A 57671-nucleotide genomic window follows, 5' to 3' on the forward strand; every position below is an offset into this window, starting at 1 on the left:
AAAAACAATTTCCAGATAAATTGATAGAAATTAGTAATGGCTTTTTTGTCTTGTAAATCAACTCCTGCACCTTGCCACCATAAAACAATTAAAGTTAATGTATGGGTAATTACAACAAAAATAGTATTAACTTCCGCAAGCTGAAATAATCCTACTAAAATCATGCCTCCATAACAGATAGTTAATACCCAAAGAGCCAGATTAAATACTTTTTGTTGTCCAAGTTGGAGGGTAAAAGTTGTGATATTATAAACCCTATCTCCTTCCATATCAGGAATATCTTTGAAAATTGCGATCGCAAATGTAAATACCAAGATAAAAACAGTTAAAGCCCAAACTGCACTGGGAATACCTTGGCTTCTTTGCAATACCCAGCTAAAATGCAAAAACAAACCTAAATTAACAATCGTTCCCCGCACGGAAAAAATACATAAAGCAGCCCAAAAAGGAAACTGTTTTAACCGAATTGGTGGTAAAGAATAAGCTGTACCAATTGCTAAACTTATTGTTACCATTCCCATTAAAAAAGGTCCAGTTAGCCATGCTACAGCCAAAGCCAAAATACCAGTAATAATAACAATTAATTGTCCTTGTCCTCTCGTAAATTCTCCCGCAGCTAAAGGTAAATCAGGTTTATTGATTTTATCAATATCAATATCTTCCAATTGATTCAAACCAACAATATAAATATTACCACTTATACAAGCAATCCATGTTGCTAAAATTTGCCCAATATGCAAACCAGAAAAACTTGTAGAAGTAACACCCAGGGTAATTAAATATAAACCCAAAACACTCAAACTTGTTCCCATAATCGTATGAGGACGGGAAAATTTCCAAAAAGAATAAAACCAACTTTTTGGAGAAACAGCAGAACTTTGTTGATAAAATTGATTCATTTTTTGCTCTTTTTTATTTGCACCATCTGAAAGAATTGGACTTACTTTGTCCCGCGTAATAAACCAAAGCGAACTAACCCAGTTTCATAACCTCGACGCATTAACCCTAAAGATAATGCTCCTTGAATTGTACTCCAACCCGCCATTAATAAACCGATAAATGCTTGGGGCGTGAAGGCTGAATCAATTACTACATTCCAAAAAGGTGCAACTGCGGTTGACCAATCAGCAGTGCGAATATTATTTAATGGTAATTGCCAAGCGATCGCTTCATACTCCGCTAAAGACATTACATAAGGTAAACAATAGACCCTGTAAATGTCCTCTAAGTGCTTTTGTTCATCCGCTGTCAGTGCTGACTTATCCGTATTCCGATGACACCATGTCACCATAATCAAAGTCCCACCCGGTTTTAACACGCGATAGCACTCTTGCAAAAACTTAGTTTTATCTGGCATATGTTCACCGCTTTCCAGTGACCAGACCAAATCAAAAGAATCGTCATCAAAGGGCATTTCCTGGGCATTGGCCACCATGAATCTAGTCTTTTGACTCAAATTCATTGCCAAAGACCTTTCCATGGCTCTAGCGGCTTGTACAGGACTCAATGTAATTCCCGTGGCATTTGCCCCAAACTTTTCAGCTAAGTATAAAGAACTACCACCAATTCCACAACCCACATCAAGGATATTTTTAGCACCGTGAACATCTGCCCATTTTAGCAGTTCTTCAATTAAATCAATTTGTGCTTGACGGCGTTCTTTCACCTGTTTACCATCTACACCATAATAACCGTGGTGCATATGTTCACCCCAAATCTGCTCCCACAACCCGGAGGAAGCGTCGTAAAATTCCTGAATTTGTTTGTAAAGTATTTGACTCATTATTTGATAAATAAAGATAACATAAGAAACTGAAAAGAAAAAACTTATTCTTAGGCTACCATCTATGTTTTTAATTAGATAGGGATATTTTTGCCTGGGAGTAACTGATCAATTCTACCTTGCGAATCTCAAAAATAACCTAAATGCACAAATTTTCTTGATTTTTAATTGATTTTTAATTGATTTTTAATTATTTATGACCGTTGCTCGGACAATTTGTTTAGGGTTTATCGCTGTCATTCTCTTGGGAACAATTCTCTTAACCTTGCCTTTTTCTACTGGTAACGGGAATTGGAATGATCCCATTGTGGCATTATTTACTTCAACTTCCGCAGTTTGTGTTACAGGTTTAGCTGTGGTAGACACTGGTACTGATTTTTCCTTTTTAGGTCAATTGTTTATTGCTCTTTTAGCCCAAATTGGTGGTTTGGGTTATATGACAACTACCACATTTTTGATGTTATTAATAGGCAGAAAATTTGATTTGCGACAAAAAGTAGCAATTCAACAAGCTTTAGATCGTCCAGGTATGAGTGGAAGCGCTCAAATTATCCGTTCCATTATTGCAACTACCCTATTATTTGAAATCACGGGAGTATTACTACTAATGATAGCCTTTGTCCCGGAAAAAGGTTGGCAAGAAGGAACTTGGTTAGCAATTTTTCATAGTGTTAGTGCTTGGAATAATGCTGGCTTTAGTCTATTTAAAGACAATTTAATCAGTTATCAATCTTCTCCTTTAGTGATTTTAACAATTGGCACATTAATTATTTTTGGAGGTATTGGTTATCAGGTAATTTTGGATATGTATTTGTGGTTAAGAGATAGCTTTACTTATCAAAGTAATCGTTTGATCAGAAAAAATAGTTGTTTAATATTTTCCCTAGATTTTAAAGTGGCTACTAGCACAACCTTAATATTATTAGTGCTAGGAACAATTGCTATTTTGATGATAGAAATTAGAAATGATAGCATCTTTGGAAAATTAGATCTAACCGGAAAAATATTAGTCGCTTGGTTTCAGTCAGTTACCACCAGAACTGCTGGTTTTAATAGTATTGACATTGGCAAAATGACCAATGCTGGATTGTTCATTATGATTGCGCTCATGTTTATTGGTGCAAGTCCTGGAGGTACAGGAGGAGGAATTAAAACCACAACTTTACGAGTGATTACCAGTTGTACAAAGGCAATTTTGCAAGGTAAAGAGGAGGTATTATTATATAATCGCAAAATTGCCATATCATTAATTTTAAAAGCAGTAGGTGTAGTATTTGGTTCATTAGCAACTGTGATTGTTTCCACGGTTTTAATTAGTATTACCGACCCGGAATTTCCCTTTATTCAGATTCTCTTTGAAGTAGTATCAGCCTTTGGTACAGTGGGACTTTCTACAGGTATTACAGCTACTGTTTCTACCGCAGCCAAATTAATTTTAATTCTCACCATGTACATTGGTCGAGTTGGTATCTTACTATTAATGTCATCCATACTAGGTGATCCTCGTCCTAGTAGAATTCATTATCCTGAAGAAAATCTCCTGGTTGGATAATTACCAATTACCCATTACCAATTACCCATTACCCATTACCCATTACCCATTACCCATTACCCATTATGAATCTTTCATCATTAAAATTTCTCCGCAGTTTACGTAAAGACAATCACCAATTTGCTGTCATTGGCTTAGGTCGTTTTGGTCGTTCTGTTTGTTCAACATTGCATAATTTAGGTTATCAAGTATTAGCCACAGATGTTGACGAAAAACGAGTTTCTGAGGCTTTAAATGAGCAAATAGTCGGTCATGCTTTACAACTAGATTCAACTGAACCAGCAGCACTAAAAGAAGCCGGAATTTTTGAATTTGATACCGTAATTGTCGCCATTGGTAACTACGTTCAAGAAAGTATTATTACTACTTTAAATGTAAAAGAAGGTGGTGTACCTCACGTAGTGGCAAAAGCCTCTAGTGAAGTTCACCATAAATTATTACAACGAGTGGGAGCAGATCATGTAGTATTTCCTGAATATGAAGCCGGTTGTGCTTTAGCACGAACACTTACTAAACCAGGAATTTTAGAAAGATTTGATCTTGACCCAGATAATAGCATTGTGGAGTTAATTGTTCCTGATGAATTTCATGGAAAAACTATTGCTGAACTTCAACTTCGTAACCGTTATGGTTTAAATATGTTGGCCGTAAGTCATGATAGTAAATTTATCATTAATCCTGAACCAACTAAACGTTTGGAAAAAGGTTCTGCAATGGTAGTAATTGGTTGCAACAAAGATATTAATCGTTTACCAATTTGAACTTCTCGCGGCAGTCCCTACCCTCAATGTACCCTTATGGTAGGGGTTAGAGCAGGTTATTGTAGCGAAGCGGAAATAACCAATCTTTCTATTCTAATCTTTCTATTCTATTTACTTCGTTGGTGCGTCTTGTTCCTTGATATATTGCTTTAGTTTTTCAATTGGCGCACCACCACTTGATGCCACATAATACGAGCTAGACTGTGAAAACAGGTTTCCAATAAAATTTATCAATATGTTCTTTAAATTTTTTCTACTTTATACTCACTCAAACTACATCTCACGTTAAATTACTCAGTGTTAATCCCCGACATGATTCAATGCCAGTTAAGCGGTCAGGTTGACCGTGGTAGAGACGTTCCATGGAACATCTCTACATAGTGCCGACACTTTCAGGAAAAAAAAGCTGGTAATTGTTAGCTTATGTTAGCTTTTTTGTATCGTTCAAGGTTCAAAATTAAGGTTCTTGATTTTCCCTTGGGCAATTTTTCTTTTGACAAAAACGCCAGCCCCAAATACCATGGTTGCACCCACTAAAGGAAGCGCGTCTGTTTCCCAGGGAACAGCCGTAGGAGGTGGCGTTCCGTCGTCGACTGTTACGCTTGTCAAGAGTGCTATAGGAGGTTGTCCACCTGGACCGCCTACGTTGAAGAAACTCAGCAATTGGCTTGTGTTAGTGGCTGTGAAGTCCATGGTTATTTTCTCCCAGGGTCGAACGTTCTCGTAAAGAGCCATGTCGATCCGAGGAGCCCATTTAACTTCGTTACCAAAAGTAACCTGGAATTGATCCCATGTGGGTGTGTTGTAAATATTGGTATGACCTTCAGGGTTAATGGATGCTCCTGCCTGATAAAAGCTGACGGTATAGTTCTTCCCTACGGTAAGACCAGTCAATTGTTGACTCAATCTCGGTCCATACTGTGTGTCTCCGTCAAATTGAAAGAACCATGCTGGGTCACCAGTAGGAGAATTAACAGTCTGTCCAGGTGCAACATTTAACGCAAATACACCCGGTAGTCCGGGTGCACTCCCACGACCGACGGCAGTACCAGGTGGCGTTATAGCTCCATAAACGGCACTGGAATGGTTGAAAATAATCCAGTCTGGGATGACGTTGTTTGTATATGTGCCCTGACCCTGAATACGATAAGTGTTATTTGGAGAGGCATCTTGTATCGTTTGACTGGGAATTAGATTACCATTTTGGAGTATGTTAACGGCTTGTGCAGGAAGACTCACAGCAGAAGCCAAGACCATGGCGGAAAATCCCAGGACAATTGGCTGATATTGATTGATATTCATTGATTTACTGATCATTGATTTTTGAGTTGATCAAGGATTTTTGCAGTCTGATTCACCTTACCAATGTGCCAGTTGCGTAAGTCCTGGTATTGGTATTATTTACTCAGTAATAAGAACTATATAGTTATGTATCGCCAATGAACACTCCAAAATTCCCACTTTTTCGTATGTCAAAAAAAAGCCATTATTGGTGGTATAATTAAATTTATCTGCTTTATACTCACTCAAACTACATCTCACGTTAAATTACTCAGTGTTAATCCCCGACATGATTCAATGCCAGTTAAGCGGTCAGGTTGACCGTGGTAGAGACGTTCCATGGAACATCTCTACATAGTGCCGACACTTTCAGGAAGAAAAAGCTGGTAATTGTTAGCTTATGTTAGCTTTTTTGTATCGCTTTTGGAAAACACATATTTAATTAATTTTCACCAGAGGTCTCATGTAATTTTATGCTTTTCTTTTTATCTGCTGGTAGGATCACCATGGCATCCCCAAAAGAATAAAAGCGGTATTCAGAGGCGATCGCTTCTTGGTAAATATCTAGTAACCTTTCTCTACCAATTAAAGCACTAACCAACATCAACAAACTAGAACGGGGTAAATGAAAATTGGTGATTAAACCCTCCACAACTTGCCACTTATAGCCAGGATAAATAAATAAGTTTGTTTTCCCCATAAATGGCTGTAAATCCCCCAATTGCGCCGCTCCTTCCAACGCTCTCACCACTGTTGTCCCCACCGCAATAATGCGTCCTCCCGCAGCTTGAGTAGCCCGAATTTGCTCAACGGTATCAGCAGAAACCTCTATCCATTCTTCGTGCATGGCGTGAGTAGTCACATCTTCTACTTCTACTGGGCGAAAAGTACCGACACCAACATGAAGAGTAATAAAGGCTTGATTAATGCCACAAACCCGCAATCTTTCTAGTAACTCCGGTGTAAAATGTAGTCCTGCTGTTGGCGCAGCGATCGCTCCTGCTTCCTGAGCATACACCGTTTGATACTGTTCATTAGCAGCGGTAGAGGCCGTGATATAAGGTGGGAGGGGAATTTCGCCAAATTTGCCTAATACCTGGACTAAAGGCACTGCTGGAGGCAAATCAAACTGCAATAATCGCCCCCCGGTTTGTGGATCTGATTCAACCACCGTCGCCCTTAATGTCTGTTGATTTTCCTCTCCTCCTGCTGTAAAAATAATTTCATTGCCTATCTTAAACCGCTTACCAGGTTTCACCAAAGCCAACCAGCAATTATGCTGTCGTTCTTCCAATAGTAACACCTCGACTTCCGCACCAGTAGACTTACATCCGTACAACCGAGCGGGAATCACTTTCGTATTATTCATTACCAGCAAATCACCCGGTTGCAGCAATTCCGGTAAATCACGGAAAATATGATGAGAAACTGGTATAGTATGAGGATTTTCCAGAGAATTTACAACCAATAACCTGGAACTATCTCTAGGAACAGCAGGGTTTTGAGCAATTAGTCCTGGTGGAAGTTCGTAGTCATAACTAGATAACGAACAATCTAAATTCACATCCTGTACTTCTAGACTAGACATTTTCTGCAATTTTGCTTATACTATTTGTTACTTGATTTTCATTAAGGGGAATTAATGGGTAAATCTCCCCATAGAAAAACGGGGGCTTTTACCCTACCGGGAACTGGGCTTGATTAGGGAAGATAGAGAGGTAAAATTAGCTTTGATCCTTCACACCATGAGCGAATACTTATATTACTTGGCCAATGCCAGTCTCACACTGAGAATCGTTCAACACCTCCACGCTAGAAAGGAAACCCCTATTTCCTTTGTTAGTATAATTCATCAAATTAATGGTTGGGTAGTCAGAATCAAATTTAAAGAAGTGCTTTCACCCCAGGAAGATGGTGATTTTCGGGCATTTTTGAATGAATTAGGCATTAACTACCAACCACCAATGAGAGTACAAATGGCACTGTGGAGTTTAGAAGCTGGACAAACCCCTGTAGACGTAATGGGTCGTTATCAAGTAGCAATTGTTTCCCATGGAAATCCTGAAAGAGAAGAAATTGAAGCATTTAGACAACAGTTTGTGCGTGGTTTAGGCTACTGTCCAGAAACACTGGCTTAAACAATTTAAAACTGAAAATTCAAAACTGTTTGTGTAGTATCACAGAATGGACAATAATTCTGATCTCATATTATTTGTTGGTCAAAAGCTGCCAGAATATATTCTTGCAGCTGAAAATCATATCCAGACACCGATAAACTAGCCAGAGAGACTTCTTCAATAACTGCCCTTTTTATCAGCTTTTTTGATGTAGGTTGATAATGAACAAGGGCTATATCAAAGCGACAATAATAATCAGCTTTTTCAGGATATTCACTTAAAAATATTTCCGCCGTTTGCCAGATTTTTGCTTGTTTTTCGGGAGTAATGGCGTTTTTACCCAATTCATCCCAATTACCGGAACTCCGGGTTTTAACTTCTATAAATGCCACCGTTGTGTCTTGATATTGGGCAATAATATCAATTTCTCCCCAGCGACACCAAAAGCGACGGTGTAAAATTTTCCAACCTGTAGATTGTAACCATTTGGCTACTAGGTCTTCACCTATGTTACCAATATCTGCATAATTAAATGGAGAAGAATTAGCCATTCAATAACAATACCATGAATAATACACATCAAAACTGGACAAGTATATTCAGTTTATTACTTTGGGTGATGATTTCCACCACCGCTTTCATCGCTATCGTCCCCCCTGCTGTAGCACTGGAATATAACAAAGAAATTCTCATCAGTGCTGATTTTTCTGGACGTGATTTAAGAGACTCTAGTTTTACTAAAGCCAATCTCCGCTACAGTAATTTTAGTAACTCCAATTTAACAGGTGTAAGTTTTTTTGCTGCTAATCTAGAATCAGCAAATTTACAAGCAGCTAACCTAACTAACGCTACATTAGATTCCGCCCGTCTGATAAAAACCAATTTAACAAACGCCATTTTAGAAGGCGCATTTGCCGCTAATGCTAAATTTGATGGTGCTATAATTGATGGTGCTGATTTTACAGATGTGCTACTGCGTCGAGATGAAAACAATAAATTATGTAAAGTAGCTAAAGGTACTAATACTGTAACAGGTAGAGACACAAGAGATACTTTATATTGTCGGTAGAGAAGAACATACCCGACTGCTGATAATTGTGGGGTAGGCTTCTAGCCCGCGCTTGCGACTGCTAATAATTGTGGGGTGGGCTTCTAGCCCGCCGACTGCTGATAATTGTGGGGTGGGCTTCTAGCCCGCCCTAGTCGCTTGCGACTGCTGATAATTGTGGGGTAGGCTTCTAGCCCGCCCTAGTCGCTTGCGACTGCTGATAATTGTGGGGTAGACTTCTAGATCGCGCTTGCAACTGCTGATAATTGTGGGGTAGGCTTCTAGCCCGCCCTAGTCGCTTGCGACTGCTGATAATTGTGGGGTAGACTTCTAGCCCCCCCTAGTCGCTAATACCATTTGATACTGATTTGAGAATGAGAAAGCCCTGCTAAGGATAAAAGTATGTTAGTTTGGGAGATGTCAATTTGTATTATTAATTAGGTGAATTTTGGCAGATATTAATAATCAGGAAAAAATTCTACTTGTACCAGGTACTTTATGGACAAGTGTGAAGCAAACAACAGAACTGGCTTTAAATTCTGGGGCGTTAAAATCTATTCCCACGGAATTGGAAATTGTCGAACAAGATGGGATAAAATTTATGATCAGAATTTTAGCAAATCTCAACCGCAAACAAGCCGATAAAGAAAAACAAGAACAACAAATTGCTAGGACTGGTAAAAAGTTTAATCCTTTCTTACCCTACGAGCAAGATTTATTCGTCACGGATATCTCTCCTACTCATGTTTGTATTTTAAATAAGTTCAATGTTGTTGATAATCATTTGTTAATTATCACCCGCATTTTTGAACAACAAGAAACCTTACTCACCCTAGAAGATTTTACAGCAATGTGGGCTTGTTTAGGAGAATTTGAAGGTTTAGTATTTTACAATGGTGGTAAACTAGCTGGTGCGAGTCAACCACATAAACATTTACAAATTGTCCCTTTTTCAGAAACAGATATTCCTATTTCCCCACTTTTAAAAACTGCAAAACTAGAAAATAATATGGGAACTATCCGAGAATTTCCCTTTTTACACGCTTTTACTAATCTTCATAGCGGAGAAAGTCCAAAAGTAACCTTAGAAAAATATCATAATTTACTACAGAAAATGGGAATTAAACCTCTAGAAAATAATCTACAATCGGGAGCATATAATCTTTTAATTACACGAAAATGGATGTTAATTGTGCCGCGAAAACAAGAAGAATTTGCAGAAATTTCCATAAATTCTCTAGGTTTTGCAGGTGCATTATTAGTCAAAAATCAACAACAAATGGAAATACTTAAAAACATTAACCCAATTAATATTTTAACCAATGTTGCTTTTCCCATAGAAAAAAATTAAATATTAGAGTAAAATATTAGAGTAAAATATAATCTAATATATAGCGATCTTAAATCAGACGTGAATACCTCTTTTTTCTCTACCTCTGCGTCCTCTGTGTCCTCTGTGGTTCGTTCAAAAAAAAATACATTCACAACCCACTGAAGATTGCTATACTCACATCTTGCACCTTTACGCGAAACAAAAATCATAAACAGAGGAAAAACTATGGAATCTCTAGATATAAAATGGATTCGTTCTCAGTTTCCCGCACTCACACAAACAATCAACAAAAAGCCAGCAATTTTCTTTGATGGACCAGGAGGAACACAAGTTCCTGGTGGAGTTTTAGACGCAATTAGTGATTATTTAGTTAGATCAAATGCGAATGTTCATGGTACTTTTGCTACAAGTTTGCGAACAGATGCTTTAATTATTTCCGCCAGAGCAGCGATCGCTGACTTCTTAGGATGCGATAATGATGAAATAGTATTTGGCGCAAATATGACCACTCTCACCTTCTCTGTGAGTCGCGCTATTGGTAGAGAATTACAAGCTGGTGATGAAATTATCGTTACAGACTTAGATCATGCTGCGAATATTTCTCCTTGGTATGCTTTAGCAGAAAAAGGTGTAATTATTCGTGCTGTTGATATCAATACTTCTGATTGTACTTTAGATTGGCATGATTTAGAAAAAAAGATAAATTCCCGCACCAAATTAGTAGCAGTTACCTATGCTTCTAATGCCGTGGGGACAATTAATGATATTAGTAAAATAGTCAAAATAGCCCACAATGTCGGGGCTTTAGTATATGTTGATGCTGTCCATTACGCGCCCCATGGACTGATTAATGTTCATCATTTAGATTGTGATTTTCTAGCCTGTTCTGCTTACAAATTCTTCGCACCCCATGTAGGAATTGTCTACGGAAAAAGAGAACATTTAACCAGATTTTCCCCTTATAAAGTTAAACCAGCAACAGAAGAAATTCCCTCAAAATGGGAAACAGGAACTTTAAATCATGAAGGTTTAGCCGGGTTAATAGCAGCGATTAATTATTTAGCCAAATTAGGTTGTCATGTTTCCCCAAACTTAGATAATGAATTACTTTCCTCCTTAATAGAAGCCGACAGAGAAGGTTTAACTACCTTCCATTGTCCTCGATTTTTGACAGCACCAGAACAAAAAAATCATCAATTAGTATCAGCCTATCATAGTCGACGAGCAGCTTTAATAGCAGCAATGTCAGCCATTCAACAATATGAAAGAGAATTAAGTAAAAAGCTAATTTCAGGCTTATTAAAAATCCCTGGTTTACGCTTATATGGTATTACAGAACCCAGCCAATTTAAATGGCGCACACCAACAGTATCTATTCGCATAGCAGGAAAAACGCCCGCAACCATAGCCCAAATATTAGGAGAAAAGGGAATATTTGTTTGGTACGGAAATTTTTATGCAATTAACCTCACAGAAAAATTAGATGTAGAAACATCTGGTGGATTATTGCGGATAGGATTAGCCCATTATAACACAGTTGAAGAAATAGATCAACTATTACAAACCCTAAATGAAATTGTTTAAGAGGGAACAGGGAACAGGTGACAGGGAACAGGGAACAGGTGACAGGGAAGAGGGAACAGGTAACAGGTAACAGGTAACAGGTAACAGGGGACAGGGAACTCTTAACAGGTAACAGGGAACAGGTGACAGGTGACAGGTAACTCTTAACCTGTTATGTCGGGTTTTTTCCGTTCACCTACTTAGTCTCATTAAGCCCTAATTAGTCCACGGAGGTGGACTTTGCTTGTGTAGTAGCGACTTCTATTCGCCCAATACCCTTTATTAATTTTTAATTCATCCACAGTCGTCAGCCTCACAGACACGACGTATATTAATAATGTCACTCATTTTTTTAAGTTGAACAAATAAACGTTCCAACTGAGGACAATCGCGCACATCAATTCCTAAATCAATTAAAGCCGGTTCTCCCAAAGAAGTTTTAACTTGAGCGTGACGGACATTGATACCCTGGTCGCTTAATCGAGATAGTACATCTTTTAATACTCCCACTCTATCTAATGCCTCAATTTGCATATTAATAGGATATGTATAAGGACGGCTTTGATTTTCTGTAACTGAGTTCCAACGCACTGGTACTAAACGTTCACACTCAACATGACCTAGATTATGACAGCCTTGGCGGTGTATAGAAATTCCTCTTCCCCTAGTCACAGCCCCCACAATTGGTTCCCCAGGAATGGGAGTACAACAACCAGCAATATGATAAACTAAACCCTCCACCCCAAGAATAGGGGAATCACTAGCACGGTATGTAGATAATGAATCCGTTTTTTCCTGGCGCGAAGTTTTTGCTGTTGATTCCTTGGCGAGAAATGGGATCATATCACTAACAGGTTGTTTACCTTTAACAACTTCCCGCCAACGGTTCAGCACTAAATTTAAAGTAACTTCCCCATAACCTAAACTAGCCAGTAAATCTTCTACACTGTGATAATTACACTTTTCCGCCACAGTCTGCATAGCCTCTGATTTGAGTAAGTTCTCAAAACCAGTTTTCCCCAATTCCTTTTCTAATAAATCCCGTCCCCTGGCGACATTTTCTTCTCGGCGCGATCGCTTATACCATTGTTTAATACGATACTTCGCAGCCGAAGTACCAACAAAATTTAACCAATCTAAACTGGGATGACAATTTTTTTGAGTAATAATGTCAACAATATCACCATTATGCAATCGCGTTGATAAGGGAACAATGCGCCCATTTACCCGCGCCCCTGCACAGTGGTTTCCGATTTCTGTATGAATGCGATAGGCAAAATCTATACTGGTAGAACCAGGACTTAAAGGAATAACATCCCCCTTGGGAGTGAAGACATAAACCCCATCTTCAAAGAGATTATCTTTCACACTATCTAAGTATTCTTGAGCATCTTTTAAGTCACTTTGCCAATCTAGCAATTGGCGTAACCAAGTAAATTTTTCATCAGAACTTGTTAAGTTAGTATTCTCAGAACCACCAGTTTCTTTATACTTCCAATGAGCAGCAATTCCGTATTCCGCGATATGGTGCATTTCCAGAGTGCGAATTTGCACTTCTAAGGGTCGCCCTGTCAAACCAATTACCCCAGTATGTAGAGATTGATAATTGTTTGGTTTAGGCAGACCTATATAATCCTTAAATCTACCAGGGATGGGACGAAAAGTATCATGAACCACCGCTAAAGCTCGATAACATTCTTCATTAGTTTGGACAATAATTCGCAGCGCCGCCAAATCATAAATTTCATGAAATTCCTTTTGCTGCCGCCGCATTTTTTGATAAATGCTATAAAGGTGTTTAGGACGACCGCTAATTTCCAAACAATTAATACGCGCTTTCAGTAACCGACGGCGCAGAGTCTCCGTAGCTTTAAGTAACTTTTCTTCCCTATCCGTGCGTTTTTCAGCCACACATTGCTGAGTTTCTCGATAGGCCTCCGGTTCTAAATATTTGAATGCTAGGTCTTCTAATTCCCATTTAATTTGCCAAATTCCTAAACGATTCGCCAAAGGTGCGAAAATATCTCGTGTTTCCTGGGCGCTACGTTGACGACTAGATTCTGGCATATATTGAAGAGTCCGCATATTATGCAAACGGTCCGCCAGTTTGACCACAATTACCCGAATATCTTGCGCCATAGCCAGAAACATTCGCCGGAAATTTTCCGCTTGACTTTCGGTTTTGCTGGTAAAATTAATTTTCGACAGCTTAGTAACACCTTCTACCAATCGCCGCACCTCTGATCCAAAGCGTGCTTCTATGTCTTCACCTGTAACTTCTGTATCTTCAACTACATCATGAAGCAAGCCCGCTGCTATCATAACAGGACTACCACCTAATTCACGGAGTATTTCCGCCACAGCCACAGGGTGAGCAATATAAGGCTCTCCAGATTTTCGGGTTTGACCCCCATGTAATTCATAAGCAAACTGAAATGCTCGACAAATAAGGGCGTTACCGTTATACGTTCGCTCCTCTTCCTCCGTCAGTATGGGTGCTGGAGGTTCAATTAAACATCTGTTCAGCCAGTCTGGGAGAACGACATCAGTAGGAGGTTTGATAGCTATACTACTCATAAAATCAAAAAGGTAATTTGTGGATAGGTTGGAAGATAGTTAAAATTGACAGCACCGCCATAAAATAGATGCTGTTGCCTGGAGGCTTAGAGATAAGGTGAGAAAGATAATGTTCTAATTGTATTGTTTGTAGTTATCATCCATTACAGGTTGCTGGCAAATATGGTCATAAAAACCTATTGACGAGAAACCAAGCCTCAAAAGTAAAATTCAAGGCTGGTGATTTTCAGCAGAAACAAAAGAAAGTTGAGTTGTATGAGAAAATTTTCTTGACATTAATATTATCCTAACTGGCAACAAATGTCTTTAAATTGTGATAAATATCAGGAGTTGGCAACATTTATAGACGAGTTACGAACTCATATAACAGCCGATAAACTCAATACTAATCAATTACGGTTAAATTTCACCCATTTACAAACATTTTTTTTACAGCTTGTTCCCTTAGTTGATGACAATTCCCAGCAACTGTCCTATAAAACGGAAATAAGTAAACAGTTGCGACTCTTGGAAGTGGATATAATGTTTCTCCAAGGGGCAAGGCATTCAACAACGCTACAGGCTAGATTGAAAGCCATTGAAGAACGAATTAATACTTTACTTGGGTATTGTCAAGCTATTATCCAGCCTACGAAATCACAGGAATCAAAGTAGGAATTTGTCTCACGCAGAGGCGCGAAGGAAGAGTTTGAGAGATGGAATTTTTGGCTCTTGATGGGGAATAATGAAATTATATACTTTGTCACAGTAGAGCAAATTTAAACCAATATGGACTGGACAACACCACTCAAGGCACAACAAACTGATTTTATTCAAAGACTTAAATCTGCTAAATTACTCCATTGTGACGAAAAAGGCCAGCATAGTGAATTAACTATCATTTCTGGTCAAAGGTTAGACCAATTACGGGATTTTTGCTGGGAAATGGTGAAAAAATATAAACCAAATGATCCCCAAAATTACTTTATCAACAATATGAAGGGGAAGTTGGGTGAGGAAGTTGTTAAATCCCGGTTAGCTGATTTTGTCACAGAAGTTGACTATGAAAAGCGCGTTGGTGGTGATGGAAAAGTTGATTTTACCTTAACTTCTGACTCATCAATTGGTATTCAGGTTAAAGCCCGGAATGGCAATTTCGATAAAATTCAATGGTCAATTAGTCAAGAAGAAATTGCAAAAAATGCTGTTCTAGTTTGTATTTTAATTCAAGAGGAAGTTAGCGAAGCTCAGGCTGAATACAATCTGATTTTGGCGGGATTTTTACCAACAAATATGATTACATCGAATACTGGTAAAGCCTTGGTAGGAATAGATGAATTGCTTTATTCTGGCGGTTTACGCAGCTATTTAGAAAGTTTGACATCTTCTGAAGCTGACGAATATATGCGACTGGGTAATGAATGTATTGAAAAAGAAGATTATCAAAATGCTTTTGGTTATTATACTCAAGTATTGCAACTGAAACCAAATAATGAAGATGCTTATTTTGACAGAGCAATAGCCCGTTATTATTTAGGAGATAAGCAGGGTGCAATAGATGATTACAACCAAGCTATCAAGTTTAATCCTAACTTAGCCCAAGCCTACTACGGCCGGGGATATGTCCGTGATGATTTAGGAGATAAGCAAGGAGCAATAGAAGATTACACCCAAGCTATCAAGATTAATCCTAACTATGCCAAAGCCTACCACAACCGGGGAGTTGTCCGTTCTGAATTAGGAGATAAGCAGGGTGCAATAGATGATTACACCCAAGCTATCAAGATTAATCCTAACTATGCCAAAGCCTACCACAACCGGGGAATTGTCCGTAATGATTTAGGAGATAAGCAAGGAGCAATAGAAGATTACAACCTAGCTATCAACATTAATCCTAACTATGCCAATGCCTACAACGGCCGGGGAATTGTCCGTAAGCAATTAGGAGATAAGCAGGGTGCAATAGATGATTACACCCAAGCTATCAAGTTTAATCCTAACTATGCCAATGCCTACTACAACCGGGGAGTTGTCCGTAATGAATCAGGAGATAAGCCAGGAGCAATAGATGATTACAACCAAGCTATCAAGTTTAATCCTAACTATGCTGATGCCTACTACAACCGGGGAATTGTCCGTTATGAATTAGGAGATAAGCAAGGTGCTATAGATGATTACACCCAAGCTATCAAGTTTAATCCTAACGATGCCGAAGCCTACATCGGACGGGGAAATGTCCGTGATGATTTAGGAGATAAGCAAGCAGCAATAGATGATTACAACCTAGCTATCAAGATTAATCCTAACCTTGCCCAAGCCTACTACAACCGGGGAGTTGTCCGTTATGCTTTAGGAAATAAGCAAGGAGCAATAGATGATTACACCCAAGCTATCAAGTTTAATCCTAACTATGCCAATGCCTACTACAACCGGGGACTTGTCCGTAAGGATTTAGGAGATAAGCAGGGTGCAATTAAAGATTTCCAAACAGCCGCAAATATCTATAAAAAAGAAGGTAAAGAAACAGACTATCAAGATGCTATGCAACAACTCAGAAAAATTAACAAATAATGAATATGAGTTAAGCCAGGTACGAAATATCCCCGACTTCTGAATTAGATTTTTTGTAAATAATGAAGATCATTCAAAAAAGTCGGGGATCTAAATCAGTTGGGTTCATTTTCTTCTCTCTTCCTTCGCGCCTCTGCGCCTCTGCGTGAGCCAAAAATATTTAACTGACTCACAAACTAACTACTGAATAAGTATATAAAACTTAACAAAAAAAACTACTAAAGTCATAGAAAAATGGTAAATTACTTTCAGTAACACCGATGATCAGGCTGTGTTTCTTGATAGTCCATCAACTTAAATAGATACAGGATAGTTATATGTTTAATAGAATACGTAGTCTTTTAAGCGGATTTTTCAATAATTCTCGCACAGTCAACAACGAACCACTAAATAAAGTGAGTTTGATAGTAATTATTTTAGTTGATATTTTCATTTTAATTAATGTCTTTACAGGTTTAAATGATATTAGTCAATGGTATCTTAGCCCGTCTCAGTCTTATCCATGCTATTCTGAATGGAACGATTATAAAGCAGATACTAGGACAAATAAAGATTATCAATTTCTGATCAGTGGATTACTTGATAGTAGCAATGAGCAAACAATTCAACAAAGATATCAAGATGCAGAAAATAGACATTTGGGTAAAGTTTCGCCAATATGTTTAAATTATGGAGAATTTAAAGATCAACTAAACAATCCTGAAAATCAGAAAATTATCAGCGGTATCAATCAGAAACAAAATAAGATTAATCAACTCCAACAGGCCAATAATACAATTCGTGAACAATACGATTCCACACTTTTAGAAAAAATTGCTGGTCAGCCTTCAGGTAATTCTATTAATCAAGTAAAAGCGGAAAAAGCTAAACAGGAATTAACGCAAAACAACCGCAATATTTCTGTATTAAAACAAGAAATTGCTAATCTACAAAATCAACTGCTGAACAAACCTGAGAGTATTAATTTCCTCTCTTTTGTCAAGGACGAAACTAAATTTAACCAAGTTGCAAAAGGTCATCAAGACGCATCATTTTGGTATTCTAGCATTCAATTTCTATTTCAGTCTATTTTCCTATTGCCCTTGATTTTGGTTGCATTATTGGTTAATAACTTCAGTCAACGCCAAGGATATGGATTAATAAGCCTCATAAGCTGGCATTTGCTAGTTATATTTCTCATTCCTCTAGTTCTAAAAATATTTGAATTTCTGCAAATTGGTGTCATATTTCAATATTTATCTAATCTCATTAATCGTCTGTTTGCAGGGTTAATCTTCCTCCTGCGTTACCTTTATATTTTGGTAATTCCTGTACTTGGTTTTGGGATCATTAAATTTTTCCAAACCGTTGTATTTAATACCAAAATTCAGGCCACTAAAAGAATTCAAGAATCAAGGTGTATTCGCTGTGCCAAAAAAATTCGTCCACGAGATAGTTACTGTCCCCACTGTGGTTATGATCAATATATTGAATGCCATAATTGCCATAATTTGACCTATAGAGGATTACCTTATTGTTATCATTGTGGCGCTGATCAAAATTCTAGTCCCGTAGAACAGAATTAAAAATCAAAAAGTATAATTCATCAATGTTGGGTTTAACTGTCGTTCAACCCAACCTACAGAGATAATAAAAAACTTAGCAAATTTAAACTTAGCAAATTTAAACTTAGCGACATATTTCCTCACCTATTTATTAGATATTATCGAATTACTAACTTAAATCTAAAGAGAGGATTTATGTCATCAATTACGAATGTAACAGAAGCCACATTTAAACAAGAAGTATTAGAAAACGAAACACCCGTTTTAGTTGACTTTTGGGCACCCTGGTGTGGTCCGTGTAAAATGTTATCTCCTGTAGTCGAAGAAGTAGCTACAGAATACGAAGGACAATTGAAAGTTGTTAAAGTCAATACAGATCAAAATCCCACAGTTGCTAGTCATTACGGGATTCGTACCATTCCCACCTTGATGGTATTTAAAGGAGGAAGACAAATTAATACTGTTGTTGGTGCTGTTCCCAAAACCACTTTAGCTGCTACCTTAGATAAGTATATTACCAGAGAGAAGTAATTAAAAAAACAGGGATATTAGAGATAAAAACTCCCCATTTACTTCCTCGCGTCTCTGGGTCTGTGCGTGATCAAAAATACCCTGTAATTCCATCAACAAATAACGAACCACAGGTTAATTGAACAGCGGACAAAAAAGCGTTACCCTAAATAGGACAAAACAGAGGAGAATACCGTGAGTTCCAGCACCCAGACCCAAGCATTAGACGTACCTAGCGCCATAGTACAACGCCGTTCCATCAAAACCTTCAAACCAGATTCTATTTCCCCCGACTTACTCAAACAACTAGTAGAATTAACCGTAGCCGCACCCAGTAGTTTTAACGTTCAATCTTGGAGAATAGTATTAGTTCAAGAGGAAACGCAAAAACAAGCATTATGCGCGGCTTCCTGGAATCAAAAGCAAATCATCCAAGCGCCCGTTACCTTTGTTTTCGCTGCTGACACTGCTGCGGGAGAAAAGGACTTAACACCGATTTTAGAACAAGGGTTAGCCACAGGAGCCTGGAATGAGGGAACTGTGAATTATTTTAGAAATGCAATTCCCCAATTTCAAGCAGGGTTAGGAGACAAGCGCCGGGAATACGCCATTAAAGATGCCATGATAGCAGCTACAAACTTAGTCTTAGCCGCAGAAAGCCTGGGTTTATCTACCTGCTTTATGAATGGTTGGATTGAAGAACAGGTCAAAGCTATAATTGGTGCTGAGAATAACCCAGACATAGCCATTGCTGTTTTAGTACCGGTCGGTTATGCGGCCGAACCGCGTTTAAATCCCGGTCGTTTACCATTATCGGTTAATGTGTCTGTAGATAAGCTAGACAACCCCTATGAAGGTTAATTAGGGATTTGGGGGTTAGGTTGGGACAATTTTTGGCTAAATGAACCATATTTTTAGTTTCGCGCAAAGATGCGAGGGCGCACAGCATCATGAAGTTCATCTGTCCTCATCTGTCTTCATCTGTCTTTATCTGTCTTAATTATCTGTCCTCATCTGTCTTTATTATTTGTCTTCATCTGTCTTCATCTGTCTTTATCTGTCCTCATCTGCGGTTAATTATTCTGAAAATCTTATTCTATCTAGCTTTGTTTTAATTATACTTACTATAAAAACTATATATTTCGGTTGTTTAAATTACAAAGTGATAATTTTTTATTGTACATCAATAAACATAAAAATAGTTGGTTTTGATTTAAAAATATTGTAATACGGCAATGACTAAAATCTGTTGCTGGCTCTCTCATTAATTCTAGAAGTTTTACTTTTAGTTTTTCTGACAATTCACAAAAATTTACTTAACCCAAATATTGGGTTTAGTAAGTTCAATTTCTAACAGTGATTTAGTTTAGCTACATCCATAATTACTGTTGTTTGACATATTTTCCCTATTTTTCAGGGGAGTAAATGACTGAACTCGCAGCAAATTTATCATATTTATGTTTGGCTGGATAGAGTAGTAAATAAGTCTAGGAGATTGTAATGCTGGATTTTTTCACTTCATTGAATGAGCATAATTTACCATATCCAGATCCTTTACATCCTATCGTGGTTCACTTTGTAATTGCGATGGTTCTATTTTCTGTTTTCTGTGATGTCGCTGGGTATTTAACTGGTAGAACTCGCTTGTTTGAAGTGAGTTGGTGGAATATGTGTATTGCTACAGTGGCGATTTTTGTAGCGATTATTTTTGGTCAATTTGAGGCGGGTTTAGCTAAACCTTATGAACTGGCTAAATCAGTTTTAAATGTTCATACTCTTATTGGTTGGTCACTTTCTGGAATCATTACGGCCATTACAGCTTGGCGTTATGTTTTGCGGAGTCAAAACCCGAATAAACTGCCTTTTCATTATCTAGCTGTGGGCATTTTATTAACATTAATTGTCGGTTTTCAAGTGTATCTTGGTGATGAACTTGTATGGGTGTATGGCTTACATACTGTACCTGTTGTGGACGCGGTCAAGGATGGAATATTGCCATGAATTCAGAATTATTAGATCAAATTAGTCATCAAATGGGTGCAAATGGTTTACCTTATGCCATTCCTGTTCATCCTAATTTAGTACATCTAACATTAGGTTTATTCATCATTGCCATCATTTTTGATCTTTTAGGTGTATTCTTCCCTGTGGAAAAATGGCTATTCAGATTTTTGGGAATTAAAGTTGAGCGTTCTCAATTATTTGATGTGGGTTGGTATAACGTTTTTGCCGCTGCTGTAATTACATTCTTTACGGTTGGTGCGGGTTTTTATGAAATGTTATTGGCTGCCCCACCAGCAGATATTAAAAGTCCTTGGGGAATGTTAGCAATGCCCACAATGATGTGGCATGGTGTCGGTGGTGTATTGCTATTAGCAATGATTGTTGGTATGACTTTTTGGCGAGGTTGGCAACGTTATGTTATCGGCAAATATGAAGAGCGAGAAGTACAAATTTCTTATCTCGTTGTCGGTGTAATTATTATGTTGCTGATGTATGTTCACGGCACATTAGGAGCGCACTTAGCAGCAGATTTTGGTGTTCACAACACAGCCGATAAATTACTGCGAGCCGGACAAGACATTAATCAAATATTGGGTAAATAGGTAATGGGTAAATAGGTAATGGGTAATTGGTAATGGGTAATGGGTAATGGGTCATTAAAAACTAACTGACAACTAACAACTGACAACTGACTATTATGAAAATTCGGCAAATTCTCAACTTTTTGACCCTAGCTACTGGGGCAGTTGCCGTAACTTTTACTAGTCTATGGATTGGTAAACAGGCTTATTATTGGCTTCCTCCCCAAGGGGCTGCTGAATCTCATCTTATTGATGATTTATTTAGCTTTTTGGTAACATTAGGAGCTTTAATTTTCCTGGGAGTAACTGCTACTCTTCTCTATTCCATCACTTTTCATCGTGCCAGACCGACGGATTTTAGTGATGGTCCCCACATTGAAGGTAATATAACTTTGGAGGTAGTTTGGACGGCAATCCCGATTATGTTGGTATTATGGATTGCTGGTTATAGTTACCAAGTTTACGAACAAATGGGTATCCAGGGACCATCTCACCAGATACATCTACATAATCCCATGAAGATGGAGTCCGTTGCTGTTGTGGAAGATAAAGATCCAGCAGCCATAGTCGAAGATGTAGAACATATTGATGTATCGGCTAAACAATGGGCTTGGGTGTTTCATTATCCAGAACAGAACGTTACCAGTACAGAATTGCATTTACCCCAGGATAGTCGTGTCCGTCTTAATCTACATTCGGAAGATGTACTTCACGGCTTTTATATACCTGCTTTCCGTCTTAAACAAGACATTATTCCTGGTCATGATCTGGACTTTGAATTTACTCCTATTCGCCCCGGTGCTTATGATTTAACTGATTCCCAATATAGCGGTACATATTTTGCTACTATGCGGGCAAAAGTAATTGTGGAATCACCTAGTCAATATCAGCAGTGGTTAAGCAAAGCTGCAAGTCAAGAACTCACCCCAGCACCTAACCAAGCGGCTTCTGAATACGCTCAAAAACTCGAAAATGGGATTAATAGCGGTTGGAAAACTGTTAAACCCGCTACACCTCCTTTGGTCAATTTCTCCGGTTAACTAACCTTTTGCTTTTAGATTTGGTCATCAAAAATCTAAAAATTGGCAATCCAAAATCTAAAATCTAAAATCTAAAATCGAATGACTAACATCCCCATTGATATCACTGGTGAATCACATCACCACGAACCGCCCCAAACCTGGAGAACCTACTTCAGTTTCAGTACAGACCATAAGGTTATCGGTATTCAATACCTCGTTACCTCTTTTATTTTCTTCCTGGTTGGTGGTATCTTCGCTATGATTTTGCGCGGAGAACTGATCACCCCGGAAGCTGATTTGATAGACCGCACAGTATACAACGGAATGTTTACCATGCACGGAACAGTGATGCTGTTTCTCTGGACATTCCCCTCCCTTGTTGGTATGGCTAACTACCTTGTTCCCCTGATGATTGGGGCGCGAGATATGGCTTTCCCCCGCCTCAACGCCGTCGCTTTTTGGATGGTGCCGGTGGTGGGTATTCTCCTCATGGCCAGCTTCTTTGTCCCCGGTGGACCGGCTCAATCTGGGTGGTGGGCATATCCCCCCGTCAGTACCCAAAACCCCACGGGAAACTTGATTAACGGTCAAGTTCTCTGGTTATTAGCAGTGGCTATTTCCGGTGTCTCTTCCATTATGGGTGCGGTAAATTTTGTCACTACTATTGTGAAAATGCGATCGCCGGGAATGGGTTATTTTAGAATGCCTCTCTTTGTGTGGGCAGTATTTAGCGCCCAAATTATCCAATTATTTGGACTCCCAGCTTTAACCGCAGGGGCTGTAATGTTACTTCTTGATATTACAGTAGGAACTGCTTTTTTCGACCCCACCAAAGGCGGAAACCCGGTGATGTTCCAGCATTATTTCTGGTTCTATTCTCACCCCGCAGTTTATGTAATCATTTTGCCTATTTTCGGCATTTTCTCGGAAATCTTCCCGGTTTATTCCCGCAAACCTCTATTCGGTTATAAAGTCGTTGCTATTTCTTCCATGTTAATTGCTGTAGTTAGCGGCATTGTTTGGGTACACCATATGTATGTCAGTGGTACTCCTGCTTGGCTACGGTTGTTTTTCATGGTGACAACCATGTTTGTATCTATTCCCACAGGGATTAAGGTATTTGCTTGGGTGGCAACTATTTGGGGTGGTAAAATTCGCCTCACTACACCCATGTTATTTGCTTTGGGTGGTTTGGTAATGTTTGTTTTTGCTGGCATTACAGGAATTATGCTTTCTTCTGTTCCTGTAGATGTTCATGTTAATAATACCTATTTTGTTGTCGGCCATTTCCATTATGTTCTCTATGGAACTGTAACTATGGGAATGTATGCCGCTATCTATCATTGGTTTCCTAAAATGACGGGGAGAATGTTCCACGAAGGTTGGGGAAAAATCCATTTTTGGTTAGCATTTATCGGCACAAATTTGAATTTCTTACCTATGCACCCATTAGGTTTACAAGGAATGTTACGCCGCGCTGCTTCTTATGCACCTGAATTAATTGGTTGGAATATTGTTGCTAGTTTGGGTTCTTTTTTGTTAGGAATGTCTACTCTTCCTTTCATTTTCAATATGTTGATTTCTTGGATAGACGGAGAAAAAGCTCCTGCTAATCCTTGGCGGGCTATTGGTTTGGAATGGACTGTTTCTTCTCCTCCTCCTGTTGAAAATTTTGAGGAAATTCCGGTGATTACTTGCGAACCTTATGGTTATGGTAAGTCTGAGGATTTAATTGCATCTGCTGAACATGAGTAATGGGTAATATAGCGATTCTATTTGATGTGTGTTCAGGATTTTTTTAACGAACCACTCCAGGCACAGAGAACACGGAGGAAGAGAGTTTTTCCCGTCTGGTTTAGAATCGCTATAGTTTTTCTCATTACTTTTTTCCTAATTACTATTTTCCTGTTTTTGGAGTTTTTTAACAATGGATGTTTCTGTTTCTCCTGATGATTTAGATCATGTTAGTCATGAGCATGGACATGATGAAGAAGGCAGTAAGATGTTTGGTTTTATTGTTTTTCTGTTATCGGAAAGTGTCATTTTCTTGAGTTTCTTTGCTGGCTATATTATCTACAAAACTTCTGCTGTTAATTGGTTGCCGGCTGGTGTTTCTGGTTTGGAAATAAAAGAACCTAGCATTAATACTGTGGTTTTAGTTGCTAGTAGTTTTGTGATTTATTTTGCAGAAAAAGCTCTGGAAAGACATGATTTAACGAGTTATCGTCTATTGTTGTTTTTAACAATGGCTATGGGTGGTTATTTCCTCTATGGTCAAGCTGTGGAATGGAGTAGTTTAGAGTTTGGTTTTACTTCTGGTACGTTTGGAGGAATGTTTTATCTATTAACTGGTTTTCACGGGTTGCACGTTTTTACGGGTATTCTGTTACAGTTAATTGTCTTATTGCGTTCTTTTATTCCTGGTAATTTTGATCATGGTCATTTTGGGATAAATGCCACTTCTTTGTTTTGGCACTTTGTTGATGTTATCTGGATTATTTTGTTTCTGCTTATCTACGTTTGGCAGTAGGTATTTTAGTAACGAAAAATCAATAAATTATGTAGGGGTTTAGCAATGCTAAACCCTTACTCATGTATTTGTATGATTATTGTGAAATTATCTATTTGGGGAAATAGCGATAAATTTCTTTTCGGTGTAAAACTCTTTCAAAAATTAATGTTTCACCATCGAAAATAATACCAAGACGATAATCACCTATACGAATCCGATAAGCATTATCATATCCCTGAAGTTTTTTGATATTTGTGATTTATGCAAAATTTGATATTTCGATTATTTCTTCAAAAGCAAATTTCTTAATAGACTCATAGTAAGGTGTACTTTTGAGTGCTTTCAAATCTTTAATAAAACTTGGTAGATACTGGGTATTCACTCTTCTTCTAATTCCGCTAAAGCTTCATTTAAATCTAATGGTGTCTCATTTTCTACTTCTTTCATGGCTAGAATAAGTCCTTCATCTTCTATAGCTTCTAGCAACCTTAGATAGTCGTGAAAATCAATGACTACTTTTCTGATATTACCTTCAATATCAGTAATCAATTCTTGAGCAAAGGGATATTTATTAGTTTGCATTTTGTTTATATAGGATTAGTATTTTACTATTTACATTTAATGTAGCATATTTTTATCAGGATCGAAAATACTAGAATTGATTTTTAGTTCGTAGTGGGTACTTTAACTAAAGTGCCTACCATGAGCTTATTTGACAAAGTAAAATTATAAAAATTAGGTATTCGTATATAGGAATAATATTTGATTTATAAAAAGATACCTAGGGTGCGTCAGATATTACAAATCTGTTTATTGATAGAATTTATGCAGTAGTAAAGCACCCTACAATACCTAATTTTTTCAAAAATCAAATACGAGTTCTATATCTTTATGAAAACACTCTTTAACATAAGCCTGCTTTCTAATTTGTCTAAGCCATTTAGTAAAATCTCTTTGTTTTGATGTTTTATTGTTCATTACCGTTATGCTCCCCTTGTAGATATTTTTATAGATTACCCTATTGACAGGTACTTATACAATATTCTGAATATCACGAGGTGGTATTTCATCTGCTGTCAAAGTCACAACTTTACCATCTCGCAAAATACTAATAGATTCTCTTAACCTGCGATGTCTTTCTATAGCATTCGCAATAGCAAATTTCACACCAGCATCTATTTTTTGATGTAACTATGTAACGGGAATATGAGATTTATTATCTTGCTCTAATTTGATTCCAGATTCTGTATTCATAAATTATCACTTCCTGATTTATACCTGTTTCAGCAAGTAATTGAGGTTCATCCCCAGAGTTATTATATACTATCCAAGTATTACACAAAGGTAAATAAAGGTCAGTTAGATTTCTGCGTCCTCGTTCATAGCGTCTGCGGATGATATCTTCGGGAATATTATGACCTCCACTTGCTACCCGTCTGCGGACTCTCGTTATTGCTAGTTCTGGACTTTCCAGCCAAAAGTATATCAAATTTATTATATAATCTTGGTTTTTACATTCTCTAATAAAACGCGCAAAATTACGAGCAGCTAAAGTTGTTTCAAAAGCAAAGTCAGCTTTATCATTCACCAGATTCTCTAAAAATGCTATTTATAATATTGATAAAATAAAAATTACCAACATGATCAATAATCAACCTATTTGCATTTCCTTATTCACAGGTGCTTATGGCTTAGATTTAGGACTAGAACAAGCAGGATTTTATACTGTTAGTGTAGTTGAAAAAGATAAAGATACAGTTAAAACAATTGCTCTTAATAAACCTCATCTCCAAGAAAGTGCTATTCCCAGAGAATTAGAAAAAGTTACTTCCCAAGAATTATTAGAAGAGGGAGGAAGAGTTTTAAATTTAGGTCGTGCTTTACTTCCAGGAGAAATAGATTTAGTCACCGGTGGTCCTCCTTGTCAGCCTTTTAGCACCGCAGGAAAACGGGGTTCAGTTATGGACCCACGGGGGAGTTTATTTATGGATTTTATTCGCATTGTCAAAGAAGTCCAGCCGCGATTTTTCTTAATGGAAAATGTCAGAGGATTACTTTCTGCTTCTTTGCGTCATCGTCCTATTAATCAAAGAGGAAAAGATTACCCAGCTTTAGAACTTGATGAAATAAATGGTGCAGCTTTGAAAGTTGTTTTAGCAGAAATGAAGCAATTAGGCTATAACGTAGTTTATAACCTATTAGAAGCCGCAGATTATGGTGTTACCCAAAATAGATCCCGTGTATTTTTTATTGGTTCTAGAGATGGTGAAACTGCTACATTTCCTCTAGCTAAATATAGTAAAGATGGGAAAATTTTACCAAAGTGGAGAACTTTAAAAGATGCGTTAACAGATTTTGTAGATATTGAACCAGAATTTATTAGTTATTCAGAAAATCGGCTCAAGTTTTTAAGATTATTAGCAGCAGGAGAAAATTGGAAAAATTTACCAGAAGAATTACAGAAGGAAGCAATGGGAGGTGCTTATAATTCCGGTGGGGGAAAAGTCGGTTTTTATAGAAGATTATCTTGGGATAAACCTTCACCAACTATCACAACCAGTCCCCAACAAAAAGCTACAGATATGTGTCACCCTGTAGAAATTCGTCCTTTAACCGTGCGCGAGTCTGCGAAAATTCAAACTTTTCCTGATGATTGGATTTTTCATGGTTCGATAAGTTCTAAATACAAACAAATTGGTAATGCAGTTCCGGTATTGCTTGCTAAAGAACTGGGTGAATATCTGATTTATTTAATGCAGGGAAATCAACCAAAAGGGAAAGAAGTTACTGAACAACTCTCTCTATTTTCTCTAGAGAATTTACTTTGCAAATAACTCAGCAAATTCATGATCATATTCAAGATGAATCATATCCCAAAATTCTTTACCAGCTATGGGAGGAATTTTATAATTGTCATATCCATCACAAGCTATACTAGAATTTAATCCCTTATTTGTGTTTCCTATGGTTGTAAGTGCTTCGACCACCAAAATCACTTGGGAACTCTTACCCGAAGACTTCGTTTTAGACGATGAACCTGTGGATAATGTCAATCAAGCCAGTCTAGCAGCAGCACTCACGGAAAGCCTAGAACTGGCTGGTAAACTTCCAGAAACAGCGATCGCTACCACCAATTACGGCATCTGTGCCACGGTAAATGGTAAATTTGTCATCAAAGCCCCTGACTGGGCTTACGTGCCATAAATTACAGTGTCTAGAGAACAAATCCAACGCAGTTACACCCCCCATAAACAGGGACAAATTCCTGCGGTGGTCATAGAATTTCTTTCCGATAGCGATGGTAGTGAATATTCTAATAAACACACTTATCCCTCCGGAAAATGGTTTTATTATGAACAAGTTTTACAAGTTCCTAACTACATCATTTTTCAACCAGATATCGGTGAATTAGAAATATATCACTTGTATGAAAATGGACACTATAAATTACAATCTCCAGATGAAAATAACCGTTACTGGTTAACTGAAATGGAATTATTTATTGGTGTTTGGCCAGGAAAACGCGAAAACCGTCAAGGTTACTGGTTACGTTGGTGGAATCAAGATGGTAATTTGCTACTTTGGGGTTCTGAGTTAGTGCAGCAAGAACGACTTGCTAAGGAACAAGAACGACTTGCTAAGGAAACTGCCCAACAAGAAGCGAATCAAGAACGACTTGCAAAAGAAACTGCCTTAAAACGCTTGGAAGAGTTAGAAAAACGCCTTCGAGATGCAGGTATTTCCGACTAACTTCCATTGACATCCCCGACTTCTTTAAGAAGTCGGGGATCTTTGATCGCTCAACTTGTACAATAGAAAATAGATTGTTGCGAATTGTATAGTTAAGGATTATAGCTGTCATGGCTGCCGCCGTTTTCATCGAAAATCTCAAAAAAAGCTACGGTAATGTGGTCGCAGTCCAGGATGTCTCTTTTCAAGTGCAACCAGGAGAAATATTTGGACTGCTAGGACCAAACGGGGCGGGGAAAACGACCACTCTCCGGGCTTTGTGTACGCTAACAACCCCTGATACGGGCAAAATTGAAGTTTCAGGCATTTCGGTACTAAATTACCCCAAATTAGCCCGTCAAAGGCTGGGTTATGTAGCCCAGGAAGTAGCTTTAGATAAAGTCCTGACTGGCCGGGAGTTACTACAGTTACAAGCCGCCCTTTATCATCTTCCTGGTAAAGTGATCAAAGAGCGAATTAACACTATTCTCGATTTACTGGGTTTACAAGAATACGCAGATAAAAAAACCGGCACTTATTCCGGTGGTTTACGCAAGCGATTAGATTTGGCTGCGGGTTTACTCCATGCACCCGATGTTTTAGTATTAGATGAACCAACGGTAGGGTTAGATATTGAAAGCCGGGTTGTAGTCTGGGATTTCTTGCGTCAATTGCGGGCTGGGGGAACTACTGTGGTAATTACCAGCCATTATTTAGAAGAAGTTGACGCTTTAGCTGATAGAGTGGCAATTATTGATAGAGGTTTGGTTATTGCTAATGGTACACCTTCTCAGTTAAAAGATCAGGTAGGTGGCGATCGCATCACTTTAAGAATCCGGGAATTTTCACCTCCAGAAGAGGCCGAAACCGCCAAAAACCTGTTAGCAGCTTTACCTTTTGTGCAAGAAATTATCATCAATAGCGCCCAGGGTAACTCCCTAAATTTGGTAGTTACACCGCAAAATGACGTTTTAATCACGATTCAACAGGTGTTAAATCATGCCAAATTACCAATTTTTGGTATCGCCCAATCTCGTCCGAGTTTAGATGATGTTTACCTAGCAGCAACAGGAAAAACCTTAATGGATGCGGAATTAGCTGCTGTGGCTAATCGTGATCCTAAAGCCGAGAAAAAGCAGAATATGAGATAGAGGAAATAGTATTATGTAGGGTGCGTGAGGAGTAAATCCATAACGCACCATTAGCAATTGTTTATAGCAGGTGACAGGTTTTCAGCTTTAACAGGTCAAACATAAATCTTTGATGAAACTATTTTATTTTCAGCCTCAAGTATGAAGTCGTAGGTGTTTAAAAAATCAGACTGCCAATTTTCAGGCTTTTGGCAAACTGCAAGGGGAAAACCCGCTAAGTCAAACCACTGAATATTATCATCAATTTCTACAGGTACTACTCTCCAATTTTTACTTGGAGCTTTACTGAAATCTTTCAGCAATGTTACATTCATTATACTAGGTGGTTTTAGCTTTACTGAATATCTTTTTTCAAGATTAGAAAATGATTGTTCTACCCAATTTTTGATATTTACTGCATTAAGATATTCATTTGGTTCTGTTTCTCTTTCGCTAATGTACAAATAGTAAGTTTGTGCTAATTCTTCAGCTTTTTTTCTAGTTACTACTTCTTCTACTTTAGCAAGTAAGTATGCAGCTACTGGATCTAATGTTCCCCAAACAATAAGTTCTTTCATCCAAAAAACAATCCAAGGTAGCCCAGTTTGTGACCAGTTTTCGAGAGACGATTTAACTAACTCACCACCAAAAGCTTCATCCATTGCTAGTGCTATAATACTTCCTAAACCCCAGTTAAATCTATATACAAAATTTTGATTAGTATATGAATGCCAATCTGAAATTTGAGTTCGGGTTGGTTGTTTATCTGCCGTCTTAGGGTCAAGCCACCAGTGTAGTATTTCATTCCAGGAAACATCTCTTCTTGGATCATTTAGTTTAAACTTAGATAGATGAGTTAAATTGCTAACTATATCTTCAACATATTTAAAGCGTTGTTCTGCTGTCCACATGGCATAATCCCCACCCATAGATAATTGTTCTTTAAGTTGAGGATAGAGATTTAAAAGCTGATTTCCATCACGTGGTGGTAGACTAGTGCGATACAAACGCCGACGCTGTGAAAAATTACTATAAATTGCTGTTTTTAGTGCAATACCTCGCTTAATAAATAACTTTTCTAGTCTTTCCTGTTCGTTACTTGCAAAATAGGCAAAGCTTCGTTGCCAAATTTTTTGCAATTGTTCTTCTAATTCATTAGAACTTAAATCTTTAGCAGCTAAATTTTCAATTTCAACAATTGCAGATAGTATAAAACTATCTAGTGAGTCCAGAGTTTCAATAGCTGATGATTCCGATTCTGATAGATTATTATCAGAGGCAAGTGGCGCAGTTTTTTCTAGCCAGGTTAAAAAATCATCTTGTTTGTTAGAACTAGATATTTCTTGCCATTTATCTTCCAAGCATAGTAGTAATTTTGCCAGAGGACTTATAGGATGTGCATTGTGTGGATTTGCTTGTGTTTGGTTCTCTAATTCTCCTATTAAAGACCAATATCTTTTGGGTGCTTGTTTGTGACTCCATTCTGTTGATGGAGAATCACTAAGTAACACTAAACTACGTCCTTCTGTGCCAAATCCAGGTCTTCCAGCGCGACCAACTAAATTAGCAAATTCACTAATATTTAGTTCTCCACTGCCACGTCTTAAACTAGGAATTAATACTGTTTCAAATGGAAGATTAACGCCTTCAGAGAGAGTTGAGGTTGCCAAAACTAAATGTACAATTCTTTCTTCTATGATGTCAATCAGCAATCTAGCCATTAAACCAGGCATTTTTCCATGATGTACTACTACTCCTTTCTTTAGCAGCTTATATTCACGTGATTCTGTGCCAAAATAATCTTCACAAGCTCGTAAACACTTTTGCAAAATATCAAGTTTATCTTGTTCTATAGGTTCTTGAAAAAATGAAGGTATTTCTATTTGTGACCATGTTGAATCCAGTAATTTGATAAAGTCTTCAGCATAACCTCCTATTTTATCTGGTATTGAAATAAGAACAGCACGTCTTATTCCTTGTTCATCTGGTGCAGCTAAGTTCATGGCAGCCCAAAATAAATAAGGACGTAAACGCTTTTCTGGTCCTTTATTTTCCCATTGAGATGCAGGAGGATGTACTGGAAAAGGTCGTGGAATAAAAGGTGTATTAGTTTCACCACCTTCTTCAAATCTTAATCTTCTACCATCAAGTAAATCATAGTATATTCTAAATCCTCTTCCTGGTAGGCATTCAAGACGACCTATTAATTGGCGTGTACTTCTATAATCTGTTTTTACTGGAGTTGCATTATTTTGGTTTTCTATCCAATTGGCTAACGCACTTTCTGTATTTGAAGCCACTGCTGATAGTGCAATAATTCGAGCATGATTTTGTTCAACATAGGTAAATAATCTGGCACTTAATGATTCTAAACGTAAGGATCTATTCTCAGATTTTTGTAAAGAATTATTATTACCATCAAATTGAACTGCATGAGCTTCATCTATAACAATCAGGGAAATTCTACGAATAAAGAAAGCACCCAAAAATTTCATCAAAGCTTCTGCTTTTTCATAAGTACAAATTAAAACTGTTGGTTGTTCTGATGTTAGCCATACATCTGTTGGTCCCCAATCAGTTCCGCCATATAAACCTGTAACTACAACATTTTTATTAATTTGATTGTTAGTCGGATTTAAAACACGAGACAAGCTAGATTCAACTTCTGTCGCTAATGCTTTACTAGGAATTAAGTACATCACTAAAGAAGCAGAATTGCTCAAATTAATAGAATTTGTATTTTCAGAAAATAAGCTTTGTAAAATAGCAATCTCAGCTATCGTTGTTTTTCCTGAACCTGTAGGAGTACAAAGTGCAAAAGATTCTGCTGTTGCCAGTTTTTCAATTCCAGAAATTTGAGAAGGCCATGCTAAAGCCCTACATTTCTGGTATTTTTGGCGTAAATAATTATCTAAGAAATTCTTACCACTTTGGGTAATAGTCTGAGAAATTGCTTGTAAATGATGTCGTAAAGAAGTTTCAACATATACAGAAGCAACTTCAGCACACAATTTACCTAAAAGCCAAGAGTAATTATCATGTCCATGAAGAAGTGTCTTGGCAACATCAGAAAGCTTTTGGATAGCTTTTTCTATTCTGGGTTCATTTCCCCAGCGCATTTCGGCACATAAGATTCCTAAAGAACTAGTAGTGTTTTCAACTATCAATTTGTTAAATTTATGAGCAACTGTATCCGTGTCATCCCAAAGAAGACTAGATTCAATTTGGAAATTCGATGATCTTGCAGTTGCCCAATATTTTGTTAGTTCTTGTAATAAATTGGGGAAATCCGCTTTTAGCAAAGAACGTACAATTTCTGATTCTATTCCATCAGTCGTATCTTCATTAAGTAAACCAGAAGCCCTAGCAGGATAACCAGCAAGTTCATATAGGGCTGCTGCAAGTAAACGAATTGGTAAAAGATCCGGGTTTAGTTGGGGATGAGATAGCCATTCAAGCAACTCACCAGCCCGTAACATTGCATTACGCCAGTTGGTATTTCCATCTTCTCTTAAAATAAATGCCGCATCAATTAGGCGTATAGCATCATTTAATCGTTCACTTGCTTCATCTTCCCGCCATCCTTGTAGTCCCTCTCCTCCTGCACGGAGTCTGGTATGTTGACTATAAAGTTTTGCAATACTTGGTGTTAGGCTACCACCTGCTAAACTCTTTTGTAGCTCTGTTGCTAAAGCAATGACTTTACTTCTAAGTTGAGTCATGTGGTCTTGCGGAACTTCTTGTTCTAGTATGACATCGTAATTTGCTATTTCATGATATGGATTATCTATTTTCTGAGATATATATTTGCAAATATCTACTAAAGATTCTCCATTGGCTGCTAGAATATTAATATATTCATTTTCTTCTTCTATCAACTTAATTCTATTCTCAAGATAATGATCCAATTTTTGTAATACTTCAACTTCTTTTTCGGTAATTACTGGTGTTATTTTAATATAATAAATTAGCCTGCTTAAAATTTCAAATTCTTTTTTAATAAGCTCAATCTTATGTTCGATATAATGTATATATTTATGTAAATCATTAATTCGATGTTTAATATATAAAACTGGATTGTAAACGGTATTAATGAGATTTTCAATATCATGCAGATGTATTTCAACTGCTTCTAATTTTCTATTGGCTGTATATTCTTCGTTTGGTATGTCGGCAGATATCCAGGTTGCGCTTCTAACAGGATGTTTACCACAAATATAGCTAACTAAATCACAGCGTTCGTAATTTTTTGTATCATCTTTGCCTTGTAGCAATCTTAAAGAATCAACCCATTCAGATGAAAAATTATCATCATTATAGTCTAGTAAAATATCTATAAGTTGTAGAATATCAACTGGTTTTACATTTGCTGTACTTGCCTTTTCATGCGCCTCAGATATCGTTTTTTGATAATGATTAGTTGTGCATTTTGCTTCACAAACCAGAGAAGCTATAATTAATCCTTCATTATTACGCCGAAAAGCAAGACAGTCATCACCTGTACGTCCAGGTCTCTGTTTTGCAATTTCTCCAGTTTGATTTAATTCTTCTAAATGCTGAAACTCAGTTAAATGGAATCGAAATAGAAAAACAGGAATTTCCCAATCATCATATCCAAAATGCTCAAAGTTTTCTGCAATTATTCCCGCAAATATTTCTCCAAAATAACCCTGAAGAGTTATAATGTTGAGACTTTCAGGATAACCTTTACATGGTTCTGTTTCTAGAAAATCACTAAAGGGAGCTAGAGGATTTCCAGCTAATTTACGAAGACGAAAGCGAGCATCTTCATGAGCTTTTTGAACAATTGATATCAATTCATCAAGAATTACATTTCGTTGATTTTTATCTTCTTTTAGTAGACGATGTATATATTGCTTATCTTCAGATTCAGTAACTGAGTTAGATAACCAGTTTGATATACCATGAAATTTAGTAAATTTTCGTCGTTCCATCACAGTGCCGAATTTAACTCTATTTTTACCATTTTACCAGATTTTTTGCAATTCTAGCGGTTTGTAAAAATATTGACAGCTAATATTGCATATCATGTTCGTTTACACTTATTCTTAGTTAAGATTCAGTAGAAAAAAGTGATAAGGATCACAACAATACCGCTTTCGGGAAATAGTCCGCGAAGTTCCTATTCTTTCTCTTCCAGCAAGCGATCACCTCCAAAAGTCCCTTAATGTAATCGCCCTTTCCTTACTTTCTCTCTCAATAGATCGCTATCCTAAAATTAAATTACCACCGCAAAGGAGAAAGCATAATGAAATGGCGTGTTGTGCTGGAAGCCGATCCTGAAACGGGAGACTGGTCTGTGTTGCTAAACGGCGACCAGATTTACCTGGAATATCAGCAGTTAGAAATGAGTGAAGTACCGCCAACATAATTAGTGGTGTTGCTAATGCCCGCAGAGCCTTGAGTATTAAGTTACAGGGAGTAGCTAGATGATTGATTAAATCAGGATTATTTGCTGCTTGACCACTTAGCAAAGTCCCCAGGCTAACTGCAAAGACGATAGAAATTACAATCTGTAATGCTAAAGGAATATGTTTCCATGATCTGTATTTTTTTGAGGTAACTTTGCTCATACTTTTTTGCAGATAAGGTATAGGATGGCTTTGAAGTATCCGTTCTTTTATTCCCCCAATTCAATCAAGATAATTTACGTGATATTTGATAAAACTTTACACTTTCCCCTTCCCCAAAATTGGTAAAATCAAATACCTGATATCCTATTAATGTGTGTATTTTGGGAATTATTTGTTAAAATTTCCTCAACTTACGAATAAATCCTGTGACTATCCAAAATCCCCGACAATCAAGTAATATAAATTACTCTCGTGTTATCCATCTCAGTCATCTAATTGATACAGATATACCCAAATGGACAGGTGATCCTCCGGTAGAATTTACCAGTGTTGCAGAAATTGAAAACGATGGTTATTACCTGCGACGCTTTTCTTTAGGAGAACATAGCGCCACTCATATTAATGCCCCCAATAGTTTTGATGGTAATGGTGCAAGTGTTGACAAATACCCAGCAGCATCATTAATATTACCTGCTATAGTTATTAATATTTGCAGACAAGCCGCAGTCAATTCCGATTATGTTTTGACAATTGGTGACATCCAAACTTGGGAAAATGAGTTTGGGGAAATTCCTGTGGGTAGTTTAGTGATACTATATACTGGTTGGCAAGAAAAATGGTTAAATCACCAGGCGTTCTTTGGACAGGACACAGCCGGAAAAATGCACTTTCCCGGTTTTAGCTATCAGGCAACTGAGTTTTTAATTAAACATAGAAAAATAGCTGGAGTCGGTATTGATACTCACAGTGTAGACTCTGGGCAGGATACCAGTTTTACTATAAATCGTTTGCTGTTAGAGCGAGGACTAATTGTCCTGGAAAATCTTACGAATTTAGATCAGTTACCACCTCAAGATATTACCTTAATCATTGGTATTCTCAGGTTAAGAGGAGGTTCTGGTTCTCCGGCTGCGGTAATGGCATTATTTTGAATTTTTATTTTTTTAAGTTATTTTTTTAAGTTATTTTTTTAAGTTATTTTTTTAAGTTATTTTTTTTTAAATTTTCTAGCATAACACCGGAAAATGTTTAAGCTTGATTAAATTTGTGACAGATGAAGAATATCTAAAACTAGATATCTTCACTTTTTTAAACACAGCGGAGGTGATTGCTAAAGATTAGCAATACCGCTGGTTAGGTTTTCAAATACAGCAGTTTTCGAGAAGATGAGATACATATTTAGCGGGCAAGATGCCCGCACCACAGGAGTTTGATTATTCCGGTTTGTACCCCATTTGAATCAAATATCCTGTAAATGAGAATTACTTAATGGGAGTTTGCTATTATTCCGGTCAAGAGTAGAGACGTGGTTTATTGTACTGCTACTCTTGCCATTAATTCTAGATTATGAACTGGAGGCTTGAGACTTGGAATTATAGACTCTGACCAGCAGTTTTAGATTTCACCATTAACCTGCATTTGATGAACTTGATCTGCTAACTCTTGACGCTGTTGGGCGTCTAACTTATCAATTGCCAACATTCCCATGAGAATAACCTCTTTCAAGGTTAAGCGAGTTGAATGTGCCTGTTTTTGCACAATCTCCTTAATGATGGGACTAACACCGATTGCTGTACTAGCTCTAGCCACGGAATAAAAGGAAACATTAATAACTTCGCATACATCCTAGCACTTTTCGCGCAGTTATTCTACACCTCTAGAACTGATATGCTTTTGTTTTGATAGATGTTCATATATCTAATCCAGACTATAAGTGGCAAGCAGACCCGGTAATTCTGCAAATATAACTTTTTGACGACGGGTATAACCATTCTATAGCAAGCATTTCCACGATTTACTTATTTTGCCATACAAAACTATGTTTTTTGCATAACACAAAAAAGTTAAATATTTTTACTTAAAATAATCAAAGTATAAATTATATATAAATATATATAAATAATATGTCATGTAACCCTTGTAAATTACACCTTTTAGCTTTTCTTAGAAATTTTTATTGATATGTATTTATACATAGAAAATAATTTATTAATTTTTATTAAAAATAAACAGCACAAACAACTCATAATTGTCATCTATCAAAAGTATGAGATTGTGGTTTTGACTAAAATTCATGTGAAAACAATGGTGAAAGATGAACAGACAAAAGGCAGGAAAGATTATGTAGTCAAGATTTCAGACTCCCGACTCTAAAAACTGGGTATTTTTTAATGCTGACATTGGGGTATAGCTGATAGCCAGGTTAATCTAAGTCCATGACATTGCTGAATAACGCTAAATATCGTCAAATAGTACAATGCTCGAAATCTTCCTGAATTCACCTAACTAAGGCCGTCATAAGAAAAAGTAGTGAATACCTACAAGGAAGAAAACAACTATGAGTGGATCTTATCTCTTGGCCGCAAGCTTATTAACAGGATTAGTAATACCAACACCAGTGCTTCCACAGATACCTAATCCTGGGAAAAATTCTCCATCTTTGTTGGATTTAGCGCCGGGTTTCCAGTCTGACAACAGCAGAAAAATCTCCCTCCGGGAAATTGCTGTACCTGAATTTAGCAGTCAAACTGAACCTTCTTCAGCAGGTGGAAAAAGTATCTCCGGGATTAATACATCATTACCAGAATTTAGCAAACAAACTTTTTCGCCTCATAAAAAGTCGTCAAAATTTAGACAATATAGGTTATTAAATCCAGTTAAATCATCATTCAACTTTAATAGCCAAAAAAGTAAAACAAAGCCACATATCTCTGGTCGTAAACTTTACCAGCAAAGACTAGCCTCACTGAGAATTGGTCAAATTTATACGCGCACGGATAATGATGACAATTTAGAATCATCCTGGCAGTTAGACAAAACATCTAAACCAACTTATCAAGACTGGAAAAGCTTATTAACCATGGAAGCTAAGGCCATTAGTCAAGGTCAAGGTACAAATCGTTTGAGTATCTTGGTAGGTGATTCTTTGAGTTTGTGGTTTCCGAAAGAAAACCTGCCTGTGGGTAAATTATGGCTAAATCAGGGCATATCTGGAGATACTTCCCAGGGTGTTTTTCAAAGATTGTCGGCATTTTCCACAACCAGACCAGATGTGATTTACTTAATGATTGGGATTAACGATTTACGTAAGGGTGCTAGTAACAAGTCAATTTTGCTCAATTCCCAGCGAATTATCCACAGTTTACGTCAGAGTCATCCCACAAGTCAGATTATTATGCAATCTATTTTACCTGTGCGATCTGGGAAAATTGCTAACAGTCGGATTCGTTACATTAACGCCCAACTAGCTGTAATTGCCAAACAGCAAGGAGTTAATTATCTGAATATTCACCATTTGTTTACGGATGTTGATGGCAACTTGCTTCCTGAATTAAGTACAGACGGATTGCATTTATCTCCAGCCGGATATCAAGTGTGGCAATTCGCACTTGAGCAAACAGAATATAGGGTTGCCCAAATTAACAATTCAGGTTCATTGGGGAATTAGAGTGGTGAAGATGCGTATTCTACAAGACTTCCATATAATTGATCTATGCAAATTAAATGTATATTAACGTAAGTTGCTGGTTGAGAAAAAAGGCAAGGGGCAAGGGCAAGAGGTAAGAATTTCTACCAATTACCAATCACCAGCCTAAATTTACATAACTAGCAACTTGGGTTATGTTATTTCACAGGTCAGGGTGTGAGAACTATCACTAAATATCAAATGGTAGATCGGATAAATGATATCGCTTGGCAAGCTCACCAAGGAAGCGTTGCAGCGATTATTCAAGTCTTGAATGAAAGGCTAATTATATCTGGTGTGAGAACTAGGGCGATTTTCGCGGCTGGTGTGTTGCAAATTTTGTGTGAAGCGGCTACGGTGGAGCAACTTGAGCAATGTACCTTGGTTCCAAAAATCCAACAAATTTTGGAGTCAATTGCACCGCGTCACATTCGTCGAGTCTATATCAATAGTCGAATTGTACGAGAAGAACAATTACTATGGTTAAAGGAAATTCACGATGATGCCGATCATCAATTTCTATGGTCACAGGAAGTTATATTGTCCCAACCAAATTTCTGGAAGCGGCTAATTCGAGATCTAAGGGAAACTGATGCCAAATCCAGAAAACCTATTTTAGCTCAACCGCAATCTTTACTCAAGAATCGGGATCAAGGGAAAATTTCAGTCAACACTGGGGTAATAGCTGTTTCTGGTTTATGTTCACTAATTTTACTGGCTTGGTTGGATTTTCGCTTAGGTAATACACTAAAAAGTTTGTTAATATTCATAGGTTCTCAATCTTCGCAAACAGCAAATCAAAGATCGTCTAGCCAAAGTCTTTCGACACCATTTGATGATCCATTTGCCGCTTCTGTACGACTGGCTAACCGGGCTAGTGTTGCTAGTAGAACAGCTATCACCTCAACTCAGTGGTTGGAGTTGGCTGCTACTTGGCAACGGGCTTCTGATTTAATGAGTCAGGTTTCACCTAGCCACAGCCGCTATCAAGAAGCACAAATTAGAACTAAATTATACAAGAAGTTTAGTCAGGTTGCCCAGAAAAAAGCTGAGAAAAGTGAATTGTGAGCAGGTTCAGATTTCTGATTTCTGATTTCTGAAATTTCCACTATTTACTCATTTCTAACATCCGTCGCATGGGTCGCAACGCAGCTAGGCGGATTTCTTCTGACATGGTAATTTCTGGTGTGCGATTTTTCATGGCTAAATACAGTTTTTCTAAGGTATTTAACCGCATAAATGGACATTCGTTACAGTTACAATCATTCTGTGGAGGTGCGGGAATGAAGTTTTTCTCAGGTGCTAGTTTTTGCATCTGGTGAATGATTCCTGGCTCTGTAGCCACGATAAATTCCTGGCTAGGGCTGGTTTGACAATAATTGAGTAAGGCAGCTGTAGAGCCAATAAAGCTGGCGTGACGTAAGACGCTGGTTTCACATTCGGGGTGAGCGATCGCTTCCGCTTGAGGATGTGTAATTTTCAACTCCACTATTTTCTTTTCCGAAAAAGTTTCATGAACAATACAACTACCTTGCCATAGGAGCATTTCCCGTCCGGTTTGTTCGATTACATACCGTCCTAAGTTCCGATCTGGGGCAAAAATAATTGGCTGTTGAGGGGGTATTTGCTGGACAATTTTCACAGCGTTGGAACTGGTGCAGATAATATCGCTCATGGCTTTGATTTCAGCCGAGCAGTTAATATAGGAAATAACTAAATGGTCAGGGTGTGCGGCTTTGAAAGCTGCAAACTCTTGAGGAGGACAACTATCTGCTAAAGAACAACCTGCATTGATATCTGGTAATAGTACCAATTTATCCGGGTTGAGGATTTTGGCGGTTTCCGCCATGAAGTGAACACCAGTAAAAACAATTACATCTGCTTTAGTATTTGCCGCAGCTTTGGCTAATTGCAAGGAGTCACCAATAAAGTCGGCAATGTCTTGAATATCAGGGTCTTGGTAGTAGTGGGCTAATATTACCGCATTCAGTTCTGTTTTGAGATCCTCAATGGCAGTAAATAAATCTAATGGTAGATTATCTGATTTCGGTTGAGTAAGTGTAGTTGTAAACACAATTAAAAACTGCTGTTTTAGAGAATGAGATGACCTTGTGGATTAAATTATAGTAGTTTTTACCAAAAATAGGGGATGATTGATATTAGCAATTTATGCCCAAATTCCTTGGAGTTTCCTATCCTGGAGATATACGGCTTTTTAAAGTGGCATGACCAGTCAGAAAACTCAATCAAAACCTGTGAAAATTGCTGTAGTTGGGGATATTCACGACCAATGGGACGTGGAAGATGGTATGGCACTTAAACATCTTGGTGTGGACTTAGTGCTGTTTGTCGGCGATTTCGGGAATGAATCAGTAGAAGTGGTAAAAACGATCGCTTCCCTAGATATTCCCAAAGCAGCGGTAATGGGCAACCATGACGCATGGTACTCGGCCACCGAATGGGGACGCAAAAAATGTCCTTATGACCGCACCAAGGAAGACTGGGTACAGAAACAGCTAGATTTATTAGGGGCTGTCCAAGTCGGTTATAGTAAGTTGGATTTCCCGCAGTGGAATTTAACTGTGGTGGGTGGTCGTCCTTTTACGTGGGGTGGACCTGAATGGAGATTTGCGGAAATCTGTCAAGAACGTTATGGTGTTTCGAGTTTAGATGATTCCGCAGATAAAATTGTCAATGTAGTTAAAAATACTACTTGCGACAATATTATTTTTTTAGGACACAATGGACCTAGTGGTTTAGGCGATCGCGCTGAGGACCCTTGTGGCAAAGATTGGCATCCCATTGGCGGTGATTTTGGTGATCCTGATTTAGCGGCGGCCATTTCTCAAACTCTCAACATGAACAAAACAGTTTCTTTAGTTGCTTTTGGTCATATGCACCGGACTTTGCGCCATACTAAGAAACTAGAAAGGAAAGCTGTATTTAAAAGCCCAGAAGGGACTATTTACTTAAATGCTGCTAATGTCCCCAGAATTGTCCAGGAAAACGGCGTAAAATTACGGAATTTCTCCCTGGTCTTTTTAGATGGGGGTATGGTGACAAAAGTTGCTCTCGTTTGGGTGGGTAAGGACTACCAGGTGGCGGCTGAGGAAATTTTTTATAATTCTTTGGTTTGATCGCTGCCAATTCTGTAATTATATGTTATGATTCTATTTGTCAGTTTTGATTTTCAACAATTCTGGCAAATAATCTGGAGAGGTGGCAGAGTGGTCGATTGCGCCTGACTTGAAATCAGGTGAAGTGAGAGCTTCCGGGAGTTCGAATCTCCCCCTCTCCGTTTGATTTTTTTATCGCATTGACTTGTTAATTATCAATTACAGCACGTTCGGCTTGAGTAAGGTACACCATTGGCGGGCAAGATGCCCGCACCACACTGGCTAGAATTTAAGTTACAGTTTCAAACCCAATTTTCTAAACTACAACCTTTTCCAAAATCAATTTAGAACGCTTTACTTGTTCAGGAATAGCAACGGGATAATTACCAGTAAAACAAGCAGAACAAAAACTATTAGTATCTTCTCTGGTGGTTTCTAACATTCCTTCCCAACTCAAATAAGCCAGACTATCAACTTGTAATTGTTTGGCTATTTCCGCTACTGATTTTGTGGCAGCAATTAATTGATCTTGAGTATCAGTATCAATACCATAAAAACAAGGGTGTGTGACAGGAGGAGAGGAAATTCTCATGTGAACTTCCGCCGCGCCAGCATCACGTAAAGCCTGGACTAGTTTGCGGCTAGTAGTTCCCCTAACAATGGAATCATCAATAATTACTACTCGCTTACCGAATAACACATCTTTGAGGGGGTTAAGTTTCATGCGGATACCTGATTCTCGCATGGCTTGGGTAGGCTGAATAAAGGTGCGGCCGACGTAGCGATTTTTAATCAGTCCCTCACCATAGGCTATACCGGAAGCTTGGGAAAAGCCAATGGCCGCAGGTATACCAGAATCAGGGACACCAAATACTAAATCGGCTTCTACGGGGGATTCTGCTGCCATTTTCCGTCCTAATCGCATTCGATAACTGTATAAAGTTTCATTGTGCATGAGGCTATCAGGACGGGCAAAATAAATCATTTCAAAGATACAAAGTTTACGTTCTGACTGTTGATGCCACTGAAATGATTCTAAGCCAGTTTCGGTAATCCATACTAATTCTCCAGGGGCGACATCACGCAGATATTCCGCACCGATAATATCTAAACCGCAAGTTTCGGAAGCGAGAACGTAACGGACGGGGTTACTATCTAAAGTACCAATTACTAAGGGACGAATCCCGTTAGGATCACGGACTCCCATCACACCTACGGGTGTAGCAATAGTTAGGCTAAATGCACCTTGACAACGATGGAAGGCACTCATGGCCGCTGTTACCCAATCTGCACCAGCATTAACTTCTTGAGCGATCGCATAAGCAATCATTTCTGAGTCCGTTGTCGTGACTAAGTTAAACTTATCTTTGACCAGTTCGGAACGCAATTGGACGGTATTGACTAGATTCCCGTTATGTGCTAAGGCTAATAAACCCAAACGAGTTTCCACCACAGCCGGTTGGGCGTTAACTTTACGACTAGAACCAGTAGTAGAATAACGGGTATGACCGACTGCCAGATTTCCGGGTAATTGCTCTAGAATAGTCTCATTGAAGACTTGAGATACCAGTCCCATATCCTTGTGTTGGTGAACGCGCGAACCCTCAAATGTAGCAATACCAGCAGATTCTTGACCCCGATGCTGGAGAGCGTATAGTCCAAAATATGTTAATTTAGCAACATCTTGTTCTGGGGCATAAATGCCAAAAATACCACAAGCTTCTTCGGGCTTGTCACTAGTATTTTCATGACTGTTGATTGAGTTATTGAGGTATTCATCCGCAATTACGGAATTAGCGAGAATCATGCTGGTATTACTCCTGGTGGGGTGTCGAGTCACTGGGGATTGGAAATTACTCACAAGAGCGCGGGGGAGAGGGGGAAAATTAAGAACTATTACCCATTACCTTTTGCTTCTTAACAAATCGTTAACCATCCATTAAAACAGTACCTTAAATTGGTGAAGGATCAAGTATGAATTGTAAATTTTTATGTTCAAACCTTGATTTTTGCCCTGGTCTAGGTGTTATTCTGAACTCCCAGACGTTTAGAGATTGCCCCATAATAGCGATCGCGCATATCTTCAATACTAACCTGGACTAACTTATGGTTATCTGCGGTTAAAATTTGCAAATTGCCAGAATTAACTACTTTACCGAGTTTTTGCCAATATTCCCCCAAATGCTCCTGTAAATAAGATTCCCAAATTTCTTGATTTTCGTCACTGACAGAAACTAAAATTCTGGACCCACCTTCACCGAATAGGACTTCATCAAATCGTAAATCATGATTTGTCGTGATTGGGAAATTAATTTCCGCCCCCAAATTCCCAGAAAGACAAGATTCCGCTATTGCAACAGCCAAACCACCCTCAGCGGTATCATGGGCGGATTTTACCCAAAGGGCGCGAATACCATGACGACAAGCCTTTTGTACACACCGTTCTAACTCAAAATCAACTCTAGGCGGCCTACCTGCAATTGTATGATGAATCGTGGCCAAATATTCAGAAGCGCCTAATTCGATTTTAGATTTTAGATTTTGGATTTTCGATTGAATAGGTAAACCAAGCAGATAAATTATATCACCTGGATTTTGCCAACCTTGCCCGCAAATTTTAGTCAAGTCTTCAATTAAACCCACCATACCCACAACCGGAGTCGGGTAAATTGGTTGAGGATTTCCCTCCGCGTCAAAGGTTTCATTATATAGAGACACATTCCCCCCAGTTACCGGCGTTCCCAACTCCCGACAACCTTCACTCAAACCACGACAAGCGGACGCTAATTGCCAATAACCAATGGGGTTTTCTGGACTACCAAAATTGAGGTTATCCGTCACAGCCAGGGGTTCAGCACCCACACAGCTAAGATTCCGGGCAGCTTCTGCTACTACTGCCTTAGCTCCTTCATAAGGATCAAGATAGACATAGCGAGAATTACAGTCTACCGTAGCCGCAACAGCAAAGTTGCGATTTTGGATTTCAGATTTCGGATTTTGAATTTCTACTAAGGGACGAAGACGAACTACAGCAGCATCAGCCCCTCCTGGTAATAATACTGTGTTATTTTGAACTTGATGATCATATTGGCGATAAACCCAGCTTTTAGAAGCAATAGTAGGAGTATCTAACAAAGTCAATAAAATATGATTCCAACTTTGCCAATTTCTGCCAATTTCAATTCCTGTCACATCACAAGCGGGTAAATTATCTTTTGTCCATTGCCAAGCCTTGTAAGCATACTCTGGTGCTTCTGTCAATAATTCTCTTTCATATAAAGGTGTATTTTCCGCTAAAGCCTCAGCGGTAATTTCGGCGGCAATTTTCCCCTCAAACCAAATCCTGACAATGGGTTCAGCAATTACCGTACCTGCAACTACCGCTTGTAGTCCCCAACGGTGGAAAATAGCGATTAATTCCTGTTCTCGTCCTTTTTCGGCGACAAATAACATTCTTTCTTGAGATTCCGACAGCAGATATTCATAGGGTATCATTCCTGACTCCCGCACCGGAATTTTATCTAAATCAAATTCAATACCGACACCACCTTTAGCGGCCATTTCCGAAGTTGAACAAGTGATACCCGCAGCACCCATATCCTGCGCTGCTACTACAGCCCCAGTTTTAAATGCTTCTAAACAAGCTTCAATTAAGGACTTTTCTAAAAATGGATCTCCCACTTGCACCGCAGGACGATTATCCATGGACTCCTCGGTTAATTCCGCACTAGCAAAACTTGCCCCGCCCATACCGTCCCGTCCGGTGGTTGAACCCACATACAGCACCGGATTTCCCAGTCCTGAAGCCCCTGATTTGACAATTTCCGACGTTTCCATCAAACCCAGAGCCATGACGTTAACTAGGGGATTTCCAGAGTAAGCGGGGTCAAAATACACTTCACCACCCACTGTGGGAACACCAACACAGTTACCATAATGACTTATGCCCGCAACTACGCCTGTAAACAATCTTTGAGTTTTCGGGTCATTCAAGTCACCAAAGCGCAAAGAATTTAATAAAGCAATAGGACGCGCCCCCATTGTAAATATATCTCTTAGTATCCCACCTACTCCAGTAGCAGCACCTTGAAATGGTTCAACAGCGGAAGGGTGGTTATGGGATTCTATTTTAAACGCTAATTGTAGTCCATCGCCAATATCAACGACTCCGGCATTTTCACCAGGTCCAACGAGAATACGCGGTCCTGTGGTGGGAAACTGTTTGAGTAAGGGACGGGAATTTTTATAACAGCAATGTTCAGACCACATGACCCCGAACATACCCAGTTCGGCTTTGTTAGGGTGACGACCTAAACGACGGACGATTTCTGTATATTCTTCTGGTTTTATGCCTTCTGAGGCAATTTCTTGGGGAGAAAAGGGATTTTCGGAGGTGGTGGTCATGGTAGTTATACACCAAGAGGACAGAGGAATATTTTATAGCAACATAACGCATAATTCAGGACTGCTATATAAATTCTAGCAAAGCTAGACATTTAATTCTGAGGCTAACTGAGGCTAACTCTGACACTGGTTGCAGAATCTTGTTTTAATGCAACCAAGGCCATGGCTTGTGCTTGTGTCATAGTTAGCTTAGTAATCTCTTGTTTCAGTGTTGCTACTGATTGGGGATTGACACTCAACTCATCTAAACCCAAACCTAATAAAATTGGTGTAATTAAAGTCTCTGCGGCCACTTCTCCACATAATCCTACCCAAATATTTGCTGCATGGGCAGCTTGTACGGTTTGCTGAATCATGCGTAATACCGCAGGTTGTAAAGCATCGGCTAAATTTGCTACTCTGGGATTATTCCGATCACAGGCCATGACATACTGACTCAAATCATTAGTCCCAATACTAAAAAATTGTACTTCCTTAGCTAACTGATCAGCAATCGCTACGGCTGCGGGTGTCTCAATCATAATTCCCAGTTGCATATTTTCATCAAAGGGAATTTCTTCTTGACGCAATTCTCCCTGTACTTGGGCTAAAATTACCTTGGCTGCCCTAACTTCTGCTAGACTGGTAATCATCGGCAACATAATTTTGAGATTATTCCCAGCACTAGCGCGTAAAATTGCCCTTAAGTGAGTTTTAAATAACTGAGGATTTTCCAAACAGAAGCGAATACCGCGCACTCCTAAAAAAGGATTCGCTTCTGTCATTCCCGTATTCATATAAGCCAGTGGTTTATCTCCACCCACGTCAAGGGTGCGTATAATTAAAGGGCGATTTTCCAGAATTTTGGAAATAGACTGATATACTGTTAATTGCTCCTCTTCTCCGGGTAAACTATCACCATTGAAGTATAAAAATTCAGTTCTTAGTAGTCCTACACCTTCTGCTCCGTTGACAATTGCTACTTTAGCATCAGCAATACTACTTATATTAGCTAAGACTGTAATCCGCCGCCCGTCCAGGGTAATAGCTGGTTTTCGCGCCTGTTTTCGCGCTTCCTCCTGGGCGGTTTGCCAAGCTTGACGTTTCGCTTCTAAAATGCCTAAAATCCCTGCTGCTGGGTTAATCCAAGCTTTACCACTTTCCCCGTCCAGTGCCATTAGAGTCCCATTTTCCACCTTTAATATTTTTGCGTCTACACCCAAAACCGTGGGAATTCCCAAAGTCCGCGCAATAATAGCACTGTGGGAAGTCGCACTACCTAAAGTTGTACAAATACCTATAACTTGAGTAGGATCTAATCTAGCAGTATCGGAGGGAGTTAAATCTGTAGCCAGAACTATAGATGGTGTGGTTATTTCCAAGTTAGCAGGAGCATTACCAAGTAAGATTCGCAACACACGCTTCCCTATATCTACTAGATCAGCCACCCGTTCTTGCAAGTAAGTATCCTCAAGTTGATCATAAGAATTTGCTACTTCATCCACTACCGCTTGCCAAGCTGCTTCTGCATTAATATGTTTCTCGAAAATCTGTTTACGTACCGATTCTAATAGTACAGGATCTTCTAAAAATAGGAGATGGGCATCAAAAATCGCTGCTTCCGCATCACCAAGCAAATAAGCATGAGATAATAACGCTTGAACTTCTTGTTTAGCTACTTGTATAGATGCTTGTAATCTATGCCACTCTATTTCTACGTTCTCTACATTATATTGCGTAATATGAATGGGTACAGACCCGTAGTGAACTACCGGAGCGATCGCTATTCCTGGTGAAGCAGCAATTCCCAGTAGTTCACCTTCTGTCACTGCTGTAACTTCCTTGGGTGTCACTATTCGCATTTTAACAACACTATCATCTTCTCCAAAATTATTGACAATTAATGCTTTTAATGCTGTTAATGCTGCTTGAGCATCTGTACCAGTAGCGGTAATTAATAATTCATGGCCTTGACGCGCCCCTAAAGTAGCAACTTGGTTAATACTATCACTGCGAACCGCTGCTGTACCCCTTGTTAAATTTTGTACCTGAATTTGGGATTTATAGCGGGATGCAGTCGCTACAAATTGCGCTGCTGGACGGGCGTGTAAGCCTAAGCGGTTCTTAATAGTCAGTCTCATTTCCTGAGAATTTTCGTCACTGACACTCCCTGTCTGCACTAAAGGACAAGTGTGGGGCTTGAGATGATCCTGAACACCTAACATTGTAGCTTTCGCTGATAATGCTCCCTGGGCTTCAGCGATAACTTCCTGAATATTGTTACCAGCAGCGGCCGAAACAGCCGCCGCTAGAGTTCCTTCTACTAAAGGTGCTGAACATAAATATACTTTGGCTCGTTGTTCTGGAGATAGAAACTCTAAGGCCATTTCTGCACTCATCACTGCGCTACCTAAATCCATCAATACTAAAACACCATGATCTGAAAAGACAGAATTGATAGCTTGACATACCTGCATCACATCTGTACCCAGCGGATTCTCGGAATCTTCAATTCCTGCTGCAATAGCTATGGGAACTCTTTCATCAACCATTTGCACAGCAAGTTCCCGCACTCCCAGTGCTAATTGTTGACTATGAGAAACTATAACTAGTGATATAATGCTCATATTGTGTTGACGGATAACTACTTAAATATTAATAAATTAATGATTGTTTAGATTTGAGCTTTTCCGGGCAAAATACTGATATTTTCTAACTTAGATGAGTGATATTTTTAAACGTGGCTAAATACAATATTTATTATATTTAAGTCCATTTTTTAGACATCTATTCTCATTCTATCAACTTAGCGATTCAATGTCAAAACTAAGATATAGTAATTAATAACCAAGTTCTCGGAAAAGATAAATTGGTTTATTCCCTCAATTATAAGATTTTTAAAAGTACATGAACAAAAGATTTATTTTAACCTTGATTTCTAGCCCCGTCTTGTTCACATCCATGCTATCTATGGTGGTGATGGCTAGACCTGCTCATGCTAATCAGGTATCTGATACTACTGGTACTCATCTATCTTGTGTCATGTCTCCCCATTCTGCAACTCCAAAACAGGTATGTATACAAGTTAGTAATACTCCTCCCTCTGTTGCCAAAGAACCTGTCCAAATAGCACAAGCGCAAACAAATAACCCCAAAGAATTAGAATTTTCTGATGCCGAAAGTGATCTGGCGATCAAGTTATTTGGCTGTGATTGTCCAGTTTGTATCAATGCTGCTCGTCAATTAGACGGTTTAGCTCCTTTACCAGTTTAATACCAGTTTAATAGGTGACAGGGTAATTGGGAAAAATTTACCCATTACCCATTACCCATTACCCCTTATTTCCTAACAATACTTCTCTAATTATTTCCGTTGGTACTTCGTCAGTAACTTTCACTGCACCAATTTGGGTAGGTAGTACAAACCGGACTTTACCAGATTTAACTTTTTTATCTAACTGTAAAGCATCAATAATTGCTTCAACATCTAAACCTGTGGGTATTTGGGTGGGTAAACCTGCTTTTTTAATTAAGGCCTTTTGACATTCTGTGTCTGTTTGTGGCCAAAGTCCTAATTTGACAGCAATTTCTCCCGCTGCTACCATACCAATACCTACAGCTTCACCGTGTTTTAACAGACGATACTCAGTTAAGCTTTCCACAGCATGACCGATAGTATGACCATAATTCAAAATCGCCCTCAGTCCAGATTCTTTTTCGTCTTTGCTGACCACATCTGCCTTTGCTTGACAGGAATGAGTTAATATGCTGTTTATCAGGTCGGATTTTACATAGCGGAGTTGGTCAAGGTGTTTGCTTGCTGCTAATTGAGTAAACAATTCGGTATCCCAAATGATCCCATATTTGATCACCTCTGCCATTCCTGCTCGAAATTCCCTAGCTGGGAGGGTTTTTAACACTTCTGGGTCAATTAAGACTAAACTAGGTTGATGGAATGCACCAATCAAATTTTTACCGTGGGGATGATTTACACCAGTTTTTCCACCAATAGCTGAATCTACCATAGCCAGAAGACTGGTAGGGACTTGCACAACGTTGATTCCTCTCAGCCATGTAGCAGCTGCAAAGCCTGTCATATCACCAATAACACCTCCCCCCAAGGCCACCATGGTTGAGGAGCGTTCTAGGCGATTTTCCAGGGCGATATCGTAGAGTTTTTGAATGGAGTTGAGGGTTTTGTAACGTTCTCCAGGGGGTAGGTTGTAGCTAACAACTTGAAAACCGGCATTTTCTAAAGATGCGATCGCTCTTGGTCCATAATGTTTAAATATGATCGGGTTAGAAACTAGCAATACTTTCTTACCTAGTTTCAAACCGGCCATTTGTTCACCTAGTTGATTTAAACTCCCGGGTGCAATGGTAATATCATAGGATTTTTCTGGTATATCTACTTTAATTACAGATTTAATTACAGAACTCATTCCCTGACCCTAATATAATCACTCGTCTGGGTATTTTACCCCAATTTGATCACCTCTTTTCTATTCCCTGTTCCCTTTCATAATTATTGATGATTGAATAGAAATAAGTAACTAATGTGGAGAAAAACAAATGGCTGTAGTTGAATATGTTGTCTTTTTAGGCGTGTTTATGGGTGTAGCTGTTGGCTTGCTATTTGGTCTACGCAGCGCTAAGATACTGTAATCCAAAAATTAGACGCTAATTAAACCCACTTTATGTGGGTTTAGTCTATATTTAAAGTATATTAATTTGTGTAATTGCTTTTAGTAACATTTTTAAATTTCAGATTATTAATATTTATTATTTGTATCTTTTAAGACTTTTATTATAATACATAATTTCAGATATTTACTATTTGAGATAGGACTTTTCTATAAACCCAGTTTTAATTCTCTCAAACACTAAATCCATAAGTTTATCAACTACTTTAATTGCTCTTTCTAAGTCTTCTCTTGTTACAAGAATAGCGCCTTCTTGCCCATGAGCAATTGTATTTCTTTTGTCGAGCAGGAATTTATCGAGTTCTTTTACTAAGGAATAACCAGATCCAGGTTCTGGATATTCTGGAATCTTTTCTATATTAAAATCACTTAAGATTCTATTTAATACATCAAAACGAACATTGCTTTCTGTATTGAACTTCTTGGGATCAATTTCCAAGTGATTAGTTTTATAAAACATTCCCAATTTATTGAAAAAATTCACTTTTTTATGAAATTTATCTGCATCTGGATATTGTTTAAATTGCGGAAATGTAGATTCGATCTGATAGATGAGAATAGGATTGCAAACATCATCAATACTAAGTTCTAATTTATTTAACTCTTGAACATATGTTTTAAAAGCAGTTTGAATAAAACCTTCCCAAATAGAATAAATTATTGGGATTGAGTGGTAAAGAAATAATTCTTCATCTCTTTGTGAAAATCCGTATCTGACATAGAGCAATCTTAACCGTGACATTAATTCTCTTCTTTCCTCAATGTCTGACATTATTTTTTGTTTTAAAAGAGTAATCTGATTAGTCATTATTTATTGATGTTTCCAAATATTCTCTTTGCTTCTGTCAGACGATTGATAATTCTGTCTTTTTGATTATTTCCTCCTCTTCTAGACAACTTGGTTAAAATTGTATCTTTACGTACTTCTTTATCTATTTTATTTAAAATTACTTCTGATGGTTGAGATTTGTAATCATCATAATTTTCTGCCACACCTATTGTAATAACATCATAAAGGGCAGTGGCAAAATTGCCGTCATCCTGACGAAAAATCTTTCTTCCTAAAGGTTTAAGTAATGCAAATACTTGAGTAAATATTTTTTTGTAACCGTCATAATCAAAACTTTCATTTTCTAAAGCATCTTTCATAAATTTAGTCATGTGTTGTGAAATACTGGTGCGGACTTTTTTGAGATTGTTGTAAAGAGAAATAAATCTCAAAGCCAATTCTTCATCATATAATTGCTCATATTGCTCATCACTTAAAGCGATTAATGTCCGAAAATCTTGATTAGCTGCAAGTTCTTTAAGAAAATCATTAAACTTGGGTGAAATATCTCTATAAATACAATTCCGAATCTCCTGAGTAGTTAAAGGAGAACCACCTGTATTCAATCTATTGAAAAGTTCAAAGCGCATATCATATTTACTATTCCATCTCAGAATTTCAACTCTGCAAGTTGATCTTTTTATGTTTAGTCGAAATTGATTTGGTATTGTTTCATAAGTGAATCCTTCTAAAGATTCTACTCTTTCACCTTTCATCAACTCCCAATTATTTTTATTTCTAATACCTTCATCTTCACTTTTCAAAACTCCAAAAAACGAAAGTACAGTAGAAATTCTTTGGAGACCATCAACTAATTCCCATACTCCATCCCCATCTTCGGCTACAAATATTGGAGGAATGGGAATACCTAAAAGTATAGACTCAATAAAGCGTGTTCTCTGTTCTTCATCCCAACGAAAATATCTTTGAAATGCAGGTTTAATAACAATTTCTTTATCTTCATACATACGCATTATTTCCCCGAAAGATACATCAAGTCTATCGGTGTGTAATAAATTTCTCTGTTCTTCAATTTGTATTTTCAGTTGTTCAGTATCCATATTATGTAATGTTTAAAAATTTGCTGTGACTTATGGCTGTTTTTGATTATATCAATTTTTCTAAATGAAATAGAAGATAATTTAGGTCAATTGGTTGGGTGGCGCTGTCGCTTAACCCAACCTACTTTTGTTATATCATCGCTGGAGTTGGTGTTTTTTCCTGCTTTTGAAATGGGGGACGCATTTCTAAACCAAGTAAATTCAACATTTCTTGATCTGCGTCATAATCGGGACAGGGAGTGGTTACAGTCAACATTTTATGATCATCGCTGGAAAAGATGGAATTTGCACCAGCCATGAAGCATAAAGCCTGTTCTACTTGGGAAAGTCTTGCTCTACCTGCACTTAACCGCACGTCAGATTGAGGCATAATAATTCTAGCAGTCGCAATCATCCGCACTACATCCCAAATTGGGACATCGGGTTGATTTTCTAAGGGTGTACCGGGAACTTGGGAAAGAATATTGATGGGTACAGATTCGGGGTGAGGTTGTAAACTGGAGAGAGTATGTAACATTCCTACTCGATCACTAATATTTTCCCCTAAACCGAGAATACCGCCCGAACATACGGTAACATTAGTTTGGCGAACATTGGCAATTGTATTTAAGCGATCGCTATAAGTTCGAGTAGTAATTACAGTGCTGTAGTATTCCTCTGAAGTGTCAAGATTATGGTTATAAGCATATAATCCCGCATCTTCTAAACGCTTGGCTTGGTTTTCTGTCAGCATTCCCAAGGTACAGCATACTTCTAAACCCATGCTGGTTACATCCTTGACCATATCCAGGACTTCCTCAAATTGGGAATTATCCCGGACTTCTCTCCAAGCAGCACCCATACAAACCCGACTAACACCGCTTTCTTTGGCTGTTTTCGCAATATTCATCACTGTGGCTTTTTGTAGCAGTGCTTCGGGTTTGACCTCGGTTTTGTAGCGGGAAGATTGAGCGCAGTAACCACAATCTTCTGGGCAAGCACCAGTTTTAATAGAGATAAGTTTACAAACTTGTATTTGTTCTGGTTTATGATATTGACGATGCACTGTAGCGGCTTGGTAAATTAGCTCTAGAAATGGGGTATTATATATTGTTAAAATCTCTGTCGGTTGCCAATTGTAGCGTATTTCCACTGTAATGATCCTTTTTTTAGTTGAAATTAACCAGTCTGAGCGATTATGAATCGCGGTTATACAGACAAAACCCGAATTTTCTTAGTCCGCGTAGGCGTACTTTGGTTGTGTAGTAGCGATTTCTAATCGCCTGAGAATATTTAAATTTAAATTTGAGTATATGACATCAGAGCCACCAATTTTGAGAAGCGATCGCCTATTATTAAGAATGGCGGTGATGGAAGATATTCCCTATATACTTAAATACTTTACGGAAAATAAAGAACATCTTACGCCATTTTATCCTCAATGGGATGAAAATTTTTTTACCGAAGAATATTGGGAATATCAAGTAGAAACCAGTTTTTGGGAATTTGTGAACAACTATTCATTAAAACTATTTATTTATGGCAAGCACCAGCCCAGAAAAGTAATTGGAACTGCTAATTTTAGCAACTTTGTTTATAATGCTGCTCAATTTTGTCAGTTAGGATACAGTTTAGCAGAATCAGCCCAAGGTTATGGTTACATGAAAGAAGCGCTCTCTATTGCTATTAATTATGTTTTTGAAGAATTAAATATACACCGCATTATGGCTAATTATATGCCACATAATAGCCGCAGCGGTAATGTTCTTAAAAGACTCGGTTTTGTAGTCGAAGGATATGGTAGAGATTATTTAATGATTAATGGTAAATGGGAAGATCATATTTTCACAAGTTTGACAAATCCCCACTGGCGATCAGATTTATAATACCTGAAGAAGTCGGTCATTTGCAGATAATTATGGAGAATAAATTATGTCAATTTATAATAATCGCCTGGCTATTTTAGCGACAATGCACAATAAAGAAAAAGTAATTTCTCCTTTATTGAAAGAACATTTAGGAATTAATTTGATAGTTCCTCAAGGGTTAAATACTGATGTTTTTGGAACTTTTACTAGAGAAATTAAACGTCCAGATACACAAGTTATTACTGCTAGGTTAAAAGCTAAAAAAGCCTTGGAAATGTATGATCAAAAAATAGCGATAGCTAGTGAAGGAAGTTTTACACCTCATCCCCTAATTCCCTATATTTATGCTAATCGAGAAATAATTATTTTTTTGGATCAAGAAAATGATTTAGAAATTATTGGTGAAGTATTTTCCATAGAAACTAATTTTAATCATCAAACTATCTCTAGTTTAGAAGAAGCTGAAGAATTTGGAAAAAAAGTTGGTTTTCCTGAACATGGTTTAATAATTTCATTTGATAATATATCCACAGGAAAAACAGAATTTATTAAAGGTATTACCAGCCAAGAAAACTTGATCAATTCAGTAGAAATTGCTATAAAAAACACAAGCTGTAAATTTAATATAGAAACAGATATGAGAGCAATGTATAATCCTACCAGGATGAAAAATATTGCCCTTACTACTCAAGACTTAATTAATAAAATTAATAGTTTATGTCCGCGATGTAATACTCCTGGTTTTATTATTAATCAAAAAATACCTGGACTGCCTTGTGAACTTTGTCATCAACCAACTTCATTAATTAAAGCAGTAATTTTTCAATGTCAAAAATGCAATTTTACCCAACAACAATTATTTCCTAATAATCAAGAATTTGCTGATCCTAGTTTATGTGAATATTGTAATCCTTAAAGCCTGGATTTCTTGAAGCCAGCCGGAGAATGAATTCCCAGTCTCATAGCAAAAGTCATCTGAAGATGACTAAAAATCCCCAGTTTACTCTAGTAAACTTTATTTATTGGCACTGAAATGAATTTCAGGGTGGGTTTATCAGCCAATGGTAGGCGTTTTTTGTCTATTATTAAAGAAATATCAATTAAGCCTAATTATAATGACTCTGGATGAAACTCCCAATCATACCTATTCTACCAATCCTTTGCTGACCCTCAACTATGAACCAGCCTTAGAATCCCTTGGTGATGAATATTACGATCAAGTTGTAGCCGAGGAATTTCCCCAACATACTCTCCGTTGGCGTAATGACGCACTATTACCCCGGTTAGGACTTGATCCCAAATCCGTAAAAGACGAAGATTTTATTAACGCTTTTGGTAAATTTGAACAAAGAGAACCCCTGTTAGCACTACGTTATCACGGTTATCAATTTGGACAATATAACCCGCAATTAGGTGACGGTAGAGGCTTTCTTTATGGACAAGTACGGGGTATTGACGGAGAATTATACGATTTTGGCACAAAAGGCTCTGGGAGAACCCCCTACTCTCGCGGTGGTGACGGTATGTTAACACTGAAGGGGGGAGTGCGAGAAGTTCTTGCCGCTGAAGCACTTCATCGTTTAGGTGTGGGTACTTCTCGCTGTTTAAGTATGATTGAAACAGGTTTACAACTATGGCGTGGTGATGAACCCTCACCGACTCGTTCCTCTGTGATGATACGTATGAGTAAATCACATATTCGATTTGGGACTTTTGAGCGATTAAACTATTTCCAACGACCTGATTTAACTCAAAAGCTTTTAGATCATGTCATTGAGCAATATTACCCTCATTTACAGGCTGAAGATGATAAATATGCTTTATTTTACGCTGAATTAGTGCAACGGGTCGCAGAGTTAGTAGCCCAATGGATGGCAGCGGGTTTTTGTCATGCAGTGCTGAATACTGATAATATGTCAATTACCGGGGAAAGTTTTGATTATGGACCCTATGCTTTTATTCCTACCTACGATTTGCAATTTACAGCGGCATATTTCGATTATTATAGACGTTATTGTTACAGTCAACAACCGGGGATTTGCAAACTGAATTTAGAACTTTTGCAAGAACCGTTAAAAGCGATAATTCCCAAAAATGATTTAGATACTGGTTTATCTAAATTTGCTGAATATTATCAAACCGAATATCGGGCTTTGATGTTGAAAAAATTGGGTTTTGCAGATTTACAATTAGAGGAAGCTGATGAATTTTTGCGGTTAACTATTACCTTTTTACATGATAGTCAAGTTGGTTATCATCAATTCTTTGCTGATATAGCTGCTACCTTTTCTAGTAAATGGAGAGATGATCCAGCTTTAGTAATGAATGGTTCAGAAATTATCCCCCCGTTGGGACAATCAGTAATTTTTGATAATTGGTGTTTGCTTTATCATAAAATCCTGAATCATTTTGATCTTGAACAAATGGATAAAATTGGGAAAACTTTAACCGAAACTAATCCAAAAACAGCATTATTAAGACCTGTAATTGAGTCAGTTTGGGAACAAATTACCCAAGATGATAATTGGCAACCTTTTTATGATTTAGTAGAAATACTGCAAAAAGGGAAGTAATACAAGAACCCCACCCCCAACTCCCTCCCCGCAAGCGAGGAGGGGGCTAAAATTTATCCATTCAAGTACATACCAGTATACCGATCATAAAAGAGATGTAAATATCTCCTTTCTCACTTGTGATCTCTGTGCCTGGAGTGGTTCGTTTCAAAAAGTCGGGGATCTAAACTTACCAAAACTATGATCAGCATTAATTTCAATTACTAAATCAACAGATAATGATTGAATTAAAGGATTAATGAATAATTCCGGGTGTAAAGAACGCCAAAAATAATTCACAAATTCCTCTATTTGTAATTCATTCATTCCTGATTTACCAGTAGCAATCATTTGTTTTTCCGCTTGTTTTCGCCATACTAAAGAATAACGATAATCTGTAGGATAAAGAACTATTAAACTATTCAATCTTTCCCAAAGTGGTAAATAATCTTTAAGTTGATCATTCATATCAGCAGCAAATTTTCTATCTGCATCTGTAATAATGGGTGGTGGTGCAGTTAAAA

48 protein-coding genes, 1 tRNA gene and 2 pseudogenes (2 of these 51 running past the window's edge) are annotated in these 57671 nt (G+C 38.0%); 29 read left to right on the top strand and 22 right to left on the bottom strand.

Going from position 1 to position 57671, the window contains the following annotated elements; translation table 11 throughout:
- Nucleotides 1–899, bottom strand: partial view of a homogentisate phytyltransferase gene (locus tag H6F62_RS01610; RefSeq protein WP_137906728.1) — the 5' portion only. The gene continues 43 nt to the left of window position 1, outside the view; only the first 899 of its 942 coding nucleotides appear in the window; the start codon lies at nt 897–899; its stop codon lies off the left edge, out of view.
- A gap of 41 nt (nt 900–940) precedes the next feature.
- Complete coding sequence (locus H6F62_RS01615) at nt 941–1783, bottom strand: methyltransferase domain-containing protein (RefSeq protein ID WP_137906729.1); 843 nt, start codon at nt 1781–1783, stop codon at nt 941–943.
- Between the two features lie 196 nt (nt 1784–1979).
- On the opposite strand from H6F62_RS01615, the gene H6F62_RS01620 reads away from it, so the two are divergent.
- Nucleotides 1980–3335 (top strand): TrkH family potassium uptake protein, encoded by a 1356-nt coding sequence (locus H6F62_RS01620; RefSeq protein WP_190371160.1) that lies wholly within the window; start codon nt 1980–1982, stop codon nt 3333–3335.
- Nucleotides 3336–3400: 65 nt separating this feature from the next.
- Entirely contained in the window at nt 3401–4096 is a 696-nt protein-coding gene (locus H6F62_RS01625) for a TrkA family potassium uptake protein (protein WP_137906780.1), read from the top strand.
- A 111-nt stretch (nt 4097–4207) separates the two neighbouring features.
- Here the strand turns inward: H6F62_RS01625 and H6F62_RS20800 are convergent.
- The 3 genes and pseudogenes from H6F62_RS20800 to queA all read right to left on the bottom strand — a co-directional run.
- Nucleotides 4208–4349 (bottom strand): annotated as a pseudogene (locus H6F62_RS20800) (transposase); the annotation flags it as partial.
- 191 nt (nt 4350–4540) lie between these two features.
- Nucleotides 4541–5413, bottom strand: a complete 873-nt coding sequence (locus H6F62_RS01630; RefSeq protein ID WP_190371161.1) for a hypothetical protein — start codon at nt 5411–5413, stop codon at nt 4541–4543.
- Between the two features lie 406 nt (nt 5414–5819).
- Nucleotides 5820–6965, bottom strand: a complete 1146-nt coding sequence (queA, locus tag H6F62_RS01635) for a tRNA preQ1(34) S-adenosylmethionine ribosyltransferase-isomerase QueA (RefSeq protein ID WP_190371162.1) — start codon at nt 6963–6965, stop codon at nt 5820–5822.
- Between the two features lie 157 nt (nt 6966–7122).
- Between queA and H6F62_RS01640 the strand changes: the two genes are divergently transcribed.
- Nucleotides 7123–7515, top strand: a complete 393-nt coding sequence (locus tag H6F62_RS01640) for a hypothetical protein (RefSeq protein WP_190371163.1) — start codon at nt 7123–7125, stop codon at nt 7513–7515.
- A gap of 65 nt (nt 7516–7580) precedes the next feature.
- Here the strand turns inward: H6F62_RS01640 and H6F62_RS01645 are convergent, their stop codons facing one another.
- Nucleotides 7581–8045: a YraN family protein gene (locus H6F62_RS01645; protein ID WP_137906734.1), complete on the bottom strand. Its 465-nt coding sequence runs from the start codon at nt 8043–8045 to the stop codon at nt 7581–7583.
- Between the two features lie 14 nt (nt 8046–8059).
- Here H6F62_RS01645 and H6F62_RS01650 point away from each other — a divergent pair, with 14 nt between their 5' ends.
- The 3 genes from H6F62_RS01650 (at nt 8060) to H6F62_RS01660 (ending at nt 11459) form a co-directional block, all read left to right on the top strand.
- A complete protein-coding gene (locus H6F62_RS01650; RefSeq protein ID WP_190371164.1) occupies nt 8060–8563 on the top strand; it encodes a pentapeptide repeat-containing protein in 504 nt (167 codons plus the stop codon).
- A 427-nt stretch (nt 8564–8990) separates the two neighbouring features.
- Entirely contained in the window at nt 8991–9893 is a 903-nt protein-coding gene (locus tag H6F62_RS01655; RefSeq protein ID WP_199306382.1) for a DUF4922 domain-containing protein, read from the top strand.
- A 207-nt stretch (nt 9894–10100) separates the two neighbouring features.
- Nucleotides 10101–11459, top strand: a complete 1359-nt coding sequence (locus tag H6F62_RS01660) for a cysteine desulfurase-like protein (RefSeq protein ID WP_190371165.1) — start codon at nt 10101–10103, stop codon at nt 11457–11459.
- Nucleotides 11460–11732: 273 nt separating this feature from the next.
- On the opposite strand, the gene H6F62_RS01665 is transcribed toward H6F62_RS01660, so the two are convergent.
- The gene (locus H6F62_RS01665) at nt 11733–14015 is read right to left on the bottom strand and encodes a bifunctional (p)ppGpp synthetase/guanosine-3',5'-bis(diphosphate) 3'-pyrophosphohydrolase (protein ID WP_190371166.1); all 2283 of its coding nucleotides are present in this window, start codon (nt 14013–14015) and stop codon (nt 11733–11735) included.
- A 300-nt stretch (nt 14016–14315) separates the two neighbouring features.
- Between H6F62_RS01665 and patD the strand changes: the two genes are divergently transcribed.
- The 10 genes from patD (at nt 14316) to H6F62_RS01715 (ending at nt 24756) form a co-directional block, all read left to right on the top strand.
- On the top strand, nt 14316–14669 hold the full coding sequence (gene patD, locus H6F62_RS01670) for a heterocyst frequency control protein PatD (protein ID WP_190371167.1): 354 nt from the start codon (nt 14316–14318) through the stop codon (nt 14667–14669).
- A gap of 114 nt (nt 14670–14783) precedes the next feature.
- Nucleotides 14784–16565 carry a tetratricopeptide repeat protein gene (locus tag H6F62_RS01675; protein ID WP_190371168.1) on the top strand — a complete coding sequence of 594 codons (1782 nt, stop codon included), beginning with the start codon at nt 14784–14786 and terminating at the stop codon, nt 16563–16565.
- A 317-nt stretch (nt 16566–16882) separates the two neighbouring features.
- Nucleotides 16883–18130 (top strand): hypothetical protein, encoded by a 1248-nt coding sequence (locus H6F62_RS01680; protein ID WP_190371169.1) that lies wholly within the window; start codon nt 16883–16885, stop codon nt 18128–18130.
- A gap of 174 nt (nt 18131–18304) precedes the next feature.
- Nucleotides 18305–18640 carry a thioredoxin gene (gene trxA, locus H6F62_RS01685; RefSeq protein WP_190371170.1) on the top strand — a complete coding sequence of 112 codons (336 nt, stop codon included), beginning with the start codon at nt 18305–18307 and terminating at the stop codon, nt 18638–18640.
- Between the two features lie 174 nt (nt 18641–18814).
- A complete protein-coding gene (locus H6F62_RS01690) occupies nt 18815–19480 on the top strand; it encodes a nitroreductase family protein (RefSeq protein WP_028088820.1) in 666 nt (221 codons plus the stop codon).
- Between the two features lie 639 nt (nt 19481–20119).
- Nucleotides 20120–20620 (top strand): DUF2231 domain-containing protein, encoded by a 501-nt coding sequence (locus tag H6F62_RS01695; RefSeq protein ID WP_137906739.1) that lies wholly within the window; start codon nt 20120–20122, stop codon nt 20618–20620.
- Nucleotides 20617–21225, top strand: coding sequence for a DUF2231 domain-containing protein (locus H6F62_RS01700; RefSeq protein ID WP_137906740.1), 609 nt, complete (start codon nt 20617–20619; stop codon nt 21223–21225). The genes H6F62_RS01695 and H6F62_RS01700 overlap by 4 nt, the downstream gene beginning before the upstream one ends.
- Before the next feature lie 95 nt (nt 21226–21320).
- Entirely contained in the window at nt 21321–22244 is a 924-nt protein-coding gene (locus H6F62_RS01705; protein ID WP_137906741.1) for a cytochrome c oxidase subunit II, read from the top strand.
- 81 nt (nt 22245–22325) lie between these two features.
- Entirely contained in the window at nt 22326–23981 is a 1656-nt protein-coding gene (ctaD, locus tag H6F62_RS01710; protein WP_137906742.1) for a cytochrome c oxidase subunit I, read from the top strand.
- Between the two features lie 172 nt (nt 23982–24153).
- Nucleotides 24154–24756, top strand: a complete 603-nt coding sequence (locus H6F62_RS01715; protein ID WP_190371171.1) for a heme-copper oxidase subunit III — start codon at nt 24154–24156, stop codon at nt 24754–24756.
- 360 nt (nt 24757–25116) lie between these two features.
- On the opposite strand, the gene H6F62_RS01720 is transcribed toward H6F62_RS01715, so the two are convergent.
- From H6F62_RS01720 to H6F62_RS01725, 3 genes are all read right to left on the bottom strand, one after another.
- Nucleotides 25117–25320: a hypothetical protein gene (locus H6F62_RS01720; protein ID WP_137906744.1), complete on the bottom strand. Its 204-nt coding sequence runs from the start codon at nt 25318–25320 to the stop codon at nt 25117–25119.
- A gap of 450 nt (nt 25321–25770) precedes the next feature.
- A complete protein-coding gene (locus H6F62_RS21295; protein ID WP_268904583.1) occupies nt 25771–25905 on the bottom strand; it encodes a hypothetical protein in 135 nt (44 codons plus the stop codon).
- Nucleotides 25906–25954: 49 nt separating this feature from the next.
- Nucleotides 25955–26326: a zeta toxin family protein gene (locus H6F62_RS01725; RefSeq protein WP_347238689.1), complete on the bottom strand. Its 372-nt coding sequence runs from the start codon at nt 26324–26326 to the stop codon at nt 25955–25957.
- A gap of 52 nt (nt 26327–26378) precedes the next feature.
- Here H6F62_RS01725 and H6F62_RS01730 point away from each other — a divergent pair, with 52 nt between their 5' ends.
- The 3 genes and pseudogenes from H6F62_RS01730 (at nt 26379) to H6F62_RS01740 (ending at nt 29618) form a co-directional block, all read left to right on the top strand.
- A complete protein-coding gene (locus tag H6F62_RS01730; RefSeq protein WP_190371172.1) occupies nt 26379–27572 on the top strand; it encodes a DNA cytosine methyltransferase in 1194 nt (397 codons plus the stop codon).
- Between the two features lie 130 nt (nt 27573–27702).
- Nucleotides 27703–28488: pseudogene (locus H6F62_RS01735) on the top strand (Uma2 family endonuclease).
- Nucleotides 28489–28598: 110 nt separating this feature from the next.
- Nucleotides 28599–29618 carry an ABC transporter ATP-binding protein gene (locus H6F62_RS01740; RefSeq protein WP_190371173.1) on the top strand — a complete coding sequence of 340 codons (1020 nt, stop codon included), beginning with the start codon at nt 28599–28601 and terminating at the stop codon, nt 29616–29618.
- Nucleotides 29619–29713: 95 nt separating this feature from the next.
- Here the strand turns inward: H6F62_RS01740 and H6F62_RS01745 are convergent, their stop codons facing one another.
- The gene (locus H6F62_RS01745) at nt 29714–34552 is read right to left on the bottom strand and encodes a DEAD/DEAH box helicase (protein WP_242025889.1); all 4839 of its coding nucleotides are present in this window, start codon (nt 34550–34552) and stop codon (nt 29714–29716) included.
- 273 nt (nt 34553–34825) lie between these two features.
- Nucleotides 34826–35191, bottom strand: coding sequence for a hypothetical protein (locus H6F62_RS01750; protein ID WP_190371174.1), 366 nt, complete (start codon nt 35189–35191; stop codon nt 34826–34828).
- 206 nt (nt 35192–35397) lie between these two features.
- Here H6F62_RS01750 and H6F62_RS01755 point away from each other — a divergent pair, with 206 nt between their 5' ends.
- Entirely contained in the window at nt 35398–36123 is a 726-nt protein-coding gene (locus H6F62_RS01755; protein ID WP_347238690.1) for a cyclase family protein, read from the top strand.
- A 463-nt stretch (nt 36124–36586) separates the two neighbouring features.
- Here the strand turns inward: H6F62_RS01755 and H6F62_RS01760 are convergent, their stop codons facing one another.
- Nucleotides 36587–36781 carry a hypothetical protein gene (locus tag H6F62_RS01760; RefSeq protein WP_028083365.1) on the bottom strand — a complete coding sequence of 65 codons (195 nt, stop codon included), beginning with the start codon at nt 36779–36781 and terminating at the stop codon, nt 36587–36589.
- A gap of 748 nt (nt 36782–37529) precedes the next feature.
- Here H6F62_RS01760 and H6F62_RS01765 point away from each other — a divergent pair.
- Nucleotides 37530–38639 carry an SGNH/GDSL hydrolase family protein gene (locus H6F62_RS01765; protein ID WP_137906749.1) on the top strand — a complete coding sequence of 370 codons (1110 nt, stop codon included), beginning with the start codon at nt 37530–37532 and terminating at the stop codon, nt 38637–38639.
- A gap of 219 nt (nt 38640–38858) precedes the next feature.
- Nucleotides 38859–39725 carry a hypothetical protein gene (locus tag H6F62_RS01770; protein WP_190371199.1) on the top strand — a complete coding sequence of 289 codons (867 nt, stop codon included), beginning with the start codon at nt 38859–38861 and terminating at the stop codon, nt 39723–39725.
- Between the two features lie 40 nt (nt 39726–39765).
- On the opposite strand, the gene nadA is transcribed toward H6F62_RS01770, so the two are convergent.
- Complete coding sequence (nadA, locus tag H6F62_RS01775; RefSeq protein WP_190371175.1) at nt 39766–40731, bottom strand: quinolinate synthase NadA; 966 nt, start codon at nt 40729–40731, stop codon at nt 39766–39768.
- A gap of 151 nt (nt 40732–40882) precedes the next feature.
- Here nadA and H6F62_RS01780 point away from each other — a divergent pair, with 151 nt between their 5' ends.
- Both H6F62_RS01780 and H6F62_RS01785 read left to right on the top strand, forming a co-directional pair.
- Nucleotides 40883–41794, top strand: coding sequence for a TIGR04168 family protein (locus H6F62_RS01780; protein WP_137906751.1), 912 nt, complete (start codon nt 40883–40885; stop codon nt 41792–41794).
- A gap of 76 nt (nt 41795–41870) precedes the next feature.
- Nucleotides 41871–41955: transfer RNA gene (locus H6F62_RS01785), tRNA-Ser, on the top strand.
- A gap of 134 nt (nt 41956–42089) precedes the next feature.
- Here the strand turns inward: H6F62_RS01785 and purF are convergent.
- The 3 genes from purF to ptsP all read right to left on the bottom strand — a co-directional run bounded on the left by purF (nt 42090) and on the right by ptsP (nt 48783).
- A complete protein-coding gene (gene purF / locus H6F62_RS01790) occupies nt 42090–43580 on the bottom strand; it encodes an amidophosphoribosyltransferase (protein WP_190371176.1) in 1491 nt (496 codons plus the stop codon).
- 212 nt (nt 43581–43792) lie between these two features.
- On the bottom strand, nt 43793–46177 hold the full coding sequence (purL, locus tag H6F62_RS01795) for a phosphoribosylformylglycinamidine synthase subunit PurL (RefSeq protein ID WP_190371177.1): 2385 nt from the start codon (nt 46175–46177) through the stop codon (nt 43793–43795).
- A gap of 104 nt (nt 46178–46281) precedes the next feature.
- Nucleotides 46282–48783, bottom strand: coding sequence for a phosphoenolpyruvate--protein phosphotransferase (ptsP, locus tag H6F62_RS01800; RefSeq protein ID WP_199306383.1), 2502 nt, complete (start codon nt 48781–48783; stop codon nt 46282–46284).
- A 280-nt stretch (nt 48784–49063) separates the two neighbouring features.
- On the opposite strand from ptsP, the gene H6F62_RS01805 reads away from it, so the two are divergent.
- Nucleotides 49064–49429, top strand: coding sequence for a hypothetical protein (locus tag H6F62_RS01805; RefSeq protein ID WP_137906755.1), 366 nt, complete (start codon nt 49064–49066; stop codon nt 49427–49429).
- 58 nt (nt 49430–49487) lie between these two features.
- Here H6F62_RS01805 and aroB read toward each other — a convergent pair whose 3' ends face one another.
- A complete protein-coding gene (gene aroB, locus H6F62_RS01810) occupies nt 49488–50585 on the bottom strand; it encodes a 3-dehydroquinate synthase (protein ID WP_137906785.1) in 1098 nt (365 codons plus the stop codon).
- Nucleotides 50586–50727: 142 nt separating this feature from the next.
- Between aroB and petL the strand changes: the two genes are divergently transcribed.
- Complete coding sequence (gene petL, locus H6F62_RS01815) at nt 50728–50820, top strand: cytochrome b6-f complex subunit PetL (protein ID WP_168359855.1); 93 nt, start codon at nt 50728–50730, stop codon at nt 50818–50820.
- A gap of 168 nt (nt 50821–50988) precedes the next feature.
- On the opposite strand, the gene H6F62_RS01820 is transcribed toward petL, so the two are convergent.
- The 3 genes from H6F62_RS01820 to bioB form a co-directional block, all read right to left on the bottom strand.
- A complete protein-coding gene (locus H6F62_RS01820; protein WP_190371178.1) occupies nt 50989–51666 on the bottom strand; it encodes an MAE_28990/MAE_18760 family HEPN-like nuclease in 678 nt (225 codons plus the stop codon).
- Nucleotides 51666–52748, bottom strand: coding sequence for a DUF262 domain-containing protein (locus H6F62_RS01825; protein ID WP_190371179.1), 1083 nt, complete (start codon nt 52746–52748; stop codon nt 51666–51668). Before H6F62_RS01825 ends, H6F62_RS01820 begins: the two co-directional genes overlap by 1 nt.
- 130 nt (nt 52749–52878) lie before the next feature.
- The gene (bioB, locus tag H6F62_RS01830; protein ID WP_190371180.1) at nt 52879–53880 is read right to left on the bottom strand and encodes a biotin synthase BioB; all 1002 of its coding nucleotides are present in this window, start codon (nt 53878–53880) and stop codon (nt 52879–52881) included.
- A gap of 160 nt (nt 53881–54040) precedes the next feature.
- Here bioB and H6F62_RS01835 point away from each other — a divergent pair, with 160 nt between their 5' ends.
- The 3 genes from H6F62_RS01835 to H6F62_RS01845 all read left to right on the top strand — a co-directional run bounded on the left by H6F62_RS01835 (nt 54041) and on the right by H6F62_RS01845 (nt 57168).
- Nucleotides 54041–54613 (top strand): GNAT family N-acetyltransferase, encoded by a 573-nt coding sequence (locus H6F62_RS01835; protein ID WP_137906760.1) that lies wholly within the window; start codon nt 54041–54043, stop codon nt 54611–54613.
- Nucleotides 54614–54659: 46 nt separating this feature from the next.
- On the top strand, nt 54660–55511 hold the full coding sequence (locus tag H6F62_RS01840) for a DUF6671 family protein (RefSeq protein WP_137906761.1): 852 nt from the start codon (nt 54660–54662) through the stop codon (nt 55509–55511).
- Between the two features lie 199 nt (nt 55512–55710).
- Nucleotides 55711–57168, top strand: a complete 1458-nt coding sequence (locus H6F62_RS01845; RefSeq protein WP_190371181.1) for a YdiU family protein — start codon at nt 55711–55713, stop codon at nt 57166–57168.
- A 147-nt stretch (nt 57169–57315) separates the two neighbouring features.
- Here the strand turns inward: H6F62_RS01845 and H6F62_RS01850 are convergent, their stop codons facing one another.
- Nucleotides 57316–57671, bottom strand: partial view of a glycerate kinase gene (locus H6F62_RS01850; RefSeq protein WP_137906763.1) — the 3' portion only. The gene runs 685 nt beyond the window's last position; the window shows 356 of its 1041 coding nt (coding positions 686–1041); its start codon lies beyond the right edge, outside the window; it ends in the stop codon at nt 57316–57318.

Source organism: Anabaena sp. FACHB-1391, from assembly GCF_014696755.1.
Taxonomy (GTDB): Bacteria; Cyanobacteriota; Cyanobacteriia; order Cyanobacteriales; family Nostocaceae; genus Dolichospermum; species Dolichospermum planctonicum.

Coding starts and splice junctions, on each gene's coding strand:
- H6F62_RS01705 (WP_137906741.1), top strand. CDS start 21,321: ATGAAAATTCGGCAAATTCTCAACTTTTTGACCCTAGCTACTGGGGCA.
- H6F62_RS01820 (WP_190371178.1), bottom strand. CDS start 51,666: ATGACTAATCAGATTACTCTTTTAAAACAAAAAATAATGTCAGACATT.
- ctaD (WP_137906742.1), top strand. CDS start 22,326: ATGACTAACATCCCCATTGATATCACTGGTGAATCACATCACCACGAA.
- H6F62_RS01745 (WP_242025889.1), bottom strand. CDS start 34,552: ATGGAACGACGAAAATTTACTAAATTTCATGGTATATCAAACTGGTTA.
- H6F62_RS01680 (WP_190371169.1), top strand. CDS start 16,883: ATGTTTAATAGAATACGTAGTCTTTTAAGCGGATTTTTCAATAATTCT.
- H6F62_RS01765 (WP_137906749.1), top strand. CDS start 37,530: ATGAGTGGATCTTATCTCTTGGCCGCAAGCTTATTAACAGGATTAGTA.
- H6F62_RS01740 (WP_190371173.1), top strand. CDS start 28,599: ATGGCTGCCGCCGTTTTCATCGAAAATCTCAAAAAAAGCTACGGTAAT.
- patD (WP_190371167.1), top strand. CDS start 14,316: ATGTCTTTAAATTGTGATAAATATCAGGAGTTGGCAACATTTATAGAC.
- H6F62_RS01620 (WP_190371160.1), top strand. CDS start 1,980: ATGACCGTTGCTCGGACAATTTGTTTAGGGTTTATCGCTGTCATTCTC.
- H6F62_RS01720 (WP_137906744.1), bottom strand. CDS start 25,320: ATGCAAACTAATAAATATCCCTTTGCTCAAGAATTGATTACTGATATT.
- H6F62_RS01700 (WP_137906740.1), top strand. CDS start 20,617: ATGAATTCAGAATTATTAGATCAAATTAGTCATCAAATGGGTGCAAAT.
- H6F62_RS01665 (WP_190371166.1), bottom strand. CDS start 14,015: ATGAGTAGTATAGCTATCAAACCTCCTACTGATGTCGTTCTCCCAGAC.
- H6F62_RS01650 (WP_190371164.1), top strand. CDS start 8,060: ATGAATAATACACATCAAAACTGGACAAGTATATTCAGTTTATTACTT.
- H6F62_RS01625 (WP_137906780.1), top strand. CDS start 3,401: ATGAATCTTTCATCATTAAAATTTCTCCGCAGTTTACGTAAAGACAAT.
- H6F62_RS01770 (WP_190371199.1), top strand. CDS start 38,859: ATGGTAGATCGGATAAATGATATCGCTTGGCAAGCTCACCAAGGAAGC.
- H6F62_RS01615 (WP_137906729.1), bottom strand. CDS start 1,783: ATGAGTCAAATACTTTACAAACAAATTCAGGAATTTTACGACGCTTCC.
- ptsP (WP_199306383.1), bottom strand. CDS start 48,783: ATGAGCATTATATCACTAGTTATAGTTTCTCATAGTCAACAATTAGCA.
- H6F62_RS01750 (WP_190371174.1), bottom strand. CDS start 35,191: ATGAGCAAAGTTACCTCAAAAAAATACAGATCATGGAAACATATTCCT.
- trxA (WP_190371170.1), top strand. CDS start 18,305: ATGTCATCAATTACGAATGTAACAGAAGCCACATTTAAACAAGAAGTA.
- H6F62_RS01695 (WP_137906739.1), top strand. CDS start 20,120: ATGCTGGATTTTTTCACTTCATTGAATGAGCATAATTTACCATATCCA.
- H6F62_RS01660 (WP_190371165.1), top strand. CDS start 10,101: ATGGAATCTCTAGATATAAAATGGATTCGTTCTCAGTTTCCCGCACTC.
- H6F62_RS01675 (WP_190371168.1), top strand. CDS start 14,784: ATGGACTGGACAACACCACTCAAGGCACAACAAACTGATTTTATTCAA.
- H6F62_RS01845 (WP_190371181.1), top strand. CDS start 55,711: ATGACTCTGGATGAAACTCCCAATCATACCTATTCTACCAATCCTTTG.
- H6F62_RS01840 (WP_137906761.1), top strand. CDS start 54,660: ATGTCAATTTATAATAATCGCCTGGCTATTTTAGCGACAATGCACAAT.
- H6F62_RS01645 (WP_137906734.1), bottom strand. CDS start 8,045: ATGGCTAATTCTTCTCCATTTAATTATGCAGATATTGGTAACATAGGT.
- queA (WP_190371162.1), bottom strand. CDS start 6,965: ATGTCTAGTCTAGAAGTACAGGATGTGAATTTAGATTGTTCGTTATCT.
- purF (WP_190371176.1), bottom strand. CDS start 43,580: ATGATTCTCGCTAATTCCGTAATTGCGGATGAATACCTCAATAACTCA.
- H6F62_RS01730 (WP_190371172.1), top strand. CDS start 26,379: ATGATCAATAATCAACCTATTTGCATTTCCTTATTCACAGGTGCTTAT.
- H6F62_RS01805 (WP_137906755.1), top strand. CDS start 49,064: ATGAACAAAAGATTTATTTTAACCTTGATTTCTAGCCCCGTCTTGTTC.
- petL (WP_168359855.1), top strand. CDS start 50,728: ATGGCTGTAGTTGAATATGTTGTCTTTTTAGGCGTGTTTATGGGTGTA.
- H6F62_RS01630 (WP_190371161.1), bottom strand. CDS start 5,413: ATGATCAGTAAATCAATGAATATCAATCAATATCAGCCAATTGTCCTG.
- purL (WP_190371177.1), bottom strand. CDS start 46,177: ATGACCACCACCTCCGAAAATCCCTTTTCTCCCCAAGAAATTGCCTCA.
- H6F62_RS01835 (WP_137906760.1), top strand. CDS start 54,041: ATGACATCAGAGCCACCAATTTTGAGAAGCGATCGCCTATTATTAAGA.
- H6F62_RS01640 (WP_190371163.1), top strand. CDS start 7,123: ATGAGCGAATACTTATATTACTTGGCCAATGCCAGTCTCACACTGAGA.
- H6F62_RS01825 (WP_190371179.1), bottom strand. CDS start 52,748: ATGGATACTGAACAACTGAAAATACAAATTGAAGAACAGAGAAATTTA.
- H6F62_RS01780 (WP_137906751.1), top strand. CDS start 40,883: ATGACCAGTCAGAAAACTCAATCAAAACCTGTGAAAATTGCTGTAGTT.
- H6F62_RS01715 (WP_190371171.1), top strand. CDS start 24,154: ATGGATGTTTCTGTTTCTCCTGATGATTTAGATCATGTTAGTCATGAG.